At 61.9% G+C, this 56,917-nt stretch carries 60 protein-coding genes and 1 tRNA gene (1 of these 61 cut by a window edge); 14 read left to right on the plus strand and 47 right to left on the minus strand.

The annotated features are described in order from the left end of the window. Positions 1-1,274: 1,274 nt before the first annotated feature. Positions 1,275-2,012, plus strand: coding sequence for a hypothetical protein (locus VGG89_16790; protein ID HEY1978212.1), 738 nt, complete (start codon positions 1,275-1,277; stop codon positions 2,010-2,012). An 8-nt stretch (positions 2,013-2,020) separates the two neighbouring features. On the opposite strand, the gene VGG89_16795 is transcribed toward VGG89_16790, so the two are convergent. Then, positions 2,021-3,385: a TIR domain-containing protein gene (locus VGG89_16795; GenBank protein HEY1978213.1), complete on the minus strand. Its 1,365-nt coding sequence runs from the start codon at positions 3,383-3,385 to the stop codon at positions 2,021-2,023. A gap of 65 nt (positions 3,386-3,450) precedes the next feature. Continuing rightward, a complete protein-coding gene (locus VGG89_16800) occupies positions 3,451-4,215 on the minus strand; it encodes a hypothetical protein (protein HEY1978214.1) in 765 nt (254 codons plus the stop codon). A gap of 236 nt (positions 4,216-4,451) precedes the next feature. On the opposite strand from VGG89_16800, the gene VGG89_16805 reads away from it, so the two are divergent. After that, the gene (locus tag VGG89_16805; protein ID HEY1978215.1) at positions 4,452-5,276 is read left to right on the plus strand and encodes a carboxypeptidase-like regulatory domain-containing protein; all 825 of its coding nucleotides are present in this window, start codon (positions 4,452-4,454) and stop codon (positions 5,274-5,276) included. Between the two features lie 783 nt (positions 5,277-6,059). Here the strand turns inward: VGG89_16805 and VGG89_16810 are convergent. The 3 genes from VGG89_16810 to VGG89_16820 form a co-directional block, all read right to left on the minus strand. After that, entirely contained in the window at positions 6,060-6,314 is a 255-nt protein-coding gene (locus tag VGG89_16810) for a hypothetical protein (protein ID HEY1978216.1), read from the minus strand. Positions 6,315-6,512: 198 nt separating this feature from the next. Beyond that, complete coding sequence (locus tag VGG89_16815; GenBank protein HEY1978217.1) at positions 6,513-7,181, minus strand: recombinase family protein; 669 nt, start codon at positions 7,179-7,181, stop codon at positions 6,513-6,515. A 62-nt stretch (positions 7,182-7,243) separates the two neighbouring features. After that, positions 7,244-7,438 (minus strand): hypothetical protein, encoded by a 195-nt coding sequence (locus VGG89_16820; protein ID HEY1978218.1) that lies wholly within the window; start codon positions 7,436-7,438, stop codon positions 7,244-7,246. Between the two features lie 502 nt (positions 7,439-7,940). Between VGG89_16820 and VGG89_16825 the strand changes: the two genes are divergently transcribed. Further along, on the plus strand, positions 7,941-8,492 hold the full coding sequence (locus VGG89_16825; GenBank protein ID HEY1978219.1) for a toll/interleukin-1 receptor domain-containing protein: 552 nt from the start codon (positions 7,941-7,943) through the stop codon (positions 8,490-8,492). Positions 8,493-8,844: 352 nt separating this feature from the next. Continuing rightward, positions 8,845-9,258: a tyrosine-type recombinase/integrase gene (locus tag VGG89_16830; protein ID HEY1978220.1), complete on the plus strand. Its 414-nt coding sequence runs from the start codon at positions 8,845-8,847 to the stop codon at positions 9,256-9,258. Between the two features lie 467 nt (positions 9,259-9,725). Here the strand turns inward: VGG89_16830 and VGG89_16835 are convergent, their stop codons facing one another. The 12 genes from VGG89_16835 to VGG89_16890 are packed head-to-tail and all read right to left on the minus strand — an operon-like array spanning position 9,726 to position 19,956. Continuing rightward, positions 9,726-9,968, minus strand: a complete 243-nt coding sequence (locus tag VGG89_16835) for a DUF2630 family protein (GenBank protein ID HEY1978221.1) — start codon at positions 9,966-9,968, stop codon at positions 9,726-9,728. Next, positions 9,968-10,945 (minus strand): hypothetical protein, encoded by a 978-nt coding sequence (locus VGG89_16840; protein HEY1978222.1) that lies wholly within the window; start codon positions 10,943-10,945, stop codon positions 9,968-9,970. Before VGG89_16840 ends, VGG89_16835 begins: the two co-directional genes overlap by 1 nt. 15 nt (positions 10,946-10,960) lie before the next feature. After that, positions 10,961-11,317 carry a hypothetical protein gene (locus VGG89_16845; protein ID HEY1978223.1) on the minus strand — a complete coding sequence of 119 codons (357 nt, stop codon included), beginning with the start codon at positions 11,315-11,317 and terminating at the stop codon, positions 10,961-10,963. Positions 11,318-11,320: 3 nt separating this feature from the next. Next, positions 11,321-11,629 (minus strand): hypothetical protein, encoded by a 309-nt coding sequence (locus tag VGG89_16850; protein ID HEY1978224.1) that lies wholly within the window; start codon positions 11,627-11,629, stop codon positions 11,321-11,323. A gap of 11 nt (positions 11,630-11,640) precedes the next feature. Further along, the gene (locus tag VGG89_16855; protein ID HEY1978225.1) at positions 11,641-12,627 is read right to left on the minus strand and encodes an acetyl-CoA carboxylase carboxyltransferase subunit alpha; all 987 of its coding nucleotides are present in this window, start codon (positions 12,625-12,627) and stop codon (positions 11,641-11,643) included. After that, entirely contained in the window at positions 12,624-13,466 is an 843-nt protein-coding gene (gene accD, locus VGG89_16860; protein HEY1978226.1) for an acetyl-CoA carboxylase, carboxyltransferase subunit beta, read from the minus strand. The genes VGG89_16855 and accD overlap by 4 nt, the downstream gene beginning before the upstream one ends. Before the next feature lie 5 nt (positions 13,467-13,471). Then, positions 13,472-14,173 (minus strand): polyprenol monophosphomannose synthase, encoded by a 702-nt coding sequence (locus tag VGG89_16865; protein HEY1978227.1) that lies wholly within the window; start codon positions 14,171-14,173, stop codon positions 13,472-13,474. A 39-nt stretch (positions 14,174-14,212) separates the two neighbouring features. Then, the gene (locus tag VGG89_16870; GenBank protein HEY1978228.1) at positions 14,213-16,507 is read right to left on the minus strand and encodes a diguanylate cyclase; all 2,295 of its coding nucleotides are present in this window, start codon (positions 16,505-16,507) and stop codon (positions 14,213-14,215) included. A 5-nt stretch (positions 16,508-16,512) separates the two neighbouring features. After that, positions 16,513-17,235: a 16S rRNA (uracil(1498)-N(3))-methyltransferase gene (locus tag VGG89_16875; GenBank protein ID HEY1978229.1), complete on the minus strand. Its 723-nt coding sequence runs from the start codon at positions 17,233-17,235 to the stop codon at positions 16,513-16,515. 10 nt (positions 17,236-17,245) lie between these two features. Continuing rightward, positions 17,246-18,367: a molecular chaperone DnaJ gene (gene dnaJ, locus VGG89_16880; protein ID HEY1978230.1), complete on the minus strand. Its 1,122-nt coding sequence runs from the start codon at positions 18,365-18,367 to the stop codon at positions 17,246-17,248. 14 nt (positions 18,368-18,381) lie between these two features. Next, positions 18,382-19,428 carry a heat-inducible transcriptional repressor HrcA gene (gene hrcA / locus VGG89_16885; GenBank protein ID HEY1978231.1) on the minus strand — a complete coding sequence of 349 codons (1,047 nt, stop codon included), beginning with the start codon at positions 19,426-19,428 and terminating at the stop codon, positions 18,382-18,384. A gap of 33 nt (positions 19,429-19,461) precedes the next feature. Then, positions 19,462-19,956 carry a TlpA disulfide reductase family protein gene (locus VGG89_16890; GenBank protein ID HEY1978232.1) on the minus strand — a complete coding sequence of 165 codons (495 nt, stop codon included), beginning with the start codon at positions 19,954-19,956 and terminating at the stop codon, positions 19,462-19,464. Between the two features lie 50 nt (positions 19,957-20,006). On the opposite strand from VGG89_16890, the gene acs reads away from it, so the two are divergent. Further along, on the plus strand, positions 20,007-21,962 hold the full coding sequence (gene acs / locus VGG89_16895; protein ID HEY1978233.1) for an acetate--CoA ligase: 1,956 nt from the start codon (positions 20,007-20,009) through the stop codon (positions 21,960-21,962). On the opposite strand, the gene VGG89_16900 is transcribed toward acs, so the two are convergent. The 7 genes from VGG89_16900 to add are packed head-to-tail and all read right to left on the minus strand — an operon-like array spanning position 21,959 to position 27,993. Then, complete coding sequence (locus VGG89_16900; protein HEY1978234.1) at positions 21,959-22,192, minus strand: hypothetical protein; 234 nt, start codon at positions 22,190-22,192, stop codon at positions 21,959-21,961. The two genes, acs and VGG89_16900, sit on opposite strands and share 4 nt — an antisense overlap. Before the next feature lie 56 nt (positions 22,193-22,248). After that, complete coding sequence (locus tag VGG89_16905) at positions 22,249-22,695, minus strand: hypothetical protein (GenBank protein HEY1978235.1); 447 nt, start codon at positions 22,693-22,695, stop codon at positions 22,249-22,251. Between the two features lie 29 nt (positions 22,696-22,724). Then, complete coding sequence (locus VGG89_16910) at positions 22,725-23,717, minus strand: hypothetical protein (GenBank protein ID HEY1978236.1); 993 nt, start codon at positions 23,715-23,717, stop codon at positions 22,725-22,727. Beyond that, positions 23,714-25,612, minus strand: coding sequence for an ATP-dependent DNA helicase (locus VGG89_16915; GenBank protein HEY1978237.1), 1,899 nt, complete (start codon positions 25,610-25,612; stop codon positions 23,714-23,716). Before VGG89_16915 ends, VGG89_16910 begins: the two co-directional genes overlap by 4 nt. Next, the gene (locus VGG89_16920; GenBank protein HEY1978238.1) at positions 25,609-26,292 is read right to left on the minus strand and encodes a rhomboid family intramembrane serine protease; all 684 of its coding nucleotides are present in this window, start codon (positions 26,290-26,292) and stop codon (positions 25,609-25,611) included. Before VGG89_16920 ends, VGG89_16915 begins: the two co-directional genes overlap by 4 nt. Next, positions 26,289-26,960, minus strand: a complete 672-nt coding sequence (locus VGG89_16925; protein HEY1978239.1) for a metal-dependent transcriptional regulator — start codon at positions 26,958-26,960, stop codon at positions 26,289-26,291. The genes VGG89_16920 and VGG89_16925 overlap by 4 nt, the downstream gene beginning before the upstream one ends. Continuing rightward, positions 26,947-27,993, minus strand: a complete 1,047-nt coding sequence (add, locus tag VGG89_16930; GenBank protein ID HEY1978240.1) for an adenosine deaminase — start codon at positions 27,991-27,993, stop codon at positions 26,947-26,949. The genes VGG89_16925 and add overlap by 14 nt, the downstream gene beginning before the upstream one ends. 79 nt (positions 27,994-28,072) lie before the next feature. Here add and VGG89_16935 point away from each other — a divergent pair. Both VGG89_16935 and VGG89_16940 read left to right on the plus strand, forming a co-directional pair. Further along, positions 28,073-28,146 (plus strand) — tRNA-Met (locus VGG89_16935). Positions 28,147-28,354: 208 nt separating this feature from the next. Further along, positions 28,355-29,230, plus strand: a complete 876-nt coding sequence (locus VGG89_16940; GenBank protein HEY1978241.1) for a hypothetical protein — start codon at positions 28,355-28,357, stop codon at positions 29,228-29,230. A 670-nt stretch (positions 29,231-29,900) separates the two neighbouring features. Here VGG89_16940 and VGG89_16945 read toward each other — a convergent pair. Beyond that, entirely contained in the window at positions 29,901-31,052 is a 1,152-nt protein-coding gene (locus VGG89_16945; protein ID HEY1978242.1) for a P1 family peptidase, read from the minus strand. Between the two features lie 54 nt (positions 31,053-31,106). On the opposite strand from VGG89_16945, the gene VGG89_16950 reads away from it, so the two are divergent. Both VGG89_16950 and VGG89_16955 read left to right on the plus strand, forming a co-directional pair. Then, complete coding sequence (locus tag VGG89_16950) at positions 31,107-31,631, plus strand: hypothetical protein (protein HEY1978243.1); 525 nt, start codon at positions 31,107-31,109, stop codon at positions 31,629-31,631. A 128-nt stretch (positions 31,632-31,759) separates the two neighbouring features. Further along, the gene (locus tag VGG89_16955; protein ID HEY1978244.1) at positions 31,760-33,871 is read left to right on the plus strand and encodes a S53 family serine peptidase; all 2,112 of its coding nucleotides are present in this window, start codon (positions 31,760-31,762) and stop codon (positions 33,869-33,871) included. Positions 33,872-33,943: 72 nt separating this feature from the next. Here VGG89_16955 and VGG89_16960 read toward each other — a convergent pair whose 3' ends face one another. Further along, entirely contained in the window at positions 33,944-35,647 is a 1,704-nt protein-coding gene (locus VGG89_16960; GenBank protein ID HEY1978245.1) for a S53 family peptidase, read from the minus strand. A 138-nt stretch (positions 35,648-35,785) separates the two neighbouring features. Here VGG89_16960 and VGG89_16965 point away from each other — a divergent pair, with 138 nt between their 5' ends. Beyond that, on the plus strand, positions 35,786-35,944 hold the full coding sequence (locus tag VGG89_16965) for a hypothetical protein (GenBank protein HEY1978246.1): 159 nt from the start codon (positions 35,786-35,788) through the stop codon (positions 35,942-35,944). A 2-nt stretch (positions 35,945-35,946) separates the two neighbouring features. Here the strand turns inward: VGG89_16965 and VGG89_16970 are convergent, their stop codons facing one another. From VGG89_16970 to VGG89_17055, 18 genes are all read right to left on the minus strand, one after another. Beyond that, entirely contained in the window at positions 35,947-37,140 is a 1,194-nt protein-coding gene (locus tag VGG89_16970) for a glycine C-acetyltransferase (GenBank protein HEY1978247.1), read from the minus strand. A gap of 31 nt (positions 37,141-37,171) precedes the next feature. After that, complete coding sequence (gene tdh, locus VGG89_16975) at positions 37,172-38,212, minus strand: L-threonine 3-dehydrogenase (GenBank protein HEY1978248.1); 1,041 nt, start codon at positions 38,210-38,212, stop codon at positions 37,172-37,174. Positions 38,213-38,243: 31 nt separating this feature from the next. Further along, positions 38,244-39,029, minus strand: coding sequence for a sulfite exporter TauE/SafE family protein (locus VGG89_16980; protein ID HEY1978249.1), 786 nt, complete (start codon positions 39,027-39,029; stop codon positions 38,244-38,246). Between the two features lie 44 nt (positions 39,030-39,073). Next, a complete protein-coding gene (locus VGG89_16985) occupies positions 39,074-39,850 on the minus strand; it encodes a sulfite exporter TauE/SafE family protein (protein HEY1978250.1) in 777 nt (258 codons plus the stop codon). 30 nt (positions 39,851-39,880) lie between these two features. Then, positions 39,881-41,170 carry an FAD/NAD(P)-binding protein gene (locus VGG89_16990; GenBank protein ID HEY1978251.1) on the minus strand — a complete coding sequence of 430 codons (1,290 nt, stop codon included), beginning with the start codon at positions 41,168-41,170 and terminating at the stop codon, positions 39,881-39,883. Beyond that, complete coding sequence (locus tag VGG89_16995; GenBank protein HEY1978252.1) at positions 41,170-41,715, minus strand: cysteine dioxygenase family protein; 546 nt, start codon at positions 41,713-41,715, stop codon at positions 41,170-41,172. Before VGG89_16995 ends, VGG89_16990 begins: the two co-directional genes overlap by 1 nt. A 17-nt stretch (positions 41,716-41,732) precedes the next feature. After that, positions 41,733-42,803, minus strand: a complete 1,071-nt coding sequence (locus VGG89_17000) for a TOBE-like domain-containing protein (protein ID HEY1978253.1) — start codon at positions 42,801-42,803, stop codon at positions 41,733-41,735. Continuing rightward, positions 42,776-43,627: a sulfate ABC transporter permease subunit CysW gene (gene cysW, locus VGG89_17005; GenBank protein HEY1978254.1), complete on the minus strand. Its 852-nt coding sequence runs from the start codon at positions 43,625-43,627 to the stop codon at positions 42,776-42,778. Before cysW ends, VGG89_17000 begins: the two co-directional genes overlap by 28 nt. Beyond that, positions 43,624-44,454, minus strand: coding sequence for a sulfate ABC transporter permease subunit CysT (gene cysT, locus VGG89_17010; protein ID HEY1978255.1), 831 nt, complete (start codon positions 44,452-44,454; stop codon positions 43,624-43,626). The genes cysW and cysT overlap by 4 nt, the downstream gene beginning before the upstream one ends. After that, complete coding sequence (locus VGG89_17015; protein HEY1978256.1) at positions 44,451-45,467, minus strand: sulfate ABC transporter substrate-binding protein; 1,017 nt, start codon at positions 45,465-45,467, stop codon at positions 44,451-44,453. The genes cysT and VGG89_17015 overlap by 4 nt, the downstream gene beginning before the upstream one ends. 1 nt (position 45,468) lies before the next feature. Next, positions 45,469-47,079 carry a hypothetical protein gene (locus VGG89_17020; GenBank protein ID HEY1978257.1) on the minus strand — a complete coding sequence of 537 codons (1,611 nt, stop codon included), beginning with the start codon at positions 47,077-47,079 and terminating at the stop codon, positions 45,469-45,471. 87 nt (positions 47,080-47,166) lie between these two features. Further along, positions 47,167-48,858 (minus strand): hypothetical protein, encoded by a 1,692-nt coding sequence (locus VGG89_17025; GenBank protein HEY1978258.1) that lies wholly within the window; start codon positions 48,856-48,858, stop codon positions 47,167-47,169. A 120-nt stretch (positions 48,859-48,978) separates the two neighbouring features. Next, entirely contained in the window at positions 48,979-49,386 is a 408-nt protein-coding gene (locus VGG89_17030) for a hypothetical protein (GenBank protein ID HEY1978259.1), read from the minus strand. A 237-nt stretch (positions 49,387-49,623) separates the two neighbouring features. Then, entirely contained in the window at positions 49,624-50,412 is a 789-nt protein-coding gene (gene pstB / locus VGG89_17035; GenBank protein HEY1978260.1) for a phosphate ABC transporter ATP-binding protein PstB, read from the minus strand. 55 nt (positions 50,413-50,467) lie between these two features. Further along, positions 50,468-50,626 carry a hypothetical protein gene (locus tag VGG89_17040; GenBank protein ID HEY1978261.1) on the minus strand — a complete coding sequence of 53 codons (159 nt, stop codon included), beginning with the start codon at positions 50,624-50,626 and terminating at the stop codon, positions 50,468-50,470. Between the two features lie 55 nt (positions 50,627-50,681). Then, positions 50,682-51,872, minus strand: a complete 1,191-nt coding sequence (locus VGG89_17045; protein ID HEY1978262.1) for an ATP-binding protein — start codon at positions 51,870-51,872, stop codon at positions 50,682-50,684. A gap of 13 nt (positions 51,873-51,885) precedes the next feature. After that, entirely contained in the window at positions 51,886-52,608 is a 723-nt protein-coding gene (locus VGG89_17050) for a response regulator transcription factor (protein ID HEY1978263.1), read from the minus strand. Further along, the gene (locus tag VGG89_17055) at positions 52,562-53,485 is read right to left on the minus strand and encodes an NAD(P)-dependent oxidoreductase (GenBank protein ID HEY1978264.1); all 924 of its coding nucleotides are present in this window, start codon (positions 53,483-53,485) and stop codon (positions 52,562-52,564) included. Before VGG89_17055 ends, VGG89_17050 begins: the two co-directional genes overlap by 47 nt. Positions 53,486-53,541: 56 nt before the next feature. On the opposite strand from VGG89_17055, the gene VGG89_17060 reads away from it, so the two are divergent. Continuing rightward, the gene (locus VGG89_17060; GenBank protein ID HEY1978265.1) at positions 53,542-54,462 is read left to right on the plus strand and encodes a hypothetical protein; all 921 of its coding nucleotides are present in this window, start codon (positions 53,542-53,544) and stop codon (positions 54,460-54,462) included. After that, positions 54,399-54,686, plus strand: a complete 288-nt coding sequence (locus VGG89_17065) for a NifU family protein (protein ID HEY1978266.1) — start codon at positions 54,399-54,401, stop codon at positions 54,684-54,686. Before VGG89_17060 ends, VGG89_17065 begins: the two co-directional genes overlap by 64 nt. Before the next feature lie 6 nt (positions 54,687-54,692). On the opposite strand, the gene VGG89_17070 is transcribed toward VGG89_17065, so the two are convergent. After that, the gene (locus VGG89_17070) at positions 54,693-54,932 is read right to left on the minus strand and encodes a hypothetical protein (GenBank protein ID HEY1978267.1); all 240 of its coding nucleotides are present in this window, start codon (positions 54,930-54,932) and stop codon (positions 54,693-54,695) included. Positions 54,933-54,950: 18 nt separating this feature from the next. Between VGG89_17070 and VGG89_17075 the strand changes: the two genes are divergently transcribed. Next, entirely contained in the window at positions 54,951-55,784 is an 834-nt protein-coding gene (locus VGG89_17075; GenBank protein ID HEY1978268.1) for a methyltransferase domain-containing protein, read from the plus strand. Positions 55,785-55,855: 71 nt separating this feature from the next. Here the strand turns inward: VGG89_17075 and VGG89_17080 are convergent, their stop codons facing one another. Beyond that, positions 55,856-56,101, minus strand: a complete 246-nt coding sequence (locus VGG89_17080; GenBank protein ID HEY1978269.1) for a ferredoxin family protein — start codon at positions 56,099-56,101, stop codon at positions 55,856-55,858. Between the two features lie 66 nt (positions 56,102-56,167). Next, complete coding sequence (locus VGG89_17085) at positions 56,168-56,428, minus strand: GlsB/YeaQ/YmgE family stress response membrane protein (protein ID HEY1978270.1); 261 nt, start codon at positions 56,426-56,428, stop codon at positions 56,168-56,170. Between the two features lie 32 nt (positions 56,429-56,460). Between VGG89_17085 and VGG89_17090 the strand changes: the two genes are divergently transcribed. Then, on the plus strand, positions 56,461-56,917 hold the 5' portion of the coding sequence (locus VGG89_17090) for an SIMPL domain-containing protein (GenBank protein HEY1978271.1). Its footprint extends 248 nt past the window's final position; the window shows 457 of its 705 coding nt (coding positions 1-457); its start codon is at positions 56,461-56,463; its stop codon lies beyond the right edge, outside the window.

Here is a 56,917-nt window from a genome sequence, read left to right on the forward strand (position 1 = left end):
AGCAGTATCCGACGTATCTTGAATGGTTTCAGTGGATCGCGGAACAGTACGAAAAACGTGACCGTCTACATCAGAGACCTGCGCACGAACGTCATCGTGCGTGGAGCCCGCCCAGATAGTTCTTTGGGATGGCCGGGACTCGAACTTTGAACCGGGGATTCCAGCCGATCCCAACCGTTACCGAATAGTGTTACGCCGTAAGGCTTTTCCGTCGCACTGGTTCCCGAGCCATTCCATCCGTTCCCGACCATTTCCGACCCGTCCTTGACAAAATGTGACAAGCTGCCGGGGCAATCTGTCGCTGATCTTATGTCACGCGCCGGGAAAGTTGTGCGCTGAGCGAGTATGGTTCGTTTTGCTGCTTTGTGCCTATGCTACCCGCTGGGGGCGGCTTTGGTGAATAAGGTCTATAAAAGATGAGATTTATATTCTCGAGTGCCGTGAAAGCCGCAGCGATAATCCTCCTTACGACCTTTTCCGCAGTAGCGCAAGAAAGCGCGGGTAGCTTGTATCCTGGCGTCATAAGCTCTTTGGTTGCCCCCGCTGGTAACATATCAGTCGGCGCAGCCGCTCACGGGTTCGCCGCCTCTCTCAGTGCCTCGCCTTCGACCGTACGCGCTGGCCAGCCAATCGTGCTTTCGCTGGAAGTCCGCAACGTTTCAAAGCACACACAATGGTTGTATAGACCCGAATGCCCCGAGAATTATACCTTTGTCGTTACGAATCTACGCTCGGGGCAAGCGGCAACCGTGGATGCATCCGATTGTGGCGACTTATTTGGCAGTCCAATTGCCGGCTTGGACCCAGGAGAATCGGAATTTCTCAGGTTTAAGTTCTCTGACCAAGTCATCGCAAGGCCAGCACGTTACCGAATAAGTCTGGCATCTGTCACCTGGTATCCCAACTCAGATGCGGCACCCCAGAAGTTGAAGCTCGGTTCGACTGCAGTGAATGTTACTGTCAGCCCGTAAGAACGTATAACCGTGAAAGGGCCCCGCGCTCCAACGGGCAACAACTTTCGGGCAATACTATTTGGGATGGCCGGGACTCGAACCCAAGCTCGGGGATTCCAGCCGATACCGTCCGTTACCGAATAGTGTTATCTTGTAAGGCTTTTCCGTCGCACTACTTCCCAGGCCGTTCCATCCGTTTCCATCCTTTTCCGATCCGTCTGTGACAAAATGTGACACGAAAGGGTCCGAAATAGGGGTGGCCGTGCGTGATTCCCGGCCAGGGCAGGAGCACGCTACCCGTGCGGCGCCGAATACCTTTCCATGAGCGATCCGGTCTTAGCCGTTGTCTCTGCCGATTGGACGGCCGTAGCCGTCGCAGAGGCGACGATAGCGCTTGCAGTCCTAACTGGCCTACTTGTCGTTGCAACATTCGCCGCCGTGATTGTCGGCGGTCGTGCAGCCTTGTCCGCCTCAAATACCTTTGCGCTCGAATCCGAGCCCGTCATAACGATTCGCTTGATAGAGACGGCAGACGAAGAACGCGTCCTTGGTAACAAGATAGCCGCAGATTATTTGATCGTCGGAAAGCCTGCGCTAGGAGACGGGATTGAGATACGTCCACTTGCGCCGGGCGAGCCGAGAACTGGGCGCGCCGGTATGATCCGCCCAAGCATCCTCTTGGAAGTGCAAAACGTGGGACGGTCTCCAGCGCTTGAACTCGCGATACCGTTTCGAGCGAGCGCTGCCGATATGTCGAAGGAACGCATGGTACGCGCTATGGCCGGTGCGCGTGACACTAAAGCAGAGTTCGTCGCCGAAGGCGAGATAAAACTTCTCGGCATAGCGGCGCAGTCCGTCGCCTACGTTCGCTTCTTCCATGATTTCGGCATAATCGTGACTCTATCAGCAGTTGGAACCGCGACCATTAGACCGATCCGTGGTAGCGGTGCGGAACGCGTGAATGTAACCCTCGTGTCGGAGGGGCCGTTCGTCATAAAAGACCCAACGTGGTACGAACACGCTAAGAAACAGGCACCGCAGCCAGACGGACCGAGCTAACTAACCAGTTACCGCTTGCGCCCCGTCAAGAACTTTTCGAAAATCCCTAACTCAATGATCCGATCCCCGATGGCCGTAGGCGAGTCTTCGAGGCGAATGTCCGTTAGGTATCCCTTTACTAGTTCAATCCATTCCTGACGCAGGGGCGCGGTCCACTTAAACGCATCATTAGGCCACGGACGTGCTTTGACGAGCCGGTCCATTAGAGGGCCCTGCTTTTTATATAGAACGGTGCTCACGACTCCACCCGTAGCAAAACCGCTTATGAGAAACTCGCGAACGACCTTCGGAACCCAATCGCTTGCTTTCGAAAGAAGCCAAACAAGCAAGTGCATATCCTCGAAGTTATAGGACGGCGCCCAAGAATCGCCTCGCGTAACGAAGCTGGAAACACACTCAGCGTTATAGTTACCGAACGTCGCGTGACGAAGGGCAATGTGTTCTTCGCAGAGAGGCCGGTCCCCATCAACCGTCAACGCCGCACCTCCGCCGATGCCGCCCTCCAGGCTGCGCTTTGCTGTAGCAACAGAAACATCTAGCATCTCGTCGAACGTATCTGAAAACTCTCCACTAAACTCGCGAAGCGTTAGGAAGGGCGAATAGTTTGCCAAAATGTGCGGAAAATCCAAGCACGTTTCTCGCAACCCGGGCATGCCTTTAATGAATGCGTGGACTTTTTCGGGGTGCGTCATTTGGCAAATGAGGTGCTCCTCCGCATACTCGGTCCACCTGAGTTGCATTGCTGCCCAGGCGAGTCGCACGCCGCGAAGCTCTCCGACTGTTCTTTCGTGGGGAAGCGGGAAACTCCACGAGCCCCAAGTGCTTTGTATCGGAACACGGACGCCGTGAAACGGCACCCTATTAGACGCTTCGACAACGTCGAGCCACCATTCGTCAGAAATAACAGGCGGTTGGAATCCCCAACTCAGGAGTTCGTCGCGTGCGACTATCAGTGGGCTTCCGTCCGGGTGAATCTTTCGGAGCAACTGATTACAGACAGCCTCTAATCCCTGGTCGGAACGCACGGCTACAATATCAGCAAGCGGCGGGGATATGGCGACGATCTCACTCCTCGTGATATTGTGCCAAACCGGCAACACAAGACGCGCATCCTCGTTCACCTCGCGTGCGACTAACCCGTCTAACTCTCGTTGCGGCCAGTTCTTGGCAAAGAACGCTGGACTAAGAATGACAATACCAAACCGCGAGTTCGCAAGCCCCTTGTCTATTGCGCGCCGCAAGCCGTCGCCAACACCGAGCGAAAACTCGTCATACCACACCTCTACGCGGTTGTCGCGTAGCATTTTCGCTAGCGGGCGAACGAGACTATCCTTATCCTCGCTCGCGTGGCAAATGAAGGCATCGTAGAGCACGCTCTTTAGATTCGAGACGTACGGAGCAATCCCCTAAGATATCCCTGCCGGGGAATGGCGCCGCTTCACACCTCTTCCAGACGGCCCTCGCAGATATCGCAGGTGCAGGGCGGTTCGCGCACCTGTTCAGCTTTTTCGCGAAGGTAGTTCGCTAGTTTTTCGGTGCGCGTGTCTCCAGGCATTTGTTCGATCCGCTCCCTGTTCTCGCGATATTCTTCATTGAGCCGGATGAAGAGTTTCGGCTTTTTGCCAAGAGTGAAGTCGAAGTAATCCCGCAAACTGTCGAAAGTACCGCCTTTGGCCTCTAGCGCCGCGTACTCCCATTCGAGGTGGTTCGCGAAACTCAATGCCGACTCATAGCGCGTTGCCTCAAGATATTCCGCGAGACGCTGCTCTATCCGTGAAGCAAGTTTCCCCGTTGCAGCGATAACGTCGGCGTCGATAAGGGCCTGCGTTAAGGCAAAGGCAACGTCGGAAGGGTTGAAAGTGCAAATGGCTTGCGGAGGCACCGGCTTGCGCGATGACCGCTTCCGGTATTCAGCCTTCAAGTCGGAGTCGGTCCAAATAAAGCCAAAGCGGTCCCATATCAGGTAGAACTCGCTGCGCCGCTTGCAAAGGGGTGCGATCTTGTTAAGCAGAGCGTAGGAAAGTTTCCGTGCCCGCGGACCCGAGAGAGCTTCTCCAAGGTTTAGGGCTCGTTCGATCTCGCGGTAACTGCCCTTGAGCGTTATGTCACGAGCCTGAAGTTTGTAGTGTTGCAGCAGCGCACGGACGAGGCGAACCCACCTCCTGTGATCCTTATCCGATAGCGCCGAACGCGGCCGAGCCACTGCCCATAAACTCCCTGAAAGACGTGGGTTTTTCGGCGGGGATTCACAGGCGCCGTCGTCCGATTCCTTTCCGTAATGACGGGCCTCGCTCTAATCCTGAAACTGCGCTCAAGACGGAACCGGAAATTGCGTCTCCAAGCCACGCCTTGTAACAAAAGCGAAGTCGACCACCAAGTCAAACCACCACAACCCCCCGGCAGAAGCAATAAACCAGCGATCCGTCGAACCGCCTCAACATGACCGCGCCGGTGGGTATGAAATGGCTGGCTCCGCTTTTTATTGCGGCGCTCTTTGCCAGCGCCACGACGGCTTCCAACGCGCAAACCGACCCATACTTGGGGCCGTTTGCACCGAAAGCGGATTGCACCGTTAGCGGGTCGGTGAAGAACAGTGCGGGGTTCCCAATCAAAGGCGCGCTCTTGACTCTCACAACACCGTCGGAGTCACCGCTACAAGGTAAGACCGATGAAAATGGAGCCTTTGCGTTACGCACGACAGGTGGCGGACACGCTCTAACGGCCGAAGCGGCGGGTCATTTGCAGCAGAGGACGCCTTTTGCATTCGAATATCCAAGGCAGGGCGATCCCTGTGCTTACACGTTGAACTTTACGCTCGCGCAAACGCCGCGCCCAACCCCGACACCAAAACCTGATGCTATTACCGCAGCATATGACAACGCCATCAACGCGTATTGCAAGAAGAAGGGCCAGGGAGCGGCGTGTACGTTCTACATGGAGCATGCCGGAGCGTGCCTTACCGAAGCCATCATGGCCGAGCAGATTTACACGAGAGTTCTGATGCTCAAAAAGCAAGGTCTTAGTTCTGAGCAGGCCATTGAGTCGACGACGGAAGGTGCAGCTAATCAGATTCCACCAAGGCGGCCCGAACTCGCTATGCCTCAACTGTCCTTGAGCGACACAGCTACTATCGCCCAAGGAGCCGCGAGCGTCATCGACTGGTTGAATAAACAGAGGCAAGGTGCGGCCGACAATCCCAAGGCCCCCGAGGTGTTTTCAAGTACGCTCGTTCTCCCGACCTGTTTAAAGGGCATCGCTCAATAAGAGCACCGAGGGAGACCACCGCCTGACCACCGCCTGATCACCGCCTGACCACCGAGCTACCACCGCAGGACCACCAGTGGTCTGCATACCACCGCAGGACCACCAGTGGTCTGCATACCACCGCCGGCAAACTTTGTTTGTTATTGAGCGTGAACGGGCGGAGAATAGAATGCAAAGGCGACGCCAATCATACCGCACTCTCGGGCTCCTAGCATGACCGTAAAAGACGGCCACGAAGCAAAGGATTGAAAGGGGAAAGGAATGCTCTACACTTGCCACATGGCCGCAGAGCTCGGCATACAGCCTAGCTTCACCGGCTCCGGGAAAGCCTTCACAATCTTTCCCGATGGCACGGCGGAGAACGCGAAATGACCGGGCCGTTTGACGAAGACCGCCGTCGCCGCTGGATCGAGTGGGAGGCGACGTTTTGGTCGACGGTGCAGACCTCGCTCGGTGATAGTGGCTCCGGAGGCGCGGCGCGCTTATTCGAGAGCGTTTGGGTGATGTTAAACCCGATTGAAGTTGGCGTTGTAAACATCGGAATATGTCGCTCCCCGCAGCATGGCGAAGGTCGGTTCCTCGGGTACAGCTTCAACGCCCTTTGGGAGACCGACCCGCCCGAAGGCGTCGCGGATTGGGCGATTCGATACGCAAAGCGCGTCTTAGAGGATTCGCTATTCTTTAGACCTTCTTGATACCCCGGACCGTGCTCAGCGAAGATTAGCTGCAAAAGGCGAGCGCCCCGCGTAAGTGCGAGGCGCCCTTGGGTGGTGCTTGCCAAAGTTAAGCGGCTTTGCCGAACCCCAGCGCGTCGGCTGCGAGTTCGCCGAGTCGTTCGCGATCCGCGTCGGTTAAAAGGTCATTTTGCGCGAACCATTCCGGCGCAACGCGGGCTAAGAACGCCTCTGCGCGTACGTCGAGGTACTGCGGGTTTTCAATCAAAAACTTTCGCTCGTCGACTCCGAGACCATCGAGCACTTCTTCCACAACGACGGCGCGATTACGAGTGCTTTCAAAAAGCAAACCAGAAGACTTCATACAGTAAGCCCCTCCTTGCTTTCAAGTATAGCAAGGGTACGTCTGTCAAGGGAAGCGGCTTAGACATTACGCACGTAACGCGGCATTTGCGTGCGACTTGTTATAGCTTTTGACAGGTGCAGAAACTTTCACAGAAGCGGCTAGACAAACGAAAACGCCCCGCAGTTTGCGAAGCGTTTGCGCGAGGCGAACGGGCGACTAGGCAGCGTACCTGAGCACGCGTGCGACCTGCATGGGATTCCACGACCGACCGTTGCGAGTGAAGATACCGCGGGCGTCGAGTTCGGCGCCTATTGCCTGCAAACTGAGACCCTTGGCGCGTAGCTCTTGAACGAGCGGCAGCACGTCGACGTACGAGTCACGGGCGAGCTTCGCTGTGCGTGCGGCGCCGCGTTGGCCTGCGTCGACGTTGAGGTTACGGCAGGCAGGGTTCGCGGCACCAAGGCGTACACCACGCGCCTTCGCGGCCTGCAATGCTGCGCGGGTGCGGTCGCTGATAGCGCGAGCTTCTTGCTCGGCGACGGCGGCCATGACGTGCAAGATGAACTTGGAAGCCTCGGGCAGGTCGCAGGCTCGGAACTCGACACCGGCCTCCATGAGGTTGGCGATAAACGCGACGTTGCGTGCGAGGCGATCCAGCTTGGCGATCAACAGCACCGCCTTTTTCGCCTTGGCGTAGGCTAGTGCTTGACGCAGGATAGGCCGGTCGCTCTTGCGGCCGGATTCGACCTCCTGGAACTCGCTGAGTAGTTGGTAACCGTGCTGTGTACAGAACTGTTCGACGGCGGCCCGCTGCGCTTCCAGACCGAGGCCGGAGGTGCCCTGACGCTGCGTCGAGACGCGGATATACGACACTACTTGCTTCATGCTCTAAGCATAGCACGGCCTCAACGCCCGTTCAAGCCTAGATACATATGTTTCCTAGGAAACTAGGGTTCCGGAAAGCACCGGCGATAGGCTCGCGCAACGGCGTCGACCTTGGCTTCGCGAACGAGCGCTTCGAGGATGCAGGTCTCGGTCGCAGCGATCCCGCGGCGCCGTAGTTCGGCCTTCAGCGAGGCGAGCTTGAACTTAACCTCGGTGTCGAAGTCGTAGGCGACCTTGACGGTCTTCTTGGCAGTCATGGCGCCAGTATAGGCCGCTAGGGTCCTGGGAGTCTAGGGTCGACCGATTCCGGGCTGTGTAGCGCTTCCATCATTCCGAGGGTCCTGAGTATCGACCGCGGCACGTTCCATCGAACCTGCGCCACGTATAGGCCACGGGAGGGGTGCTAACAGAGGCAGCGATCTAGGACGGGGGATATATTCCAGACAGGTTCCGGAAAGGTTCGCTTCGGTCGCCGCTACCATCTATCCGCATCGCTCTCCAAAAATCGAATCCCCGAAAGCGGTTGTAGAAGTGCGATGGTTGTACGAATCCGGCGCACTCCGGTATCATTGGCATATGTCTAGATGCACTGCACCCGTATACGGTCATCGCACGTCGAGCGGGAGAGCGAACTGCCCTGAGTGCGGTAGTCGCTACGGCGGCTATGGCGGCGGCTACCGTTCGTATTCGCCCCCGACCTATTACTCGGGGGGAAGTAGCGGGGGCGGTCGGAGTGGTGGCGGCTCAAGCAGCAGCGGTATGGACGCAAGGCCAAGATGGTCGCCAGCCGGTTCGACCGTGGTGTACACGCCTGCAGAGGTGTCAGCGCTCACACCGATCCGGGAGAGCTTGGAGAGGCGACTGCCTCAGCCCGACCGTCGCGACTTCTTTCTCTGCCACGCGTGGGACGACCGAAGGGGGCCAGCCAAGGAACTGAACGATCTGCTCGTGTCACTTGAAGTCTCGGTGTGGTTCAGCGAGAACGATATCGGCCTCGGCGCACCGTTCCTTCGCGAAATAGACAAGGGTCTGGCGAAGTCACGAGGTGGAATCGTGTTGGTGACTCCTGCGCTAATCGAGCGCCTTCGAGCAGAAGTATCGAGCATCGCGGACAAAGAGCTATCTGCATTACTAGAGCGCGAGCAGCTGGTCCCCGTTGTACACAACACCACCTATGACGCTCTGCGCGATGTTAGCCCTCTGCTCGCTTCGCGACACGGCCTGAGCACTGCAGAAAATACAATGGCTGAGGTCGCTGCAAAGCTCGCGGAGTTGGCCGCCATCGCGCCGGACGGGCAGCGTTTATATTAGACGGCGCTAGCGAAGTGATTGTGTAGCGCTAACTGGCCAGCGATTATGCTCCGCGCTGCAACCTTTTTCATGGTTTTCGTGTTATGTGTTGTAGGGCTCGCGCTTTAGAGCGCGGGCTCGTCATTTCATTTTCCGGCCTACGAATGCAAGGGTCGGGAAACTCGTGCCAAGAGACTCTGGCGCGAGGTAGGTTCTCGGTTTTGCAGCGCCGTGGCGGTGCTCCTGAGGATCAATCACGGTAGCTGCCGTCTACGCAGCGCCTGGGGTAGAGACATTCCCCCGTTCCGACTAGGCGGCAGCACCTATCGATGGGATATATTACTCAGGTAACGGGATAACAAAATCGTTATCGATGGGATTCAAAGAACCCAAGAACGGCAAACCTCGAACGGTTACCATGCCTGCGACGCTTGCCGCAATCTTGAAGCAACACCGAGAGCAACAGGACGGAGAGCGCGACCTACTCGGCAAAGCATACAAAGACGACAACCTCGTCTTTGCCAAGCCGAACGGGTCGATAGTAAACCCGCGGGCGTTCGGAGACCGGGTGATTGAACTCGCCCAAAGGGCCAACGTCAAACCGATAACGGCGCACTGCCTACGCGACACGCACGCGAGCCTACTGGCAAGCAAAGGCGTACCGCTCGAAGTGGTTTCCAAGCGCCTCGGTCATGCGGATATCCGCACCACGGCGGAGCGCTATCTACACGTCTACCGAGAGCGGGACGAGGAGGCGGCGAGGAAGTTCGACACCCTCACTGCCTAACCTCACCTTCTTCTCTGTGACAAATATGTGACAAACGGGGAGATAAAAAGCCGCTAGTGCGGCGGAAAGCCTTGCAGAATAAGGGCAATACTATTTGGGATGGCCGGGACTCGAACCCGGACGCCCTTTCGGGCTGCAGATTTTCGCACCACTATAGCTTTCGCTACCGGCAGAACCGTTTGTGGTCCGGACTGTGCCTTGACCGTATGAGATTACAATCTCACTTAGGCCGCGCCCGTCCAGTCTCTACACCTTTCCTCGCTTGAGGACTTGGCTCGGCGTCGTCACGTCGTGCGACAGAGAGTTCGCCGAATTTGAGCGCATCCCGTAGGTGATTTCTCCGCCTACGGCTCAACGTGGGTCAAGTCTGCTGTGTCTGCCTATTCCACCACCATCCCATGCGCCTGCCCTTCGTCCTTCGACTTCGCTCGCCTCCGGCTCGCTACGCTCAGGATGACAAAGAAAAGCTATTGCCGGTAGTGTTCCACGGTGTTTTCGGAGCGCAGGTGCGAGACGTTGGGATCTTGGCCGGCGTCGCGGCGCGCGCGGCGTTGACGTAACAAATCCCAGTACTGATCGAGTTGCACTTCAATCGTTTTCAGGCGCTGGGCGTCCTGGCCCGTCAGTTTGCCCGCATCGCCGTGTTCGAGCAGGCGGTGCTCTTCGGCGACGAGATCTTCGATGTGGCCGCGAATCTGCTGGTCGTTCATCAATGCCCCCTCCGGGTTTCGGAGCCTGCGTGCACCGGCTGCCGTTGTCCTGCCCCGATCGTGCCGTCATCGCGCTGCTGCAACAGGAAGCCGAGCAACAGGTCGGCGGCCGTCGCCACCACGATGTCGCGTTTGACGATATCGAGCACGGTATCGAGTACGATGATGCCGCCGGGTAAGATGTCGGCGCGCTGCGGCTTCATCCCGGGCACTTCCTTGCGTTCCTTGAGCGTCATGCCGCACAGCCGCACGAGCACTTTCTGCAAACTCGCGCGCGTGAGCGTAAACGACGCTACTTTCCCTTTACGGCCGCGTATGATCGAAGCGGTCGTCGTCGCCGTGCCGCCGACGATCGCCAAACGTTCGATCGGCGGATAATCCCGAATCGACTCAAGCGCTTGGCGCGCGATCGCGCGCGCGCGCTCGATCGTGCTCAATGCCACCACGCCGTCGCGACCGGCCAGCTCGGGAACCGACTCCGTTAGACGCACCGCGCCGATCTCGCACGAAACGTGGCGTTCGGGTTGCGGAGCGCTGCCGACTGCGTATTCCGTACTACCGCCGCCCATGTCGACCACGCCCACGCGCTCGCCGTGAAGCGCTCCAAACGCAGTGATCGCGCCGCGATACGACGCGGCGGCTTCTTCATCTCCGGTGAGCACGGTTAGATCGACGCCTAACACTTCGCGCACGCGCGCGGCAAACTCGTCGCCGTTATCCGCGCGCCGTACCGCGCTGGTGGCGAGCGCAAACAGTTTTAAGTAGTGTCCGCGCACCATGCGGTTGAGCTGCGCGATGCCATCGATGGTTCGCTGCATCGGCTCCTCGCCCAAGTGGCCGCGTTGTCCGAGGCCTTCGCCGATGCGCGTGCCGATCGATTGCGCTAAATCGACGTGCGGAAACTCCGGCGCCATGTCCGCTAACAGGACTCGAGTCGAATTCGTGCCGACCGAGATGACGGCGTAGTGTTTGCTCAAAAAACGAAGCGCGCCTTACGAAGTATGTTTGGATTCAAAGAGCGCGGCGCGCCGCTTCTTACGTAAGAAGTGCCGCTCCGCTACGGGAACGCCGTCGGGCGATTCCCACTCTTCGGTGCTCTTCAAATACGACGCGATCTGTGTTTCGAACTCCTCGTCGCGAAGTTGGGGCGCCAGCAAAACCGTGGGCCGCCGGCGTCCGTCCCGGCGCAAGTCGAACGAGAGCCGCTTGCGGCGCACGAGGGAGCGCTGGTAATCGGTGCGGTGCGCCTCGACGTCGACGGCCGGCGCGGTCGCGAGCTCGCCGTTTTCCAGCCGCACGGTTGCGCCGTAGGCGTTGAGATTGATGACGATGCCGCCGACGAGTTCCAACGGTTACGGGCTTGCGTCCGGCGCCGGACTGACGAAGATGATCGTTTCGTTCGGCCGAACGAGGCGCAGACGATCGTGAATCTCGGGGACCGCGCCTTCGGGATCTTGCAGGCGCACCAGTTCCCGGCGCTGGCGGTCGCGCCTGAGCTTGAGTGCATCGATATCGGAGTGCACGGACGAAAGTTCGCGCGCCATGGCGACGTTCTGATCGATGGCTCGAGCGAACTGAACGCCGACGAGTAAGATGATGAGGACGCCTACCGAGACTGCGGCGAAGCGGCCGGCGAAGCGAAGGAGAAATCCAGCAGACAAGCTTCGCGGCTTCATCTGCCCTCGACGATCGGCTCCATTCGTTGCGCCTGCCACGCTCCTACCCGCCGGTACTTTCGATAGCGTTCCTCCAAGAGTGTTTCCGCCGGCAGTGCCGCCAAACTCGTGACGGCCTTTTCAACGGCCGAAAGCGTTCTCGCGACGGTACCGGCTACATCGCGATGCGCTCCACCCAGCGGCTCCGGCACGACTTCGTCGATGATTCCGAAAGCACGCAGATCGGCCGCGGTTAACTTCAACCGCGCCGCGGCCTCTTCCGCTTTTGTCGCATCGGACCAAAGAATCGCCGCGCACGCTTCCGGCGACGCAACCGAATAGGTGCTGTGCTCGAGCATGAGCACCCGGTCGGCAATCGCAAGGGCGAGCGCGCCGCCCGAACCGCCTTCGCCGATCACCGTCGCGACGATCGGCACGCGCGCCATCGTGAACTCGTAGAGGCACATCGCGATCGCTTCGGACTGCGCATGTTCTTCCGACGAAATGCCCGGATCGGCACCTTTGGTATCGACGAACGTGACGATCGGCAGGCCCAAACGCGAGGCTACGTGGGCTAGGCGCTTCACTTTGCGATACCCTTCGGGCGCCGGCATCCCGAAGTTGCGCCGGAGATTTTCCTTCGTATCGCGGCCGCGCTGCTCGCCGATGACCACCATCGAGCGGCCCCCGAGCTGCGCGAATCCGCCGACGATCGAGGGGTCGTCGCGGTAATGCCGGTCGCCGTGCAGCTCGTCGAAACGGTCGAGTCCCGAGATGTAGTCGAGCGAGGTCGGCCGGCTCGGATGGCGCGCCATGTGAATCTTTTGCCACGGCGTCAGCGACCCGAAGACCTGTTGGAGGATCTCTTGATACTTTTGCTCGAGCGCGGCGATCTCCGACGACATGTCGGCCGGCAGCGTGGCGTTGGCCGCGCGCAGCTCTTCGATCCGCCGCTCGAGAACGAGCAGCTCCTTCTCGCGCTCGACGATGAGATTACCGCTCACCCTTGGAGCGTGCCCCCGCGAGCGTATTCGAGCAGGCGAACGAGCGTATCCTTGAGCGCATGCCGCTCGACGACCATATCGACCTGCCCGTGTTCGAGGAGAAACTCCGCGGTCTGAAACTGATCCGGAAGCTTCTGGCGAATCGTTTGCTCGATGACGCGGCGCCCGGAGAAACCGATGTTCGCCCGCGCTTCGGCGACGATGACGTCGGATTGAAACGCAAACGACGCGGAAACGCCGCCCGTCGTCGGATCGGTCAGGACCGTGCAGAAAAAGTTGCCGTCTTCCATGAAGCGCGCGACCGCCGCGGTCGTCTTGGCCATCTGCATCAGTGCGAGCATGCCTTCTTCCATGCGCGCGCCGCCCGACGCGGTGAAGATGATGCACGGCACCTTGCGTTTGCGTGCCTCTTCGAGCAGCAGCGTGATCCGCTCGCCGACGACCGTGCCCATCGTACCGCCGCGGAAATGGAAGTCCATCACGCCCAACGCCACGTCAAAGCCGCCGATTTGACCGAAGCCGCAGACGACCGCTTCGCTCAATCCACTCTTCTCGCGATCGCCGCGCAGCTTCACCGGATACGTCTTCTTGTCGGACCACTGCAGCGGATCTCCGGCACCGATCTCGGCGCCGATTTCGGCGAAGGCGCCGTCGATAATGGTGCTGATCCGATCGTAGGCGCCCATGCGAAAGTGATGGCTGCATCGCGGACACACGAACGCGTTTGCCGCGAGGTCGCGCCGATACAGGACTTCACCGCATTTCGGACACTTCGTCCATAACGCGGCATCGCGCGTTTCCGCATCGCCGCCGCGCCGTGCGCGCAGCCACTCGGGCATTTGCATCATCGCAGTTTGGCCGTGTACAGCTTACGCAGCTGCTTCAAATAGTTGATGATTTCTTTCTGGTTGAGCTTCGACTCGCCGACGGTTCGATCTTTGAAGACGTACGGAATCTCGACCGCTTTTCCGTAATGTCCCTTGGCGATCACTTCTAAACCGATCTTGAAGCCGATGGGATCGAGCTCGACGCCGTCGAGCGCTTCCCGCTTGACCAGAAAGTAGCCGCTCGTGACGTCCTTGACGTTAGTGAGCGGACGCGCCAGCATGCACGCAACGCGCGACGTCACGATCCGCCGCGTCGGCCAGTTCGCAATGCCGCCGCCCGGTACGTAGCGGCTACCGACGGCCAAACCGTACTTCCCCGACTCCAGCGCTTCGACCATCGCCGGGAACACGTTGATGTCGTGGCTGAAATCGGCATCCATGGCTCCGAGCGCTTGCGACTCGGGACGCGCCGTCTTCCAACCGTCGATGACGCCGCTCGACAACCCCATTTTGCCGGGGCGGTGCAAACACCGGACCGGAAGCTCGGCGGCGAGCCGATCGACGATCGCACCGGTTCCGTCGGGCGAATTATCGTCGACGACGATGATCTCACCGTCGAGGCCGTTGGCCTTGAACACGCCGTCGAGCGCGCGCAGCAGCTGTTCGATGCCGCCGGCTTCGTTGTAGGTCGGGATGACGATAGAAAAAGGAAGCGCCATAGTCAATTCGCGGTAGTACGTCGGCCTACGGACGGCGTCCTATGCTTCCTCGCGCCGCAAGTGTTTATCGCGATACATCGCGGCGTCGGCAACCTGCAGCAGTCGCTGCAGGTCCTCGCCGTGTTCGGGAAAGAGGGCGATCCCGATGCTGGCGCCCACGGTGACGTTCGCGCCGGTCGACAGTACGATCGGCTTATCGAGGAACCGGTACATCCGCTCGGTGAGCGCTTCCACGTCGCCAACGTCGGCTATCGCGGTCTGCAGAATGACGAACTCGTCCCCGCCGACACGCGCGACCACGTCGTGTCCTCGTACCGCAATCTCGAGACGGCGGGCGACTTCCTTGAGGACCTCGTCGCCGGCCGCGTGGCCGTGCACGTCGTTGACGGGTTTGAAGCCGTCGAGGTCGGCATAGTGCAGGGCGATGATTTCACCGCCGCGACGCGCGCGCGCCGTCGCGCGCGTGAAGAGCTCTTCGAGGGCTGCTCGATTGGCAAGGCCGGTGAGTTTGTCTTGCGTCGCACGCTCGTGCAGCCGTCTTCCGCGCAGCTCCCGGGAGACGGCGTTGGTTACCATCGAGCTTAGTACGTCGATGAAGTCGATGTCGGATTGCTTGAACTCAGATTCGCGCTTGGCCTTATCGAGAAAGAGGATGGCACCGTACTGCTCGCCGTCGACGGTGAGACGCGCTCCAATATAGCTCCCCCACGGAAGGCCGCGCTCTTTCAGTTCGCTCGCATACGGCCCGACGGTGAGATCGTCGATCGCGACGGCCCGTTCGCTCGAGGCAAGGCGGCCTCCGATCGATTGCGTTACCGGCATTCGATGTCCGACCGGAAGTAAATCGTCGGAACCGTACCGGTGCTGAACGATCAGTTCGCCGTCGCGCATTTCGACGACGTAGCCGTGCGTCATCTGCAGCGCGTTCGATCCAAGGAACAACGCTTCGTCGACTTGAGCTCCGCCGCTCCACGACGATCCGGCCACCTGCAGCAGCGTCGCCAGCCGTTCGTCGAACTCATCGACTTGCCGGCGCAGCGCGCGCTCGCCGCTCATGTCGCGCGACGTGTAGAAGATACCCTCGACGCGACCGGCGACGCGAATCGGCGTAGCGTCAACGTGAACCGGCACCTCGTGGGCATCTTTCGTATATGCTGTCGCGTCGTAGCTGCGGGCCGGTCCGGAAAGAAGCTCCTCGAAGCGCGCTTGCGAACCTTCGCGCTGTCCGGGAGGAACGACGACGGTGAAGTTCTTACCGACGATGTCGGCGGCCGCGTGTCCGGTAAGATGCTCGAACGTTACGTTTGCATCGGTGATAACGCCCTCGGCGTCGACGGCCAGAATCGAGTTCGGGCTCGACGCAAAGAGCGACCGGAACCGTTCGTTGCTGCGCACGAGCTCGGCTTCGAATCGACGCTCGACGGTGACGTCCCGCACGGATCCGACCACTCCCTCGACGGTGCCGTTGACGACGATCGGCGCCAGGCTGCCAACGACGGGAACCTCACGACCCTGCGCGTCGAGAAACGTCGTCGCAAACTCGATCGATCGGCCCGACGCGGCGGTCGCATAGTCGACCGCCGCCGAACCGCGGCAATCCGGAGCGATGTGAATGTCGAACTTCTGACCGACCGCCTCGACGCCGAATCCCAGGCGCACCATCGCGGCGCGGTTCGCGCGCACGATCGTGCCGTCGGCGCGATAGATGCACATCAGATCCGAACTGTTGTCGAACATCGCCGCAAACCGCTGCCGCCGCTGCTCGAGCGCTCGCAACGCAGACTCGATCGACGCTTCGCGCCGCCGAATGACGAACGCATACAACGCGGCGACGACGACGAGAATCACGCCGCCGGCCACGAGCACGATGTTGCGCGACGTCGTGCGCTGAGCGCTTCCGCGCACCGTGGTGACCGTCGTCGCGCGGCCGAACGTGTCGTCCATCTGCAGCCCAAGCGTGCGGAGTTGCTCTTGCAGCGCGGCGTTACGCGGGCCGGCGGCTACCCGGCGCGAAACGGCTTCGAATCGCTGGTACAAGTCGCGGTCCGCGCCGCTGAGGTCGCCCAGGTCGTCGTTCTCGACGTCGAGTTTCGTGATGGCGGTCTCGAGATCGGCGACGGCGGAGGGTGTCGAAGCGGCGCGCGCGGCCTGATACAGAATCGCCATCGCTTGCGCGCGGCGCAAACTGCTCCGGTTGACGATGTCCGTTTGCACCGGCGCCGTTGCGAATCGGTATTCGATCACAGCGGCCTGAATGACGACCATAAGCGCAATCGTCGCGACCGCCAGAACGCCTCCCGTGCGCAGGCGCCGTACTGCCTCCGCTTGATCCATTTGGACTATAGGTATTCGAGGATTGCAAGCAAGACCATGGCAGCCGTCTCGGTCCGCAGGATCCGCGGGCCCAGCCATAAGAGGTGGGCGCCGCGGTCCGCGGCCATGTCGGCCTCGGCGTGCGAAAAGCCGCCCTCGGGCCCGATGACGACCAGCACGCGGGACGCGCCCGCGAGCAGCGGCGGGAGGGTTTCGCGCAGCGGCTGCGCCGGCGCCACCTCCCACGGAAACAGCACCGCGTCGTACTCCGCAAACCGGGCTAGGAGCTCGTCGTAGGAGCCGACCCCGGCGATCTCGGGGACGAAGCTGCGGCCGCACTGCTGCGCCGCCGTGCGCGCCAGCCGGCGCCAGCGATCGATCTTTGCCGTTCCAGAGGCGTGCGCCACGCTGCGCTCGCTGGTAAACGGCAAGATCGCGCGCGCGCCGAGCTCGGTGGCCTTCTCGACGACGAAATCCATCTTCTGCCCCTTGGGAATCGCTTGCGCGACGTCGATCGAGCGCGAGGCCGGAGTCTCGTTTGCGTGCGCGGCGAGCAGCGACGCGAAAACCGCGTTGCCGTCGACGTGCACGCGCGCGTCGAACCGCGTTCCCGCTGAGTCGACGAGCTCGATCGCGTCGCCGTCGCTCAGGCGCAAAACGGCGACGATCTTGCGGGCGTCGGCACCCTCGATGGCCACGCGCTCGCCGATCGCGCGAACCCCTTCAACGAAGAATCGGCGGGCCGGCATCGTGTCGAGACTACTCCGGGCGAAACGCGTCTTTTACACGCTCGAAGAAGCTGCGTTCGTCGATCGCGTCGCCGCCGGCGCTCGCGTACTCTTCCAGCAGCTCGCGCTGGCGTTTATTGAGTTTGGTCGGAACGAGCACGTGCACCGTTACGTGATGATCGCCGCGCTGCGTTCCGCGAACGCTGGGCATGCCGCGACCTCGCAGACGCATCGTCGTTCCGCTTTGCGTGCCGGGTGCAAGCGTCACGGCGACCTCGCCTTCGAGCGACGGCACCGACAACGCCGCCCCGAGTGCCGCCTGCGTGAAACTGACCGGAACGTCGACGAACGTATCGAGACCCTCGCGGCGGAACATGGCGTGCGGCTTCACCGTCAGGTAGACGTAGAGATCGCCGGGCGGACCGTTGCGGATGCCCGCTTCGCCGTTCCCGGCGATGCGAATGCGCGAGCCGTCGTCGACGCCGGCCGGTACCTTTACGGTGAGGCGGCGCTCGATCTCGCGCCGGCCGCGGCCAGCGCACGTTTGACACGGCTGTTCGATGACGTGTCCTTCGCCCGCGCACTTCGTGCAGGGCGCTTGCGTGACGATCTGACCCAACGGCGTCTGGCGCGCCGTGCGCATGACGCCGCTGCCGCCGCAGCGGTCGCATGGCGTCGCGAGCGTTCCCGGTTGCGCGCCGCTGCCGCGGCACGAATCGCACTGGGCGAGGTGATTGAACGAAATCTCTTTGGTGATTCCGGAAAACGCCTCTTCGATCGTGATCTCGAGATCGTATCGCAGGTCCGATCCGCGCTGCGGTCCGGCGGTGCGAGCCGGACCCGCGGTGCGCACGTTCCCGAAAAACATGTCGAAGATGTCGCCGAACGAACCCGGACCGAATCCCCCAAAGTCTGCGGGGCCGGCACCCGCGCCATTGACGGTGCCAAACCGATCGTACTGCGCGCGCTTATTGGGATCCGACAACACTTCGTATGCTTCGTTGATTTCTTTGAAGCGATGTTCGGCCTCCGACTTGTCGTGCGACACGTCGGGATGGTGCTTGCGTGCGAGCGCGCGATACGCTCGTTTGATCTCGTCCGCTGACGCGTCTCGTGCGACGCCGAGGACGTCGTAGTAATCTTTGGTGGGCATGCTGGGTTAGCTTGTCAGGTCGATTCGACGTCGGAAAGGCGTTGGCTGAGCGTTTCGGCCGTCCCCGAAGCCAGCGCCAGCAGGCGAGCGTAGGGCATGCGGCGCGGCCCTAGGATGGAAAGCATTCCCATCGCATTGGCACCGAAACGGTACGGAACGGTCACGACCGACAAGTCGGAAAGCTCGTCGCTGCCGAGCTCGTGTCCGATCTTCACGCTGGCCGCATCCGAGCTCATCGCATCGGCGACGATATCGTAGAGCGTTTTCTGCTCTTCGATGATGCGCAAGATCGAGCGCAGCTTGCGCAGATCCTGGAACTCCGGCTGATCGAGTAAATTCTGCGCGCCCGCGGCGGCAACCGTTGGAAGCTCGTTCGAGCGCGCGGATTGCATCGATGCGCCGACGGCGTTGCGCAGGTCGTCGGAAAGATTCATTTCGCGCGCAACCGTCGCGATCTCGGCGTCGGAGACGTCGCGCAGCAGACGATTGCTGAAGCGCGCGTTGAGTGCGTTGGAAAACCGGGTCAGTTCGTCGGGAACGATCTCGGAGCCGACTTCGAAGAGGCTTTGCGCCGCCACGCCGAGCGACGTCACCACGATGGCAACGCCGGTGCGCGGTGACAGCCAGATGAGCTGAACGTGTTTGAACGTCTGCGACTCTTGCTGCGGCCGCGTCACGAATGCCAGATTGTTCGACAGCCGCCCGAGCAAACGCGTCGTGTGATCGATGATCTCGTCGAGCTCGTGGCTCGCGTCGCGCAGATCCTCGCGGATGCGCCGGCGCTCTTCGGTGCCGAGCTCCTCGGGCTGCATCAGCCGGTCGACGTAGGTACGGTAGCCGGCATCCGAGGGAATCCGGCCTGCGGACGTGTGCGGCTGAACCAAGTAGCCGCCCGCCTCCAGCTCGGCCATCTCGTTGCGCACCGTCGCCGAACTGACGCCGAGGTTATACTTCTGCGTCAGGGTCTGGGAGCCAACCGGTTCGGCCGTCGCGACGTACTCGTAGACGACCGTCGCGAGGATGTAGGCCTTGCGCTTGTCGAGGCTTCCCGGCTCTTTCACGAGGATTAATGTAGCACTCTTGGCGTCTGAGTGCTAGAAGGAGGCCCCGTCCGAGGCCGCGGCCCGATCGATCGCCTGCTTGAGCTCGTCCCAGCTCAGACCACCGACCGAGACGTAGGTGACTCGGCCTTCGGGATCGAGCACGAGCGTATCGGGGATCTTCCCGATCGAGTAAAGCCGGTCGACCGCCCCACTGGTGTCCTCGACCAGCGGCAGGGTGATGTTCCACGTCCGAAAGTAGCTTGCGGCGACGTCGGGGAGCTCGTTGGAGATCGTGACGACGGCCAGCTTATCGCCGTACGTCTGCTTGGCACGCACGAAATACTTCATCTCTTCGGTGCAGACGTCGCACCACGTCGCCCAAAAGTCGATCACGACCACGCGTCCGCGCAGGTCCGAAAGGTAGCGCGTTCCCTGTTTGGTCGGAATCGCGAAGTTCGGCGTCGGCGCATCGAACGAGATGCCGGCGAGGCCGGTTCCCGACGAGGCCGTGAGTGCGGCCAAGACGATCGCGGCGAAGAGCTGCACGAATAAATTTTCGGCAGGCGACGACGCGTCGCCTAGAGGAACTGCAGCCCATGACGAGCCACGCGATCGAAGCCCTATTCGAAGAGAGCCGGCGCTTCCCACCGCCTCCCGACTTCGCCGAGCAAGCCAATGCGAAGCCCGGTATCTACGACGAAGCCGAGGGCGATTACGCCGCGTTCTGGGCGCGCTGGGCGCGCGAGCTCGAGTGGATGAAACCGTTCACTAAGACGCTGGATTGGGACGAGCCGTTCGCACAATGGTTCTCCGACGGCGAGCTCAACGCGTCGGTAAACTGTCTCGACCGCCACGTGCGCAACGGGCTCGGTGAGAAGATCGCCTTCTATTTCGAGGGCGAGCCGGGCGATCGTTGGACGATCACCTATCGCCAGCTGCTCGACGACGTCTGCCGGTTCGCTAACGCGCTGCGCAAGCTCGGCATTCGTAAAGGCGATCGCGTCGCGATCTACATGCCGATGATTCCCGAGCTGCCGGTAGCGCTCTTGGCGTGTGCGCGCATCGGCGCCGCGCATTCGGTGATCTTCGGCGGTTTCTCGCCCGAGTCGATTATCGACCGCGTCAACGACGCGCAGTGCGTCGCGCTGATCACGGCCGATTACGGATGGCGCCGCGGCAACAAAATCGCGCTCAAGCGCAACTGCGACGTCGCGATGGAACAGACGCCGAGCATCAAGCACTGCATCGTTGCGCGCCGCGTCGGCGACGAGGTGTTCATGCACGAGGGCCGCGACGTGTGGTGGAGCGAGATCGTCGCCAACGAGTCGACGCAATGCGAACCCGAGCCGATGAACGCCGAGGATTTGCTCTTTTTGCTCTATACCAGCGGAACGACGGCCAAACCCAAGGGCATCAAACACACCACGGGCGGTTATCTCACGCACGTGATGATGACGCACAAGCTCGTCTTCGACATCAAGCCGGAGACCGACGTCTACTGGTGCACCGCCGATATCGGCTGGGTGACCGGCCATTCCTACATCGTGTACGGTCCGCTCGCCAACGGGTGCAGCGGCGTGATCTACGAGGGCACGCCGGATTATCCCGACAAGGATCGCTTCTGGGACATCGTCGAGCGCTATAAGATCACGATTCTCTATACCGCGCCGACCGCGATTCGGACGTTCATGAAATGGGGCGTTGAGTATCCCGCCAAACACGATCTATCGTCGCTGCGTTTGCTGGGAAGCGTCGGCGAGCCGATCAATCCCGAAGCGTGGATCTGGTACCGCGAATGGATCGGCGGTAACCGCACGCCGGTCGTCGACACGTGGTGGCAGACCGAGACCGGCGGCATCGTCATCTCGCCGCTGCCCGGCTTGACGACCTTGCTTCCCGGGAGCGCCACCAAAGCGCTGCCGGGCTTCTTCCCCGATATCGTCAACGAGAAAGGCGAGTCCGTGCCGCTGGGCGGCGGCGGATACATCGTCATCACGCGACCGTGGCCGGGCATGCTGCGCGGCATTTGGGGCGACGACGAGCGTTACAAACAAACCTATTGGTCGAAGTTCGCGCACATGTATCTCGCCGGCGACGGCTGCAAGCGCGACCACGACGGCAACTACTGGTTTATGGGCCGCATCGACGACGTGATGAACGTCAGCGGCCACCGCATCTCGACGACCGAAGTCGAAAGCGCGCTCGTCGACCATCCGAAAGTCGCCGAGGCGGCGGTCTGCGGAAAACTCGACGACATGACGGGACAAGCGATTTACGCGTTCGTCTCGGTCAAGCCCGACGTGACCGGCTCGCCGGAGTTCGCCGACGAGCTCCGCGATCACGTCGCCAACAAGCTCGGCAAGTTCACGCGGCCGAAATATATTACGTTCACGCAAGAGCTGCCCAAGACGCGCAGCGGCAAGATCATGCGGCGGCTCCTGCGCGATATCGCCGAAGGCCGGACCCTCGGCGATACCACGACGTTAGCCGATTCGGCGGTGGTTCACGAGCTGCAGGAGCGCGCGAAAATCCAGGTCACGCAAGAAGACTAGGGCTTCGACGACGGGCTGGGCTTCGGCGACGCGTGCATCATCATGTTCGCGTGCATGGCCGACGGACTGTGCGACGGTTTTGGCGACGCCTTCATCATGCTGTGACCCGACATCATCATGTGCGACGAGGGTTTGGGCGACGGTGACGGCGTGCCCATGGAGTCGGCGAGGGCGACGGTTCCCGTCGTAAGGACGAGCGCTGCCGCGAGCGCAAGCGTACGTGCGTTCAAGAATAACCTCCAAAAAGAACGTGTTTATGCTAGTACGCCGGCGAGTCGAGATCGGATTACGGAACTTGAGGCAAGCCTGAGGCGATGGTCGCCTGCACCTCGTAACTAAATCCGAGACCGAACATCAGCGTGCACGCCGCCACGACGGGAAGAGCCGAAAAGATGCGCATCGTCGCGCCGGCGGACGCGCGACTCGCGACGCCGAGGATGAGCGCGACGAGAATCAGCCCCAAAACGTAGCCGCCGTCGAGAAAGCCGGCAACCCACAGCGTCGCGGCATTCCAGGCGAAGGTCGTCCATGCGACCTCGGGCGGCAACAGCGCCTGGTGAATCAACGTGCATTGCGGTCCTGCGGCCGCAAACGGATCGTACCAGGCGCAGTGATACGAAAATGCGCCGAAGCCGGCGCCCTCGCACAGAGCGAACGTCAACGCGATCGCCGTCCCCCACACGCGCAGCGACGAGAAGACCCGCGATCCGAGCTCGTATCCGACGGAAACCACCCATCGAGGTTTCCCCGATTTGCGCTTGGCTAGTCGCGGGAGAAGTCGGCGGGCGTGGGGTGGATCTTTCCGGAGAGAATGTCGGTCACGGGCATTTCCGGATAGCCGACGGATTCGTGCACGCTGTCGTCCCAGGCTAGGACGATGAAGTCGCGGAGCTCGCGGGCGCCGTCGGCGACCCGTGCGGTGGCAAACGCCACGGCTTCGGGCGTCGCGCGTTTGAACCCGCCGGTGCGACGCGCAATCGCATAGAGCTGCGGCTCTTCATCGTTGCCGGCGCGTAAGTAGAGGCCGATCTCTTGCAACAGCTCGCGCTCGTCGATCGTTTTCACCGGCGGACGGGGACCGCCCACCGGAACGAGCTTGGCCACGGCGGCCGCGGTAACGTGGGCGCGGACGAACGCGCCTTCGAACGGTGCATGGATGCCTCGGTCGTTGTAGTGCACGCTCACGTGCAACGGCTGGCTTCCGTCGCCCACGAAGTGCGACCACATGCCGAGCTGATAGATGAGAACCTGCTCGCGCAAGACGCGTTCGCTCGTAAACGCGGCGCGATCGCGCGCCGATGCGCTGCGCGCCAAAAAATCGAAGGCGCGCCAATAGGCGAAATCCTTACGCAGCACTTGCCATCCGTCGGCAATCGCGTACGGTAAATATCCCGCCTTGAAGGGATCGCTGCCGCCCTCGCGCAGCGCCGCGGCGTAGGCCTCCATATCGCTCGGCAGCGCGCTGAGCGCAACGGTCCCCGCGATTCGCCGGTCGTCGCCCACGTTGACGTAATGCGCCGGGTCTTCATCGCGATCGAACGAGTAGCCGGCGCCTTTGAGGCGATCCATCTCCGTCCCAAGCTGCGCGATCGTCGCGACCGCGCCCGGTGCCGTGAGAAACGCTGGAATGTCGTCGGGCAGCGATTGCATCGCCACCTCGCCGATGATGCGGTGTCCGCTCGTTCCCCACGCGCGCGCCGCCGGCGGAGCGGAGCTCAGTGCGAACGCGAGCGCGAAGGCCAGTGCACGTTTCACGACAGGAATCCGCCGAGCTCTTCGAGCGATTCGATGCGCGTTGCGGGCGGCAGCGCCTGCAAGATCGTCTCGCCGTATCGCGTTGAGGCCGCGCGGCCGTCGAGCAGCGCAACGACGCCACGATCGCTGCCGCTGCGAATGAGCCGGCCGAACCCCTGTTTCAATCGCACGGTCGCCGCCGGAATCATGTAATGCTCGAAACCGTCGAGGCCGCGCGCTTCGAGCGCGCGGATGCGCGCCATCACGAGCGGATCGGTCGGCGTCGGGAACGGCAGACGATCGATGATCACGCACGACAACGCTTCGCCGGAAACGTCGATGCCTTCCCAAAACGTACCGGTCGCAAAGAGCACGGCGTTGGGCGTTCGGCGGAACCAGTCGAGCAGGTGCGCGCGTGGCAGCTCGCCTTGCAGCCGCACGGGAAAAGCGATCCGCTCGCGCACGAGCGCGTAAACTTCGCGCAGGCGTGCGTAGGAGGTGAAGAGCACGAACGCGCGCCCGCGCGTGCGATCCAGGCACTCTTCCACCAGCGGCGCCGCGCGGCGCGCAAAGTCGGCGGCTTTGGGATTGAGCCGCGCCGGTGCGATAAAGAGCCGCGCTTGGCTCGCGTAGTCGAACGGCGACGGCGCCACCAGCTCCTGTGCGGCATCGAGCCCGAGGCAACGGCGCACGTACGTGAAGTCTCCGCCGATCGAGAGCGTTGCGCTCGTGAGGACGACGCTCTGCGTATGCGCGAAAAGCGTCGCGCGCAAAAACTCGGCCACATCGTGCGGCGCGCAGTTGACGGCGTACGGCCCGCTGCCGTCGCTGCGTTCCACCCACGCAATCGCGTCCTCCGAAGGCGACTGTGCTCGATCGATCGCCGCCGAATGCGCGATGACGTTGCGCATCGCCAACTCGCGCCGGCGCTCGGCTTCGGCGTCGTTTTCCGGCTTGCGCTTGAGCGCGCGGTGCCAGTTCGCGAACAGCCAGTTCTCGAGGTGATACAGATGGTCGCGCAGCGCTTCGAGCGCCGGCCCCGCCTCTTCGTTGGCCGCCAGCGGATAGCGATCGCCCGGGACGCGCGCCAGCGACGATTCGAGCGCGCGCACGCCTTCGTCGAACCGCACGTCGAACGAGGACGGAAGATCGTAGACGCGATGCAGTTTGCGCAGCATGCGCCCGATCGTCGCGCGCGAGACGGTTGCCGTCAGTGCGTCGGTTGCCCAACGTTCGCACTGGTGGGCTTCGTCGAGCACCGCGACGTCGTACGGCGGCAGCAGCCCGCCGCCGACGGCCAGATCCAAAAAGAACAGCGCGTGGTTCACGACGATCAAGTCGGCATATTTGGCTTCGTCGCGCTTTTTGAAAAAGAAGCAGTCGCGAAAATGCTCGCAAAACTCGCCGACGCAATCGTCGGCATCGGCATCGAGCTGCTCCCATTCGTCGGTCTTGGGAACGTACGGCAGCTCGGCGCGATCGCCCGTTTGCGTGCGCGTTCCCCATTCCCACAACTCTTGCATACCGCGCGACGGGGCAACCAAACGATCGGCGCGGATCCGCTCGAGCTTCTGCTTGCAGAGGTAATGGCTGCGGCCTTTGAGCAACGTCACCCGAATCGGTTCGCCAAGCGCCTGTTGCACGAGCGGGATGTCTTTGTGCACGAGCTGCTCTTGCAGCGCAATCGTGCCGGTCGAGAGCACGACCTTCTTGCCGCTGCGCACGGCCGGAATCACGTAGGCCAGCGACTTCCCAACCCCGGTTCCGGCTTCGACGACCGTGTGCACGCCCTCGAGAATGCCGCGCTCCACGAGCTGCGCCATCTGCACTTGTCCCGGCCGCGGTTCGAATCCGGGAAGCGCGCGCGCAATCGGTCCGCCCGCGGCGAAGACGTCGTCGATCGTCGAGTTGGTCACGGCGTCGGGCGGTCGTGCGGCGTCTGATACTCGGTTTCCAGCTCGGCTCCCGTCGCAGCATCGGTAACCACCGGCTGCACGCGCCGGGGCGGATAATAGATCAGCGTGGTGAGAATGAAGCCGCCGAGTAAACCGCAGACGTGGGCCTGCCACGAAATCGCGGGCACCGTGAACGTAATGATGAGGTTGAGGATCAAGATACCGATGTTAGCTTGGACGAGTTCCATGCCGGGCTTCCCGAGCTTCAGTCCAATCGCAAACAACGCGCCGAACAATCCGAAGATCGCTCCGCTCGCGCCCAGCGTGGGAACGCAGGGTGCGCTCAAGTACACGATGCCCAAACCGGAAAAGACGATCGATGCGAGGTAGACCAGCAGCATTCGCCACGATCCCATCGCGTACTCGATAAACCGTCCGAGCGAGTACAGCGAAATCATGTTCACGCCGATGTGAATGAGCCCGGCGTGCAGGAACGCACCGGTGAAGATGCGCCACCACTCTCCGCCTTGAATGAACACCCCGCTGCATTGCGCGCCGCGGACGGCCGCGGGAATGAGCGATCCATCGACCAGGACGCGCTCCATGTTTCCGCCGCCCAGGCTGAACGCACCGGGTCCAGCGACGGAGACTTCCCACAGATAGCCTATGACGTTGAGGATGATGAGCAGGCGGGTGATCATGCGCGATCGGCGACCATGACCATTCGTGCGAGTTCGAGCGAGACCGCGTAGCGCTTGCCGTCCACTTCGACGGTGATCGGACCGCCCAGCGGCGCTTTCTCGACGACGTGCAAATCCGTTCCCGGCCGCAAGCCCACTTCACCGAGGTAGCGCAACATCTCGGGGATCTCTTCGGTGACGCCGCTGACGGTTGCGCGACTGCCTTCGTCGACTTGCGCCAGCGGAACGCCGATGCGTACCGGGTCGCTCAAATCGCGCGGCGGAATGGGCTGGCCGTGCGGGCACGTTTGCGGATCGCCCAGCAGCGCGATCAAGCGATCTTCGACGCGTTGCGAAATCGCGTGCTCGAGCATGCACGCTTCCGAATGTACTTCGTCCCACGGCATGCCGAGCACGTCGGTGAGCAGACGTTCGGCCAAACGATGACGGCGCAGCACGTTGACGGCGACTTGCAATCCTTTGCGCGTGAGCTTGACCTCGCCACGCGCGACGTACTCCACGTAGCCGTCTTTGTCGAGCTTCTTGAGCATTCCGGATACCGACGCCGGAGCGACGCCCAAGGATGACGCGAGTCCCGACGTCGTGACGCCCGGCCCCTCGCGCTCGAGACGATAGACCGCTTCGAGATACTCCTCGATCGATTCCGCGAAGTGGCTATGACCCGACATTTCGCTTCTCGATTCGGCGCGTTACCGCGGCATGCATTGTCGCTTTCTCGTGCGGCTCGGCAAAGCTGGCGTCGATGGCGTTGCGAACGAAACGCTCGAGCGTGCCGGGGCCCGCGATCGACTCCACCAGCGCGTACTCCGACGCGATCGAGGTTCGGAACATTGCCGGATCGTCGGCATCGATGGTCACGACGCAGCCGGCCCGATCGAACTCGACGAACGCGTCGCGATCGGGCAGCGCCGCCCCCGTCAACACGTTTGACGTCGGGCAGATCTCCAGCGCAATGCGCTCGTCGGCCAGCCGCTGCACCAGACGCTCGTCGTGCAGCGCGGCGACGCCGTGCCCGATACGTTCCGCGCGCAGCATGTCGATTGCGTCGCGCACGCTCTCGGCGCCGGCCGCTTCACCCGCGTGCGCGACGCAATGTAAGCCATGGGCACGCGCGTAAGCGAACGGTGCTTCGTAGAGTTCGGGCGGAAAGCGCTTCTCGTCGCCCCCAAGTCCCACGCCGATGACGTCGAGATCGGTGAGCTGTGCGGCCATCGTCGCAATCTGCATCGCACGCTCCACGCCGAAGTTCCGCGTGAGGTCGACAATGAGTTTGAAGGTGGCCTGCGGACGCGCGGCCCGCAGCTCGCCGGCGATCGCTTCCACGCACGCGCGTACGTCGAGCGTCTTGTGAAAGAACGTCCACACCGACGGCGAGATAAACAGCTCGCCGTAAATCACGCCTTGGGCGAGTGCCGTCTCGACGAACTCGCGCGCAAGGCGCGCGTAATCTTCGGGTGCCGCGAGCGAACGGCTCGCGGCGGCAAAGGCGAGTAAGAACTCGCCGAAGTCTTTAAAGAGGTAGGGGTCGTGCGGATCGACGCGCTCGGAGGGCTCGTCGACAAACGGACCGTCGGCGCTGCCGGGCCGGTAGCGGAGCGGCACCCCGTAGCGCGCCGCCAACTCGACAAAGGTCGCCGCCCGCAGCGTGCCCTCAAGGTGACAGTGCAGGTGGACCTTCGGAATGGTGTCCGCCAGGGGCATAGGCCCGCTCTTCGCGCCCCCTAAGAGCTGGGGCCTTGCAGGGGCGTAACCCAGATCGTAGTATTAGGGTTCTTCCTATCGCGGGGTGGAGCAGTCCGGTAGCTCGTCGGGCTCATAACCCGAAGGTCGATGGTTCAAATCCATCCCCCGCAACCTGTACAGGGCCGTTTACTGAAAAGTAAACGGTCCTTGTTTTTTAGTTGCCGGTCCGCGGCTAGCGTCATCCGCGTCGCCAGATGAAAGCGCTCAACGTGACTTGCGGTGGAAAGACCGGATAGTGTACGAGGGGACGGATACGCCGAATGAAGAGCGTGCGCGCGCGGGAGGTAACCGTTTCGCCTCGACGATATAGGACAACGGCATGAAGCTCTTACCAGCTTTCGCCGTTCTGGCGTTTGCTGTATCGACCGGGACGGCCGCCGCGCAGTACGCAGACGACCGCTATACGGTTTTGCACGTGTCACCGTCCGGTACCGATTCGAGAATCGCGAGCGGTGAGCCCGAGCACATCGTGATCTACGACCGCTCGGCCAAGCCCGGCAACGTGCTGCTATTCATGCCGGGCACCGGCGGAGAGCCGCAGCTGACTCGTTTTCTTGCCGACGCCGTCGACCACGGGTACCGCGTCGTCAACCTGTCTTACGTCGACACGCCGGCGGTCGCGCAAATCTGCTACGGCCAAGCGCTGCGCGGCGATCCGGACTGCGCGCAACAGTTTCGGGAGCGCCGAGCGTACGGCGACGGGAGCGCGCCAATTCAGGATCAGCCGCAGGACGCGATCGTGAATCGTTTCACCAAGCTGCTGCAGTATCTCGTAACGAACGATCCGCAAGGCAACTGGGGGCAGTATCTGCAAAACGGCGAGGTAGTTTGGAGCCGCGTCGCTGTTGCCGGGCAATCGCAAGGCGGCGGCATGGCCGAGTTCATCGCCCAGCGTCAAGCGGTCGCGCGCGTGATCGTTTTTTCGGGCGGCTGGGACCGCTCGTCACCGCGAGAGATCGCGCATTGGTACTCCGGGAAGAGCCTCACGCCCGCCGACCGTTGGTTTGGCACCTTCAACGTCGCCGAGCCGATGGCCCATGTCATCGAAGCGTCGTACGCAGCGCTGGGAATCCCGGCAGCACAGCAGTTCGCACTCGATAAACCGACGCTCGGCGGTGTGCCAGCACACGCGGACGGCATCAGCAATCCGGCATATCGCGACGTTTGGGATCGGATGCTGGGCAGCGGAAACTAACCGGCCTACCTTCCCGTTCCAAGATGCTGAGCAGTTCGCTGGGCCGATCAGATCCAACGAAAACGCTGCTAACGCACCGTTCCCCAAAAAATGGGTACGTGCGCAGTTCTACCGGCTCCGCAAAGTCAACCCGGACGGCAACGGTTCCGGGAGAAAGCAGCATCGCAGTTTCGCGACTTGCAGCGCGTAGCGCACGGCGCCGCGCCCCGGGCTGAGGCGTTACGCTTGAAACGTTTCGCACGTCGGTTTCGATGGCGCCGAATAATCCGAGGTTAAAGCGAACCTTGCCATCCTCGATCACGTGCGGCATTTTCGACATAGAACCAAAGGCCCCGCAGAGCCATACGGCGCCGGCGATTTCTGCTATATCGATCGTAACGTTCCAAACCGCATACTGGTGTGGAACCAACAAATGACGCACAACGAAGTCTGGGGGTATCCCGACGATCAGCAATAGCACCAAAATTGGCAGAACGCTTTCGCTCGTATAGGTGAGGCCGCCGGGCGCCGGAGGGGCAACGATCGCCCGCAAACCATCCTTGGCGCAACGCATGATCGCGACGTCGGCCGAAAATGATGCGATACGCAAGGGTGAGCATCCTCCGCACGTATTGTCTCATGAAGAGCCGTCGGCTCTTACCACGGAGGTCGCAACTCGTAGTCGCCTCGGTTACCCGGATGGGACCGCGCGATACTTTTTCAGGATTGCGATAACTCGATCGATCGGGATCGCCTCGATGACGTGGCCGCGTGACCGCGTCGTCGTTGCCGCAAACAGCGAGTTGTAGACTGCTTCTTCCGTTGCTTCGAGCGCGGCTTCGAAGAGCGGCGACACTGCATCTGTGGTAACCGTTTCATAGTGCGCCGTTCCCATGGCACCGTAGGCAACGCGAGCCGACGCGGCCGCCGAGAACGCGATCGCGAAGTCGCCGCTGCCGTTTTCATAGTCGGAGCCCGTGCGGCCGAGTCCGTAGACAGCGCGCGCGGCGAGTCGCCGGCATTCGTTGGGCGAAAGCGGCGCGTCGGTCGCGACGACCATCATGCACGACCCTTTGCCGGCGTCCGGAGCGTAGGCGTATTTCCCCAGCTCCTTGCCGACCGGCGCGCCGCCCATCGTCAACACGCCGCCGAAGTTCGTCTGTACGAGCACGCCGACGGTATGGCCGCCAAACCGTTGCGGGATCGCGCGTGAAGACGTTCCGATTCCGCCCTTCCAGCCAAAACAGATCGTGCCGGTACCGGCGCCGACGGCGCCCTCCATAACTTTTCCCTCGCGTGCGTTTTCAATCGCCGAAATCACATGCTCACGCGTCACGTGCATGCCCCGAATATCGTTCAGCCACGAATCGTTGGTCTCGCCGACGACGGCGTTCACCGACATGACGTTCTCGTTCCCAGGCTGCGCGAGCGTCCACGAAATTGCCCCGAGCATCCCGGTTCCGACGTTGAGCGTGTTCGTTAACACAATGGGCGTTTCGATCGTGCCCAGTTCTTGGACTTGGGTCGAACCCGCAAGTTTGCCGAACGCGTTGCCGATAAAAACGCCGCCCGGAACCTTCTCCTGAAATACGTTTCCGCCGTGGGGAAGAATCGCCGTCACGCCGGTGCACACGTTCGGCGCGTCAACTAACGTCACGTGACCCACGCGAACGCCGGCGACGTCGGTGATCGCGTTGAGCGCTCCGGTTGGGAAAACGCCGGGCGCTAATCCGATATCGCGGGCGCGTGGGCGCCCCTGCTGCGAACTCGCAGCCTGAGCGATGTTCGAAGTAGCTGCCGTTGCCAGCGAGGCAAGGATGATCTCGCGTCTGCTCAAGTTCATGAGCCGAGCTTCTTCGCCCAGGTAAGCTCTTCCGTCGGAGCGATTAATGAGGACATGGACAAAAGGTTGGTCGCAGCGGCGCTCATCATCGGGGGACTCGCACTTCTGGGCGTGACCACCGCACGCGATGCGCGGCACGATTTCGACTTCGAAGTTGGAACGTGGAGCATGTCGCCGAGCGGCGATACGCACGTCGTAGAACGCCTGTGGGAGGGCGCGACCATCGCCCGCCTCATCGTTCCCAAGCCAATGCCGCACGTCCGCGGAAGTTTGTTGACCGTCTATCATCCCGATTCGCAGCAATGGTCTATCTACTGGGTCGACTCAACGGACGGCAGCGTTTCGCCTCCGCTGGTAGGGCGCTTCTCCCATGGCATCGGTACGTTTGTCGGACCCGACAAAGAGAACGGCCGTCCGGTGCTGGTTCGGCTCGTGTTTTCGAACGTTACCGCCAACGCTTTCAAGACCGTGCAGTCCGTTTCGCGCGACGGCGGGAAGACGTGGAAGCTGGGCGTCCCAACGCTTTACGCGCGCCGGTCGAAGATCTCTTCGTCACATGCATCACGTGCCGTTTGGTGAGACCTCTTCCCCGCTGCAAGCCGCCGGCTCGTCCAAGAGGCCGTCCTCAGGACGTAAACGGCGGTCTTAACCAAAACCTGTGGTAGCGTCGCGGGACGGCCGCCCGCTTCATATCGTATACAAGGGGTATGAGCTCGCGGCGTTTCCCATCACGCCTGTTCCTGGCCATTGCGGCGGCAGCCGTATTGGGCGCGTGCGCGGCGCACAGCGGACTGCCGGCGTTTACCCCCGCCGGGGGAGCATCGGACGCCGTCGTCGTGCTGCGCCTCAATCACGAAGCCGAGCTCGAGCGGCTCGTCGGCGACATCAGCAATCCGCACTCGCCGCGATTTCGGCACTTCCTGACGCTATCGCAGTTCGAGGCGCGCTACGCCCCGACGCGGCAGCAGCACGATCGCGTCCTGCGATCGTTGCGCGCCGCCGGCTTTACGATCGTTAGCACGTATCCCGACCGTGCGATCGTCGACGTCCGCGCGCCGCACGATCCGCGGCTGCCCGCCTCACTAGCTCCGCTCGTGAAGCATCTCCTGATTGCGTCGCCGCCGCGCGCACGCGTCCTCGTTTACGCGCGCCGTAGTGCGGCCTACCCCCCCGACGCGCTTCCGACGGTTGAGGCGATCAAAAACGGCAGCTTCGAGCAGCGGCTGCATTTCTGGAAGGCCTGCGATGAGGTTGCGCTGTCGAAGCACGCGTTCGCCGGAAAGTACAGCGCGCTGGTGGGATCGACGTCGCCCGACGCCGGCAACGTTCACGGCATCGAGATCCTCTGCCAGAAAGTGGTCATTCCCCACGACGCCGTTTTGCGCGCGCACACGTACAGCGTCACCAACGTACGCGACATTCGTAAAGGCGGCTACCAAGAAATCGGCTTCACGGCCAAACCCGGAAAATCGGGAATCGTGCTCTTCAAGGGATTGACGAACAAGAAGCATTGGGAGCCGCACACGTGGTCGCTCGCCTCGCTCGAAGGACGCATCCTCTATCTGTATTTCGCCGTTGCGGGCAAGGGACAACCGACGCAGTACGATTCGATGTACGTCGACGCCGTGAAGCTGACCGGCACCGTACCGACCGCAACGCCGAGCGCGCCGCCGACTCCCGTCGGACCGGGCCCGGGCACGCCGCTGACGGGACCGACGTTCGGACCAAACGGTCAGTGGGCGCCGCGCGCCGTCGCCGACGCCTTCGATTTTCCGGTTCAACACGGCTACGACGGACGCACGACCACCGTCGCCTTCATCGCGCAATCCGCGCTGACGGCAAGCGATCTCACGGCGTTCTTTAACGCCAACGGCATCACGCGCGGCGGCACGTTTCAGGAAGTTCACGTCGACGGCGGTCCGGCAAGCGGCGACCGGACCTTAGCGATGCTCAATGCCGAAACGATCGGTGCGCTCGCGCCGAGCGCCACGGTCATCGCGTACGAAATACCGTCATTCGACAGCACCTACGTGATCGACGCGTATCAAGCGGCGATCGACGCGAATAAAGCCAACGTCGTGCTCAACGCCGATCCGTTCGCTCCGTGCGAAACCGACGATACCGCCTTCAACGACGCGATCGAATCGGAGGCGATCAGCGCGGCCGCGATCGGCATGACCTTCGTTTCGGCCAGCGGCGACGAAGGCGCGGCGTGCTACAGCCAAAGGACGACGACGAACCAAACCGGCATAACGGCGATCGCCGGTCTTCCGTACGCCCTTTCCGTGGGCGGCAACGCCTCGAAAACCCCGGGTCCGATGAGTGCGCCTGCGGTGTGGAGCGGCGACAACGGCTTCGAAGTCGGCGCGAGCGGCGGCGGCGTCTCCTCCACATGGCCGATTCCCAGTTACCAGCAGGGGGTCGCGGGTGCGGCTTCCACGGTTCGTCGCAACGTTCCCGATATCGCCTTCCCGGCTATCGGCGACGACCTGCATATTAGCGGCACCGACGTAACGTCCGGCGGAACGGCATGGGCGAGTTCGATCGCGGCCGCGCTGCTTGCCGAAAGCGTTGAGATCTGCGGACCGCTCGGATTCGTCAATCCCGCCGCGTACGCGCTGCTCGCCAAAGGCGGGGAAGGCACGTCGCTCATCGACGTCACCACCGGCAACAACGCCTTCGCCGCGTTTACGCCCTACGCCGCGACGGCCGGATACGATAATGCAACCGGCATCGGCATGCCCAACGGCATCAAGTTCGCCGCAGCGGTCTGCGGAAGATCGACGCCGCTAGCGAGGTTCCGATTTCGTCGGATCTAGGAGACGAGGTCCGAAGTTTACTGGGGTAAACGAGGTCCGAGTCGACAACGAGCCGGCGGAATCGGGGCCTCGCTAGTACGCTTTCACTAGGGGATAGGCGATAAAGCTGCCCCATCCGGTAGCGAGATCGAAGCCGGGACCCGCATTGTATCCACTGAACGACCCGTAGAGATCGCTGATACCGTTGTTTCCGCGGGTGACGTCGTGGAAGAGCCGATGATAGGCGCCCGACGAAGCGAGCTGGTAGAGACGCGCGTGCGGATCGGCGATCGCTCCGCCGCCTTTGCGCTGTTCGATAATGGCAAAGAGACCGGCCCACTGCGGTGCCGCTTCACTGGTGCCGCCCCAGCCGGGCTGCAGTGCGCCCCCCTGCACCATCCAGAGGCCGTCGTTCTGGGGATCGGAGAGCAGCGCGATATCGGGAACGTCGCGAACGCCGTCGTTGGGCGTCACAGCGCGCTGATACGACGGCTTCGCGTAAAGAATACTGCGTCCGCCGCCCGAGGCGCCGTCGGAGTTCGAGTCCTGCCACACCGTTTCGGCGCGCCACGCCTGCACGTTGCCGTGCGCGATGCGAGCGCGCACGTTAGTACCGCCGACGCTGATGACGTATCGCGAGGATCCGGGATAGTCGACCGAAACCGTATGGATTCTTGAGCTTTCGCAATCGTCGGTTCCCTCGTCGCCGGACGCCGAAAACCAATGCTGGCCTTCGGCAATCGCCTGCGCGAAGAGTTTTTCGTCGATCGACAGACTCGCCGTTCCCTTAATCAGTTGTTCGCAGACGCCCCAACTCGTCGTGACGACGTGCACCGAGCCGCCAAGATTGTTGACGATATAGCTGTACACCAAATCGAAGTCGTGATTCGAGGGACCGTGCGCGACGACTTGATGGAACGTCGCCTCCCGCGCGATCGCCGTCGCCCAATCGGCGTCGAGCGACGACTCGCCGTTACCGTACCCGCCTCCGCAACTCGACGTCAGCGCCTTACTTCGCGGCTCTGCGGTCGAGACGAGTTCCGCGAGCGGCAGCGAGAACGTGTTCTGGAAGAGCGCTAAGTCGCTGTTCTCGGCGGCGCCGCACGTCGCGTTGGCGATAGTGATGCCTTTCCCGTCGAGGCCCTGGTCGTAGAGCGGCTGGATGTCGTAGGCCGTCGCAACGTCGTCGGGACCCCAGCTGAACGTGTGATCGACGATAGCGTTTGGATTCCGGCGCAGCATCGGGTGGTGAAAGCCGTAGTCGTCCAAGCCGGAAACCGCCGCGATCTTCAACTCGCGAGGAAACACCGGCTCGTAACGGTTCGTAAAGTACGTCCGCCCCCGCTCGACGCGCTGGTCGAGCGGCGTTTGAAAGAACGCCTCGACCACGGGCGCCGCGGCGTGCGCGACGATATCGGTGCGGTTCTCCGGCAGCTCGTCGATGACGAATCCGCGCCGGCGCAGCGTTTCGATTGCGCGATTATACGCGATCGGATCCGCCCCGAAGTAACCGCCGAACTGCGCGGGCGTCAGATAACGGCCAAAGTACGGCGACCCCGGCGTCATGATCGCCATCGCGTACGCGTCGAGCTCGGCATCGTGCCGGCCCGCGATGCGGATATAGAGATCCACCTGCGTCTGGCGAGGCACTTGCCCGGCAAACGCGCCTTGGAGCGACGGCAATGCAAGCGTGCGGGCAGCAGCTGGCGGCAGCCGGCGATACGAAGCGTTCGCCGGAGCGGCGGTCAGGGCCGCGGCCGCAACGGCGGCCAAAGCCAAAGACACCGGAAGTTTCATATGTAAACCCTTCATCGGAGCAGCGAACCGCCCCCTTTAGGAACGTAGCGGGTACCCGAAATGACCCATCGACCCGGAACAAATGCTCATACGCAAACGTAACGATTACGGGCATATCTTAGACGGGAGAGGAGCGCGATGGCCGGAATTATGGTGTTCGATACGTTAGCCGAGGCGGTGCGCCGAGGATTTCACATTTACGACCGGATGCCCGACGGTTACATCGTCCAGCGGCGCACGGAAAGCGGCCTCGCGCTCGCACTCGTCGTCGAGCGCAAGCCCTCGGTTACCGCGTAGCCTCATTTCAATAAGCCCAATTCGCGCCCAACGGCTTCAAAAGCGGCCAGTGCGCGGTCCAATTCATCTTTATTAAGCGCGGCGCTGATCTGCACGCGAATGCGCGCCGTCCCTTCGGGAACGACCGGATAGCCGAAGCCCGTCACGAACACGCCGCGGCGCAGGAGTGCGTCGCTCATCGAGATCGCAAACGCCGTTTCGCCGACGATGATCGGCACGATCGCGCTCTCGCCCTCCAGCGGCTTGTAGCCGATCTTCTTCAATCCCGCACGGAAGTACGCCGTGTTGTCGCGCTGCGTTGCGACCAGCTCGGGGTGCGCGTCGAGATACTCGATCGCTTCGAGCGAGCTGCACGCGACCGTCGCCGGGAGGGCGTTGGAGAACAGCTGCGGACGCGAGCGTTGAATGAGCGTGTCGATCAGCGCTTCGGAGCCGGCCACGAAGCCGCCCGCGGCACCGCCCAGCGCTTTTCCGAGCGTACCGGTGATGACGTCGATCTTTCCGGTTAGACCGTAATGCTCGATCGTTCCGCGCCCGGTCTTGCCCATCACGCCCGTACCGTGCGAGTCGTCGACGACCGTGATCGCGCCGTAACGTCCGGCCAGCTCGGCGATCTCGGGCAGCTTCGCTAAATCGCCCTCCATCGAGAACACGCCGTCGGTCACAATGACGATCGGAAAACACCCTTGAACGGCTTGCAGCTTCGCTTCGAGCTCGCGCATGTCGCTGTGCTTGTAGCGTTCGCGACGCGCTTTGCTCGCCAGACGAACGCCGTCGATGATCGACGCGTGATTGAGCTCGTCCGACACGATCGCCGATCCTTGGTCGCAGATCGTCGGAAAGAGACCCGTGTTGGCGTTCCAGCACGACACGTACGTCAGCGAGGCCTGCGTCCCGAGGAACTGCGCGATGCGCTCTTCGAGCTTGCGGTGCACGTCGAAGGTTCCGCAGATAAATCGCACCGACGCCGTGCCGGCGCCGTAGACGTCGAGCCCGCGTTTGCCGGCTTCGACGACCTCGGCCTGGTCGGCCAGTCCGAGATAGTTGTTGCTCGAGAGCACGATGACGTCGCCGGCCTCTTCCATGTGCACTTCGGGCGCCATCGGCGTCGTCAAGTGCCGCAGCCGCTTGTACGTGCCGGCCTTCTTGAGCGCCTCGAGGTCGGACTGGAGCTTCTCTTCAAACGTAGTGTTCATTCCACTTTGTCATCCTGCAGCGTAGCGAGCGCTAGCGAGCGGAGTCGAAGGATAAAACGATTTTGGCGGCCTCGCCCGATTTCATCAGCTCGAACGCCTTGTCGAACTGCTGGTACGGCAGCACGTGCGTGATGATCGGACGCAGATCGACGCGGCCGCTCTTGACCAGTGCCTGCGTTTGATACCACGTTTCGAACATGCGCCGGCCGTTGATGCCCAGTACGGTCAAGCCTTTGAAAATGATCCGCTCGGCGAGGTTGATGTTGATGTTGTCGCTGGGAATTCCCAGAAGCGCAGCGGTGCCGCCGTTGCGCACCATTTGCAATCCTTGATCGATCGCAACCCCGCTGCCGGACATTTCGAGCAGCACATCGACGCCGTCACCGTTAGTGAGCTCCTTGATCTCGTCGACCAAGCCGGCTTGGGTGGATAAGAAGGTCGCATCGGCGCCCAAGCGTTTGGCCAGCTCGAGCTTGGCGGGATTGAGGTCGATCGCATAGACCGACGACGCGCCGGCGGCGCGCGCGACCGGAATGGCCATCAGCCCGATCGATCCCACACCGGTGATCACGACGCTCTTGATGCTCACTCCCGCGGCCATGACCGTGTGCACGGCGTTACCGAGCGGATCGAAGATCGCCGCGTACTCGTCGGGAATCGCCGGATCGAGCTTCCACACGTTGTATTCGGGCATCGCGATGAACTCGGCGAACGACCCGTCGCGGTCGACGCCGATTATCTCGACGCGCTCGCAGATGTGCGCATTTCCGGTTCGGCACAGCACGCAGGTGAGATCGGCGATGTGACCTTCGGCCGAAACGCGATCGCCCGGGCGAACCGAACGCACCGCATCGCCGACCGCTTCGACGGTTCCCATGAACTCGTGTCCGATCACCAGCGGCGGCTTGACGCGGTTTTGCGCCCACTTATCCCAGCCGTAGATGTGCGCGTCGGTTCCGCACACGCCGGCCTTTCCGACGCGAATCAGCACGTCGGTCGGTCCGATTGCGGGAACCGGAACGTCGGTCAGTACGAAGCCCGGTCCGGGACGCGGTTTGACGAGCGCTTTCATCCTTAGGGGCATTGCCAGGCCCCGTATTAGCTTAGATGAGGCGCGTTCCTACGAATAGGAGGGTCACGGCGACCGCCGGGCGCAGCCAGCGCTGGCTCATCCGGCCGCAGAGTTTGCTGCCGACAAAGACGCCCGGCAACGAGCCGACCAGCAGCGTGACGGCGAGTGGAGCGTTGACGTCACCCATCGTCCAGCGGCCTATCGCAGCGGCCGGAATTAAGAACGCTGCAAAGGCGATGTCCGAGCCGATGAGCTCCGGAAGACCGACCAGCGGCAGCGTGAGCGAGAGCAACGGAAGAGTCACCGCACCGCTGCCGATCGACGTGAGCGTAACGACCAGACCCACGACGGCGCCGAGAACGATGATGCGTGATCGCTGGCCGCGCGTCCACGAAAACGGCGCCGCGGATTCCGGCAGCTCGCGCCGTTTAAAGAACGGCCGCGCGATGATCATCGCGGCGGCTAAGAAGAGCGCGAGTCCGATCGCATGCTTCGTCCAGCCTTCGATCAACTTGATATCGAACGCGTGACGCAACCAATAGAGCACTGCAAGTCCGACTATCGAAGCCGGAATGCCGCCCCACAATAACGCTTTGACGATTTCCGCATTGACCGTTCCTTGTTTGCGGTGCAGCCAAGCGCCATACAGCCGCGTCGGAACGCTGTAGAGCAGGTCCGTACCGACGGCAACCAACGGGTTGACGCCCACGACCTGAACGAGCAGCGGCGTCATGATGCTGCCTCCGCCAACCCCGGTGAGGCCCACGAGAATGCCGACGGCAAAGCCGACGAGGACGAGTTCGATGGTTGAGAACACGAGAGGGTGCCGTTTTTTCGGTTCGGTCCGCACCGCGCCCTGTTTTAAATCAAGCGCGTCCCTACGAACACGAGCGTCACCGCGACGGCGGGGCGCAGCCATTTCGTCTGCATCTTGCCGCACAGCTTGCTGCCGACGTAAATGCCCGGCAGCGAGCCGATCAGGAGGTTGACGACGAGCGTCAGGTTGACGTCGCCCATCGTCCAGCGGCCCGCGGCCGCGGTCGGTATCAAGAACGCAGCGTAAGCGATATCAGAGCCGACCAACTCCGAAAGTCCAACCGTGGGAAGCAATAACGCAAGCAGCGGCAACGTCACCGAGCCGCTGCCGATGGAAGTGATCGTGACGATCAGTCCGACGACGGCCCCGATCGCAATGACGTACGCACGCTGCGCCCCGTGCCACGCGAACTCGTCCCGGGAAACCACCGGCACGGTCTTGAGGAACGGCCTGATGAGCATCACCGCCGCCGCGACGAACAGCGCCACTCCGATGGCGTGACGAGTCCACGCCGTCATGAGCTTGATATCGTAATGACCGCGCAGCCAGTAGAGCAAGGCGACGCCGGCGGCGGCGGCAGGAACGCCGCCGAGAAGCAATGCGCCGGTAATCTTCCAGTTGACCGTTCCCTGACGGTTGTGAAGGTAGGCACCGTAGAGTTTGGTGGGGACGCTGTAAAGCAGGTCGCTGCCGACTGCGACGAGTGGATTGACTTTGAGTGCAAGAACGAGCAGCGGAGTCATTATTGACGCGCCGCCGACGCCGGTCAATCCGACGATCGTTCCGACAACCAGGCCGATAGCGATAAGTTCCAGGCTCATGAGTTGGCTAGGTACCTTTGCGCGCGGGGCTCAAACGACCTGGGTTAACTCCTCTTCGAAGCTCTTGACGATTCCGCGCGCGACGGCTTGCGCCATAAGGCGCAGCTCCGGGACGGCCGTCGCTTCAAAGCGCACGGCGCGCAGCGGCGGCCCAACAAACCAAAGTCCTGGAAGCGCGCGGCCCTGGTCGTCCACCGCATGAAGATCCGCGTGAACTCGCAGATCCAATCCCAACGGCGGCGGCGCGATGGTTCTGCTCGGCGCGGGACCGGTACAGTTGACGATCCAGTCGGGACGTAGCGTCACCTCTGCGCCATCGCGCAACGCAACGGTAACCTCCCCTGCGGCATATTCGGTAATGCGCCCCGAATACGGGAAAAGGCGTCCCTTATCGGCGTATCGTTGACGCACCGCGTCAACGGCTCCTGGAGCTCGGTGACGGTGCCTTTCCCAACGTCGCCGTAAATGCCGATCGAAACGAAGCCTCTCTTCGGTGGACAATCGGCGCCACAACGATTCCGATTCGGGACGAAGCGCATCGACGACGGCGCGCCAATCGTATCCTCGCGCGGCGGCTTCGCGCAAATGTGATCGTAGACTTCGCAACAGCGTACGCGCATTACTGGCGTCGAGTGCCGGAACGACCCCATACGCCTCCGTAATCTCCGCATGCGTTTGGGGAAACTGTGCGTGACGCGAGACGACGTACACGGCGCCGCTATGGCCGCTAGACTCCAAAGCGCCGAGCACGTCCAACGCAGTCAACCCGGACCCAACGATCAGCACGTCGCCCGCGACGCTGCGGTAATCGAAGCGCCATGGATCGGCGATGTAGCGGGGATGTGCCGGCACACCTCGCGGAAGGGCGGCGTCACCCGGAAGTGCGTTTCCAGTTGCAATGACCGCCGTGCGAGACTCGTACTTCTTTCCGTCTTCAGTTTCGAGAACGAAACCGCCGGCGGAGCGATGCATCGAAACGACTTTAGCCGCAACGACGTCGAAGCCGTCGCGGTCGAAAGCCAAGCGCGCCACGTCGGCCACGTAGTCGCCGTACGACTGCCGTGAAACAAAGTCGCTAGGGGCGGCGCGGCCGCCAAGCCATCGAACGAAGTGGTCCCGGTCGTCGGCAAAGATACTCATCGCGGCGGCCCGAGTATTGAGCAGATGCTCGCGGTGGCGCGTACCATAGGCGGCCCCGCGGCCCAGCGGCCCCGGCTCGAAGAGCACGAGCGAGAACGGTCCGGTAATGCGCGCGAGCTGCGCCGCCACGGCACATCCTGAGAAGCCGCCGCCCACAATGGCGGTATCGCAGCGAATCATCAAATCGCCACTCTCTGGGGACGAATTTCATCGTATCCCCCATGCGCGGGTTCGCAACGCTGTCCGAACTCGTCATAAACCAGAAAGCTGCGAAGCGGACCGGCGTAAACGTGCAAGGAAATCGCTCCGCCGCGGCCGGCCGCGACGCGATGAATGTCAAAGGGACCCGATCGTACGTCCAGATCGCCCGGACCAAGCGTCGCGCAATCTCGTGGGACGACCAAGGCGCGGCCCGGCGTTTCTTCGTTGTCCAGCCGTTCGTAGTTCTCGATCTGAAGCTGCCCACTGAGAACCGTGAGCCAGCAATGCTGACCGCCGTGATCGTGGATTGCAGAAGCAACATTCTGCGCCCAGTTGAGGAGCAAGATTTCGAAGCGGTCGTCGTAGTACGCGCAGGTGCGGGTGTAGCAGTTTGGGCGGTAGATGAGGGGTCGCTCGAACTGCGAAAACGCGGCCGCCGCCTCCGACAGAAGAACGCCCATGGCGCGTTCTCCGCGAGACTGCGGCGGCACGGTACGGAGCTCCTCGATGAGTGTAGCGAGCATGGTACCTCCTTCAAGTGTCAACATCGATCGTCGAGCTCGTTCGGCTCGGTGAATACGGCGATCTGACGCGGGATAATGAAGACTTCTTCGCCTTTGAGAAGTGCGAGATCGCGAAAGCGCTCGTGCGAGATCTCTACGTGGACCGGCGCGCCCCACTCGGTGACGCCCTCTACTTTGACGATGGGGCCGGCAGCGTTGAAGTGTTTGACCGTCGCGCGAAAGTGCCGGACGCTGGGAACTTCCCGAGACATTTCCAACGAATGCGGTCGAACGAAAACGAGGTGGTCCGTAGCGCCCTCTTGTATGTACGGTGCCCCGTCATCGACTCGCCCGTGAAACAAATTCACGTTTCCCAAGAAGTTGTACACGAACGAGGTCGCGGGGCGGTTGTAGACTTCGTCCGGCGTACCGATTTGCTCGATGCGGCCTTCGTTCATCACGGCAACGCGGTCGGCGACTTCGAGCGCCTCTTCCTGATCGTGCGTAACGAACACGCTCGTCACGTGGATTTCGTCGTGCAGGCGGCGAAGCCACCGCCGCAGCTCCAAGCGCACTTTGGCGTCCAGGGCGCCGAACGGCTCGTCGAGGAGGAGGACCTGCGGCTCTACGGCTAAGGCGCGCGCGAGCGCGACCCGTTGGCGTTGCCCGCCGGAAAGTTGCGAAGGAAAACGCGTCGCCTGATTCTCGAGTTGTATCAGCGCCAGCAGTTCGTCGACCTTCGCACGGATGGCGTGGCCGGCGGGACGCGAACTCCGCGGGCGCACGCGCAAGCCGAACGCGATATTCTCGAAGACCGTCATATGCCTAAAAAGCGCGTAATGTTGAAATACGAATCCGACGCGTCGATCGCGCGCGCTCCGATCGCTCATGTCTTGCCCTTCGAACGCAATCGTACCGGAATCTGCGAACTCGAGTCCGGCAATGATCCGCAAAAGCGTGGTTTTTCCCGATCCCGACGGCCCAAGAAGCGCCACCAACTCTCCGGAACCAATGCGCATGTCGACGCTCTGCAGCGCCACAAAGTCTCCAAACGACTTGACGACGTTTCGCACCGTAATGCTCACGACGGTTCCTGGCCCCTTTTCCATTCCACGATGCTCTTGACGAGCAACGTTACGAGCGCGAGCATGGCCAGGAGCGATGCGACGGCAAAAGCCGGAACGAACTGATAGTCGTCGTACAGAATCGCAATGTGCAGCGGCATGGTGTTCGTGAGCCCGCGGACGTGACCCGACACGACCGAGACGGCCCCGAACTCTCCCATCGCACGCGCGTTGCAGAGAATGACGCCGTAAATCAACGCCCAACGCACGTTGGGAAGAGTTACGCGGAAGAACGTTTGCCAGCCGTTCGCCCCCAGCGTGATCGCCGCTTCTTCTTCCTCAGTTCCCTGCGCTTGCATCGTCGGCAAGACTTCGCGCGCGACAAATGGGAAGGTCACGAATATCGTTGCCAGCACTATCCCGGGCACCGCGAAGATAATCTGAATGTGATGCGCCGCTAGCCAAGGTCCCAGAAACCCTTGCGCACCGAACAGCAGCACGTAAATGAGGCCGGCGACGACCGGTGAGACGGAAAACGGCAAATCGATGAGGGTTACGAGCAGACTCTTGCCCGCAAATTGAAACTTGCCGATCGCCCACGCGGCGGCTAGACCGAAAATGACGTTGAGCGGTACCGCAATCGCCGCCGCCAGGAGCGTCAGGCGAATTGCCGATATCGTGTCCGGGTCGGCGAAAGTGCGAAAGTACGCGGCAAATCCCTCGGCCAACGCGGTCGCGAACACCACTACGAGCGGCAAGAAGAGAAAGAGGAGGAGAAACGCCAGCGCGATTCCGATCAAAAGAGAACGGACGGCGCTGGACTCAGTCGTCGCCCGGGATATGGGAAGCCGCCCTGCAGTCGCGATCACGCTGCCTCGGCGCCGGCTCTCAGCGCGCTCCAACGCTGCAACAGATTGATGGCCAGCAAAAGCAGAAATGAGGCGACGAGCATCGCGACTGCGATCGCCGTAGCGCCGGCGTAATCGTACTGCTCGAGTTTCGTTACGATGAGCAGCGGAGTAATTTCGGTTCTCATCGGCATGTTTCCAGCGATGAAAATCACGGAGCCGTATTCGCCGATCCCGCGCGCAAAAGCAAGCGCGAAGCCGGTAAGCGCCGCGGGTAACATCGCGGGCAGCAAAACGCGGGAGAACACTTTCCAGCGGTCCGCTCCAAGGCTAGCCGCCGCCTCTTCGAGTTCGGGATCGAGATCCTCGAGCACCGGTTGAACGGTCCGCACCACGAACGGCAATCCGATGAACGTTAGCGCGATCACGATTCCGAGCGGCGTAAAGGCCGCATGGATTCCCATGGCCGCCAGCGGCTTTCCGAGCCAGCCGTTAGGAGCGTAGAGCGTCGTGAGCGCGATGCCTGCGATCGCGGTGGGCAGCGCAAACGGCAAATCCACCATAGAATCAAAAAGACGCTTGAGAGGAAACGAGTAGCGAACGAGCACCCAGGCGACGAGAACCCCGAAGGCGAGATTAATTACCGCTGCGACCATCGACGCGCCAAACGTGATCTCATACGATGCCAACGCGCGCCGAGCCGTAACGACGTGCCAAAACTGATGCCATCCCAGCGTCGACGATTTGACGAACGTTGCCGAAAGAGGGATGAGGACGATCAGCGAAAGGTAGAGTACGGTAAAGCCGAGCGCCAGACCGAAGCCCGGCACCACGCTACGCTGTTTCACTGGCCCGGTTGGTAAATTTGGTCGAAGATCGCGCCGTCGGCGAAGAAGGCCTTCTGAGCTTTCTGCCAGCCGCCGAAGACCTTGTCGATCGTTACGAGCTTGATGTGAGGGAAGACGTTTGCATACTTCTTTGCAACCGCCGCAAGCCGGGGGCGATAATAGTGCTTGGCGATGATCTCCTGCCCTTGGGGCGAGTACAGGTATTGCAGGTAGGCTTGCGCGACCGAGCGCGTCCCTTTGGAATCGACGATTTTGTCGACGAGCGCGACCGGCGGCTCTGCCAAGATGCTCTGCGACGGCGCCACGATTTCGAACTTGCCTTTGCCGAGTTGGTTTACGGCCAAAAACGCATCGCTCTCCCAGGCGATTTCCACGTCGCCGAGACCCCGTTCCACAAAGGTCGTTGTGGAACCACGGGCGCCAGAATCTAAAACGGGAACGTTCTTATACAGTTTCGCGACGAAATCGCGCGCCGACGTTTGGCTGCCGCCCGGTCGACTCAGCGCGTACGCCCAAGCCGCCAAGAAGTTCCAGCGAGCCCCTCCTGAGGTTTTCGGATTCGGCGTAATCACCGAAACGCCGGGACGTACGAGATCGTCCCAATCTTTGACGTGCTTGGGGTTACCCTGCCGAACGAGAAAGACGATCGTTGACGTATACGGCGTGCTGTTGTCGGGCAGGCGCGACTGCCAGTTGGCCGGCAGCAGCCCCGCCTTTTGCGAGATTGCATCGATGTCGTACGCCAGCGCTAAGGTCACGATGTCGGCTTGCAATCCGTCGATGACGGCACGGGCTTGTTTGCCGGAGCCGCCGTTGGATTGCTGGACCGTGACGGTCTGGCCGGTCTTCTTCTTCCAGTAGGCCGCGAACGCGGCGTTGTACTCCTCGTAGAGTTCGCGCGTCGGATCGTACGACACGTTGAGAATGGTTGCGCCGGCCGCGCGCACCGGCTGCAAGGAGCCGAGGCTCGCTGCCAGCAGCGCCGCAGCCGTGAGAAAAGCGAATCTCTTCATCTTAAAAATCGTACTCCAGCATGGCGCGGTTGTATTTGAAGAGCGGCTGGCCGCCAAGGAACGTCGCTCCCGAAGTCAAGCCGGTGGGACAATACGAACCCGCCGCACCGCAATACGTATTGCTGTACGAACGCTGCGCGTATCGATAACGGAACTGCAGGCCGTGATAGGGTCCCGTCTTCGATACGGGCATGAAGCGATAGGTGCCGTCGAGGTTCCACTCGTTGGTGGTTTGACCGACGAGGGTGTTTCCGTAATTGTACCAGGCGTCGCCGGCGATGAAGATGCCGCGGCCGTTCTGCGACGTATACGTTGCAGCGATCCTATACGACTGTACGCCTGCACGCCGGTCGGGTTCGCCTTGCGAGATCGACGTCGTGAAGACTGGGTTAGTCGCGTAGTTGTCGGTGTAGGGACTCGCCCAGCCGCCGTACGCGACGGTCGTTAGGCCGTTGGGATTGGTGAAGCACTGACCGGAGTTGAGGGGCAAGAAGTAGCCGAGGGTGTTGCCCGGCTGAGGCGGAGACTGCTGCGTCGGCGTTTTGATTTGGAACGTCGAGTTGCTGCACGAGAAGCCTTTGGGAAGAACGACGTTATCGTACTTCCATGGAACGCCGTCGTAGCTCGCGGCGATCACGACCGTCTTGGTGACGTTGAAGCCGAGCTGCGCGCCGAACATCGAACTGGCGATCTTTCCAACGTACGAAGCGCCGGTGTTGCTCTCCCAGCCGCCCTGCAGGGCGACGTATGGTTTCCAGCGATTCTCTTGCAGCGTGTACTTGGCATCTCCCCAATAGATGTTGACGATATCGTTGACGCTCCATAGGTAACCGTTGGCGGAGTAATCGCCGCCCTTCGGGGCGTAGCCTATCCGGCCGTAGTAGAACCCGTCCGTGTTGATTCCGCCGCCGCCGGGATTAGCGATGTTGCTTGCGAGGCCCGTGCCGCCGGCCGGATAACCCGTGATGAGGGTTTGGCTGACGAACGTCGAGCTGTTCCGCGGCTCGAACTGCAGCATACGAGCAAACTCGTAGGTCCACGGCCCGGGCGTGTATGCGAAATCGCCGCCTTGAAATGCCGCCGGTTTGAGACGCGTGTCGACCGGCGAGGCCCACGGCGAGTTGAAGAGTTGGTCGCCGACTTTTGCGTAGACGTTGTGGGCGCTGTAGCCGAGATAGCCCTCGTAGAACGTGTTGAGAATGAAGCCCGGAACCGTGTCGTCGGGATTCGTGTTCGGCGGTTTTTCAGTGACGCACGTACGCCCCTTGGCGTGAAGGAGCGCCGTCGAGCACGTGTCGTCGAACGGATTGGCGTACAAGTACGTGCCGCCGATGAAAAAGCCGCCGCCGGCAAAATGGTAGTCGGCGTGCAGATCGATCGCGTTATTGAACGTCGCCTGATTGACCGCGTTCGAGTTGTATTTGGCTCCCGGCGAATAGTTGAACTGAACGCCCGGGTTGTTCGAGGCGTTCTGCCGGGTGAAGTAATACGCGCGGTAAAAGCCGCTGATCGTCAAGGGATTGGGTGTGGGAGTGGCAGACGCGGCCGCCTGAGCGATCGCGGCAGGCCCCGGCGTGGCGAGCGCCAATAAAATGCTAGCAAAAGTCAACATTCCAAAAATGTTAACTAAAGTTATTAAATAAAGCAAGAGCCCCTCTACGAAGAGGGGCTCCTTCTTTTGGTTGCGGCTTCTAGAAGGCTAGAAGTCGTATTCCAACTGGGCGCGGTTGTACTTGAAGAGCGGCAGGCCACCGAGGTAACCGCTGCCGATCGTGGCTCCCACGGGACAGCTGGTGCCCTGGTCGCCGCAGATCGTGTTGGTCTGCGAGCGCTGAGCGTACCGGTAGCGCAGCATCAGGCCGTGGTAGAGGCCCTTACCTACCGGGTTGAGCTTGTAACTGCCGTCGAGGTTCCACTCGTTGGTGTTTTGGCCAACCAGCGCGTTGCCGTAGTTGTACCACGCGTCGCTGGCGATGAAGACGGCCCGCTTGTTCGTCGTGGTGAACGTCGCGGCGACTTTCCACGAGGTACCCGGGGCGCGGCGGTCCGCCATGCCTTGCGAGATCTGCGTCGTGAAGATCGGATCCGTCGCGTAGCTATCGGTGTACGGGCTCGCCCATCCGCCGTAGTACACGCTGGTCGTGCCGTTTGTGTTGGTGAAGCACTGGCCGGCGTTGCTCGGCAAGAAGTACGGCAGCGTGTGAACGACGATGCCGGTGTGCGTGTTGGACTTGAACTGGAAGTTCGAGTTGCTGCACTCCCAGTTGATCGACGAGAGATAGGCCGTCGAAACCGTGTCGGTCTGCCACGGAACGTAGTCGAATCCGCCGGTGATGAGCAGGTTCTTCGTCGGGTTCACACCGGCTTGGATGCCCATGAGCTGGCTGTTGATCTTACCGATCACCGACTGTCCGGCGTTGTTTTCCCAGCCGCCTTGAAGCGCGATGTACGGCTTGAGCTCGTTTTGGTTCAACGTGTAGCGGCCGTCCCCCCAGAACATGCTGACGATGTCGTGCACGCCCCAGAAGTAGCCGTTGACGCTGTAGTTCGATTCCTTTGGCGCGAGCCCGGCGTGGAAGAACGTGAAGCCCGAGGTGCCGATGCCGTTACACGCGGCGCCTTTGCAGTTGCCGAGGAAGATATTCGAAGCTAAACCCGGCGAACCGGCCGGAAAGCTGGTGAGCAACGTTTGGTTCGTGAAGTTGTTGCTCGTGCGATTTTGGAAACCGAAGAAGTTGCCGGTTTCAATCGTCAAACCGTTGTCGAAGTGATGCGCGATGTTCAAGCCTTGGTAGTAGGCGGCTTTCACGCGCGAGTCCGAGGTCGGCGTCCACGGCTGATTGAACGAAATATCGCCGCCGATGGCATCCCAACCCTTATCCTTGTAGCCGACGTACGTCTCCGGGAACGTATCGAGGCCGAAGCCCGGCAACGTGTCGTCGGGATTGGTGTTCGGCGGGGACTGCGATACGCAGGGCTTGCCTTTTGCATGCGAAGCCGCGGTATTGCACGGGCCGGCAAACGGCTGCGCGACGAGGTACGAGCCGCCGACGTACCAACCGGTAAAGGGCAGCTGATAGTCGGCGTGCAGAAGAACGGCGTTGTTCAGGCTGGCCTGGTTGACGCCGTTGCTGACGTACTTGGCACCGGGCGAGAAGTTGAACTGCGTGCCCGGATTGTTCGTCGCGTTTTGCCGCGTGAAGTAGTACGAGCGGAAGTATCCGCGTACCGATAGCGGATTCGGCGTCGGCGTGGGGGTGGGCTCGGTGTCGGTCTGAGCGACCACGGTCTTCGCGGCTGGTGTTGCCTTTGTTTCCGCCAGCGCGAACGACGTGCTCGTCAGAACGATCGCCACAGCTACCCATGCGCCGCGAACGAAAGTCGATAACACGATAAAAAAGTCTCCTTTAAACGAAACTGGTTCGAGTTTCCTCGAACCAGTTTAGCCTTTGGCGATTAAGCTCGGTTTAACGAGGGCTTAAACGACCTAACGGGTCCCTCCCGGCTTACGCTAGTGGTTTGACCGCGGCTTGCCGACCACGACGCCGCTGGTCGTGAAGGTCAACGTCACCTTGAGCGTCGCCTTATTAGCGCCCGTGAACGTGACCAGGCAGGCGCCGGCGGCCCCCTTGGAGGTGGCCTTCACGGTGTACTTGCCCTTCTTGGCCGCTTTGCCGGAGGCCGGCGACAGCGCGTACGTCGCGCTGGCGGTCTTGGGGCAGTTGTTCGTGAACCCCGAGACGGCCTTAAACGCGTACTTGAAATTCGTAAAGCCCTTCTGCGTCACCGTAAAGGTCGCACTGTAGCCGGCGGTCGCCGGCGCAGTGCTATAGAGGTCGATCTCGGGCTTGCCCCCGACCTTATTGCCCTTATAGGCGATCGGGGCGGCGGCGTTGGGAGCCAGGGAAACGCCCGGCATCGCGGGGCCTCCCGGGTTCACCGACGGCGTCATTTGGCTCGAGCCGGAACATCCTGAAAGAACGAGTACCGAGGCCACTGATAAAGCAACGGCGCCACCAATGAACTTCTTCAACACTTATAAGCCCTCCGAGTGGGTGACAGTCTTTCCCTTGCTTGCAGCATAACTCCTGGGCGTCCAAGAACCGTCCACCCCAGTACAAGCAAGCGGGAAAGCGTGCAAGCGAGACTTCGAACGCTAGCCGAAGCGGCCGGTGATGTAGTCTTCGGTTCGTTTGTCGCGGGGTTTAGTAAAGATCGACGCCGTCGTGTCGCTTTCGACCAAATCTCCCAGTAAGAAGAACGCGGTGTAATCGCTCATGCGCGCCGCCTGCTGCATCGAGTGCGTCACGATGACGACCGTAAACTCTTTCTTGAGCGTTTCGATGAGGTCTTCGATTTTGCTGGTGGCGATCGGATCGAGCGCCGAAGCCGGCTCGTCCATCAGAATCACTTCCGGATCGACGGCAAGACAGCGCGCGATGCACAAACGCTGCTGTTGTCCGCCGGAGAGATCGAGCGCCGAACGTTCGAGACGATCCTTGACTTCGTCCCACAACGCGGCGCGGCGCAGACTGCGTTCGCAGATCTCCATCAAGCGTTTCTGATCGCGCTCGCCGTGAATGCGCGGACCGTACACGACGTTTTCGAAAATCGGTTTGGGAAACGGGTTGGGCCGTTGAAACACCATGCCGATCCGGTGACGAACGGTAACCGGGTCGACGTCGGGTGCGTAGATGTCTTGACCGTCGAGCTTCACGCTGCCGGTAACGCGAGCTCCCGGCGTGAGATCGTGCATGCGATTGAGCGCGCGAATGAACGTCGACTTACCGCATCCGGACGGGCCGATCAACGCCGTCACGCGGTTTTCGCGCATGCGCAACGACGCGTTTTTGATCGCGTGAAAGCTTCCGTAATGAATGTCGAGCGAGTCGACGTTGAGCTTAGCCTCCATCGAAACGTTCGGAAGCTCCTGAGCGGAGGTCATGCGCACGAGTATTCTTCCACGCCCCTAAGGGGGCCCGCGACGTATTAACGATATATTAAGACTCGGCGCACGCGACGTCAGGGCGCGCCGCGTCGACGAACCATTCCCGTGCATCCCGCAAGGTCATACCGCGGCAATACTCTTCCAAGAAGGCCAAAATCTGCGCTCGCATCAGCGCTTCGGCCTCGGCATGATCCCGGAAGGGCGCCATCATGTCGCCAGCCTAACACCATCACGTTAGGTTGCGCTTATGGATTGCCAAACGGCTCTTAAGCTTCGCGCTTGATCCGCATGATCGGCAAGCGAATCGTAAACGCGGTTCCGCGTCCGAGCATCGATTCGGCCGAAATCGCACCGCCGTGCGCGTCGACGATGCCTTTGACGATCGCCAGACCGAGCCCGGCTCCGCCGCTTTCACGCGTGCGGGATCGATCGACCACGTAAAACCGCTCGAAGATGTGCGGGAGATCGCGGTACGGAATGCCTTCGCCGGTATCGCGGACGCGAACGAAGGCATCGCTTCCGTGCGCGTCGAGCTCGATTTTTACGCGGCCGCCCGCGTTGGTGTGGCGCAGCGCGTTGTCGACGAGATTCACGAACACTTGCGACAGCCGGGCGGGATCGGCTTCGACGCGAACCGGCCGCAAGGTCACGAGCTCGAGCGAGATGCCTTTGTTTGCAGCTTGCGGTTCGAACGACGAAAGGATCGGGCTTACGACCTCTTCGAGATCGATTTCGCGCAGCTCGAGCTTGAGCTGGCCCGACTCCGCGCGCGCTTGTTCGAGCAGTTGACCCACGAGCGCCGTGAGCCGGTCGACTTGCCCGAGCGCTTGCGGTAAAAACAGGTCGCGCGCCTCTTCGTCGGGCGCCTCCAGTACCGTCTCGAGCATGAGCTTGATCGACGACAACGGCGTACGCAGCTCGTGCGAAACGTTGGAGAGAAACTCTTTACGAGCCCGATCGAGCCGCACGAGCGCGGTTTGATCGTCGGCGAAGACGACGACGCGCTGCGGCGTGGGCGTTTGCTCCTCGCCGACGACCGGATACACCGATACGCGAAAGACGCGCTGTCCTTGCGTACCGGTGAGCATCAGCGGCGCGACCGAACCTTCGCCCGCGAGCGCGTCGGCGATGCGGCTTTCCAGCTCGACGTTTTGAATCGCTTCGATGACGTGCGCGCCGACCGCGCGGTTGACGTCGAAGCCGAAGATCGTTGCCGCTGCCGGATTGGCGAAATCGACGTGACGGCGCCGGTCGACGATAATGACGCCGATCGGCAGCGCGCGCACCAAGCGGACGAAAGGCGTATCCGAGGGCATCGGCGCGTGCACCGGCGGTGCCGGCAGCTCTGCCGCGGGGCGTGAAGCCGCGGGCGGCATCAACGCGCGTCCGAGTAGAACGCCCGCAACGATACCGAGCGCTGCGGTCACTGCCGGCAACGCCCAGGCATACTCGGTCATCTCGGCAAGCGGCCTACGCTTTGAACATATACCCGCGGCTGCGCACGGTCAGAATGTGCCGCGGTGTCCGCGAGTCTTCTTCTATTTTTTCGCGCAGCCAGCGAATGTGCACGCTGACCGTTTGCTGCTCGCCCTCAAAGTCGTAGCCCCAAACCTTATCGAGCAACGTTTGGCGCGTCACGACGCGCCCGTTATTCTCCATCAGCACTCGCAAGAGCGCGAACTCCTTGGGCGCCAAGGACACTTCCTTACCGCGAACGGTCAGTTGCTGACGCGAAGGATCGAGCGTGATCTCCCCGAGCGCTATCGCTTCGTCGTGTCCGGATTGAATCGGCGCGGGCCGGCGCAAACGCGCTTTCACGCGCGCCAGGAACTCGTGCAGCGCGAACGGCTTGGTGACGTAATCGTCGGCCCCGAGCTCGAGCGCGAGAACCTTGTCGATCTCCTGATCTTTCGCGGTAAGCATGATGATCGGCACGGAGCTGAACTTGCGAATTTCTTTGCACGCTTCGATGCCGTCGAGCACCGGAAGCATGATGTCGAGCACCACCAAGTCGGGCTGCTCGCGCTGCGCCATAGCGATCGCGCTGCGGCCGTCACTTGCCGTCACGACGGCGTATCCGCTGCGCTCGAGATTGAATCGCAGGGTCTGCAGAATGGCCGACTCGTCGTCGACGACCAGGATTTTCTTATTGAAATCCGGGCTTTTGACGAACGCGCCCCGCGTCGACTTCATCTCCAACTGTCCGTTCATACGATTTTGCTATAGCGCTGTAATCCAGCGCTCCGTCTCCCTCTGAGGAGCGAAGAGTGTAAAGTTGGTACGCCAGCGCGGTTGCGGGCATTGGGTAGCTCGTAGCCTTTGCCGTATCGAGCGCCGCCGCGATGTCTTTGCGCAGCAGATCGAGCGCAAAGCCGCCGTCGAAGGTGCCGGCCAGCCAGGTCTTCGGCAGCCACCGCTCCAGCACATAGTTGGAAGCGGTTGCCGACGCAAGAACTTTGCACACGGCGTCCAAATCGGCGCCCGCCCGCTGCGCGAAGACCAGACCTTCGACATTCGCGATCATCGTATTGGCGATAATGATCTGGTTAACGAGCTTGACTGTTTCTCCCATTCCAACGGGTCCGAGGTGGTGCGGCGTCCCCATCGCCTTGAGGATCGGTTCGACGTGCGCGAAGTCGCCGGGTGATGCGCCGACCATGATGGCGAGCGTTCCGTCGGCGGCGCGCACCGGTCCGCCGCTCACCGGCGCGTCGACGAACCGCAGGCCGCGCTCGGCGAGCCGGCTCGAAAACGTACGCGACGCAACCGGGGAAATGGTCGACATGTCGATCGCCGTGGCGCCCGGCTGCGCGCCGGCCGCAAACCCCCGCTCGCCGAAAAGTACCTCTTCGACCTGCGGCGCGTCGGGTACGCAGATGACGACCGTATCGCTCGCCGATGCAACCGCGGCCGGATCGGCCGCTTCGATGACGCCGTCGCCGCGGAGGCGGTCGAGGGCTTCGCGACGGCGATGAGCCGACGCGGTGACCGCAAAGCCGGCCCGTCGCAAGGTTCGCGCCATGGGTTCGCCCATGGCGCCTAATCCGACAAACCCGACACGTCGATCCACCTGCCGCCCAATTGGCGAGAGGCGGTGTGGAACCTCCGCCGAAGGCGTTTCGAGCTATGAGTACCGCTACGACCGTCCCCGTTATGCGCCCGTCGTTCGACGACATGAATCTGTCCACCGGGAAGCGCACCCGCCTGCACCGCTTGATGTACGAGCACGGCCCCGCCAACGGCACGCTGATGATGCTGCCGATCGATCAGGGCCTCGAACACGGCCCGATCGACTTCTTCGATAATCCCGATTCGATCGACCCCGATTGGATCTACCGGCTGGCGGTCGAGGGCAACTTCTCGGGCATCGCGCTGCATATCGGATTAGCGGAGAAGTACCAGAGGCGGTACGCCGGCAAAGTGCCGCTGCTGCTCAAGATCAACGGAAAAACCAATATTCCGTCCGACGACGACGCGTTTAGTCCGCTGACGTCGTCGGTCGAGGACGCCGTGCGCCTGGGCGCCGATGCCGTCGGCTATACGCTCTACGTCGGAAGCCCGGCGCAAGAGCTCGACATCGCGCAATGCAACGAAGTGCGCCAGCAGTGCGACCGTTTCGGCATGCCGCTGGTGATTTGGGCCTATCCGCGCGGCGCGGCGGTCAAAGCCAAGGGTGGAATCGACTCGCTGTACGCCGTGGATTACTCCGCGCGCGTCGCCTGCGAGATCGGCGCCGACATCGTCAAACTCAACGAGCCCGTGTGGAAGGCCGACGACGCCGCGAAGCTGCCCAAACCGTACAACACGCTGGAGTTCAGCGACGTCGACGGCTTACGCAAAGTCGTCAAGTCCGCGGGCCGCACGCTCGTGCTCGTGTCGGGCGGAAGCAAGATGGGCGACGATGCGACGATTCACAAGGCGCGCATCGCAATGGAAGCCGGATGCGTCGGACTCATCTTCGGACGCAACATGTGGCAGCGCAAATGGGACGACGCGGTCTCGATGGCGTCGCGCATGCACGATTTGATGAAGGGATACGGCCAATAACGCACATCGAGGAGCGCGTAAACGCAGCGCTCGATAAGGTCCGTCCCGGCATTGCGGCCGACGGCGGTGAAGTCTGGCTCATTAAAGTCGAAGGGGGAGTCGCCTACGTGCAGATGCTCGGCGCGTGCGGTGGCTGCCCGGCCTCCACGATGACGCTCAAAGGCGCGATCGAAACGATCGTACGAGCCGACGTTCCTGAGATTACCGAAGTACTCGAGATCTAAAGTGAGTCAGTGACTCCCTGCGCACTTCGCGCAGTACCAGCTAACGGCGCCTTCGTGCGTGTGGGGAACCATATGATCGCGGGTGCCGCGGCGTCCGCACGAGGCGCAGGCGTACGTCTGTCCGATCGGGACGCCGGTCTCGGTCGCTTCGTGGCGTTTGGCAAGGTAGAAAATGAGGTAGATCGCGACACCTATGGCGATTGGCGCATACGCGAAGAACTGATCGAACGCGCTCCCTGAAATCATGCTGGTTCTTTCGAGGGTATGAACGACGCAACCCTGCGCGAGGCGCTCGTCTCGCAGCTTCGGCGAAACGGCGCGGTGCGTACCGAGCCGGTCGCCGCCGCCATCCGCTCGGTGCCGCGACACCGCTTCGTGCCGGGCATGTCGATGAGCCAAGCCTATGCCGACCACGCGGTTGCCATCAAAACGCTCGACGACGAAGTGGTCTCCTCAATCTCGCAGCCCGGCATGATCGCGCAGATGCTCGAGCTGCTCGTGCCGCGCCGCGGCGACGCCGTCTTGGAAGTCGGCACGGGCAGCGGCTACAACGCCGCGCTGTTGGCCGAGCTCGTCGGCCGAAGCGGCAGCATCACGACGCTCGAGCTTGATGCCGACCTAGCCGAACGCGCCGGCGCGATACTCGACGAGCTGGGCTACGGCAACGTTACCGTCGTTGCCGCCGACGCATCGTCGTATCCGCTCCAGCCCCAGCATTACGACGGCGTCGCGATCACGGCACGCAGCGACGACATTGCGGCGGCGTGGTGGCGGACGCTGCGCGACGGAGGGCGCATGGTGATACCCCTGCGTTTGGAGAGCGCTGGGGAGTATGCGGTAGGATTCGAACGGCGCGGCGACGCGCTGCACAGCATCGGCGCGCATCCATGCGCCTTCATCGCCATTCGCGGAGAGGCCGGCACCGCTGCCGAGGGCGACGTTTTCTATCGCGATCCCGAACGCGACGCTAAGGTTTGCGTGCGCCGCGTCAGCGAAGTGCTGGCCGTTCGGCGCGAAGATGCGACGCCGGAATTGCTCGACCGAGCCGACGTCGTCATCGCACGGCCGGTTTCGATCTTCGCTGTGACGTTTGCCTAGGAGACCCGGTTACTAAAAAGTTCTGATTTTCGTCAATCCGAGGCGCCGAGGCAACGAAGGAGTGGCGGAAATCAGGACTTTTTGAAGTAGTCTGCGTTGATTGCCGTGTACTTGTTGTACTGCTCGGGCAAGTCCGAGTCGGCGTAAATCGCCTCGACGGGACAGGCGGAGACACAGGCTCCGCAGTCGATGCAGACTTCCGGATCGATGTAGAGCATATCGTCTTCATCTTTGCCGTGAATGCAGTCGACGGGACACACGTCCACGCACGACTTATCCTTGGTTCCAATACACGGTTCGGTGATGACATAAGCCATGGGCAACCTCTACAACGAGCTACGGAGTGACGCCTGCACGTCTCCGCGCCGCCCCCCGAGTGCGTTTTAGACGGCGGGCCGGCCGCGGATCGCGCGTATGAGCCAGAGTAGCACGACCGCACCGATGAGCGCGCAGACCATACTCGCTATATTGAATCCCGTCACGCCCACGTGCCCGAACAGACTATAGAGGAAGCCGCCGACGAACGCACCGATGATGCCCACGATAATGTCCCCGATGATGCCCCCCGGGCCCTCGCCCGGCACGATCCACCGGGCTACCAAGCCCACGATGAGTCCGAAGACGATCCACGCAAGAATACCCATGTCATCCTCCTATCCAAAGGGAGATACCCACAATGAAACGTTTGGCAGCCGCAATGGCCCTGCTCGTCCTCCTGGGCGCCCTGCCCGCACCTGCGGCGGCGCCCGCGGAAATCACGGTCAGCGGAAACGGAACCGTTACGCTTCCGCCCGACCTGGCGACCGTGGACGCGACCGTTGAAACCAATGCCGAGAGCATCAACGACGCCATCTCCGAAAACAACGCGCGGTACGAGCGCGTGGTTGCGGCACTAGGCCGCGCGGGAATCGCGCGTACCGACGTTACGCTCTCGAACTACAACGTCAACTACAATCCCAAACCCAAGTTCGTGCGGCCCAACGACGAACAGCGTTACGGCTACACGGTCAATCGCTCGTTTAGCGTGAAAGTGCACCGCATCGCAATGGCCGGACAAGCCATCGACGCTTGCACGTCAAACGGCGCGACCGCCGTTAACGACGTCGGCTTCACCATCGCCAATCCGGTGCCGG

The organism is Candidatus Baltobacteraceae bacterium (assembly GCA_036488875.1).
GTDB lineage: Bacteria > Vulcanimicrobiota > Vulcanimicrobiia > Vulcanimicrobiales > Vulcanimicrobiaceae > JAFAHZ01.

Coding starts and splice junctions, on each gene's coding strand:
- VGG89_16790 (HEY1978212.1), top strand. CDS start 1,275: ATGAGCGATCCGGTCTTAGCCGTTGTCTCTGCCGATTGGACGGCCGTA.
- VGG89_16805 (HEY1978215.1), top strand. CDS start 4,452: ATGACCGCGCCGGTGGGTATGAAATGGCTGGCTCCGCTTTTTATTGCG.
- VGG89_16810 (HEY1978216.1), bottom strand. CDS start 6,314: ATGAAGTCTTCTGGTTTGCTTTTTGAAAGCACTCGTAATCGCGCCGTC.
- VGG89_16815 (HEY1978217.1), bottom strand. CDS start 7,181: ATGAAGCAAGTAGTGTCGTATATCCGCGTCTCGACGCAGCGTCAGGGC.
- VGG89_16820 (HEY1978218.1), bottom strand. CDS start 7,438: ATGACTGCCAAGAAGACCGTCAAGGTCGCCTACGACTTCGACACCGAG.
- VGG89_16825 (HEY1978219.1), top strand. CDS start 7,941: ATGGACGCAAGGCCAAGATGGTCGCCAGCCGGTTCGACCGTGGTGTAC.
- VGG89_16830 (HEY1978220.1), top strand. CDS start 8,845: ATGGGATTCAAAGAACCCAAGAACGGCAAACCTCGAACGGTTACCATG.
- VGG89_16835 (HEY1978221.1), bottom strand. CDS start 9,968: ATGAACGACCAGCAGATTCGCGGCCACATCGAAGATCTCGTCGCCGAA.
- accD (HEY1978226.1), bottom strand. CDS start 13,466: ATGCCCGAGTGGCTGCGCGCACGGCGCGGCGGCGATGCGGAAACGCGC.
- VGG89_16865 (HEY1978227.1), bottom strand. CDS start 14,173: ATGGCGCTTCCTTTTTCTATCGTCATCCCGACCTACAACGAAGCCGGC.
- VGG89_16870 (HEY1978228.1), bottom strand. CDS start 16,507: ATGGATCAAGCGGAGGCAGTACGGCGCCTGCGCACGGGAGGCGTTCTG.
- VGG89_16875 (HEY1978229.1), bottom strand. CDS start 17,235: ATGCCGGCCCGCCGATTCTTCGTTGAAGGGGTTCGCGCGATCGGCGAG.
- dnaJ (HEY1978230.1), bottom strand. CDS start 18,367: ATGCCCACCAAAGATTACTACGACGTCCTCGGCGTCGCACGAGACGCG.
- acs (HEY1978233.1), top strand. CDS start 20,007: ATGACGAGCCACGCGATCGAAGCCCTATTCGAAGAGAGCCGGCGCTTC.
- VGG89_16920 (HEY1978238.1), bottom strand. CDS start 26,292: ATGATCACCCGCCTGCTCATCATCCTCAACGTCATAGGCTATCTGTGG.
- VGG89_16925 (HEY1978239.1), bottom strand. CDS start 26,960: ATGTCGGGTCATAGCCACTTCGCGGAATCGATCGAGGAGTATCTCGAA.
- add (HEY1978240.1), bottom strand. CDS start 27,993: ATGCCCCTGGCGGACACCATTCCGAAGGTCCACCTGCACTGTCACCTT.
- VGG89_16940 (HEY1978241.1), top strand. CDS start 28,355: ATGAAGCTCTTACCAGCTTTCGCCGTTCTGGCGTTTGCTGTATCGACC.
- VGG89_16945 (HEY1978242.1), bottom strand. CDS start 31,052: ATGAACTTGAGCAGACGCGAGATCATCCTTGCCTCGCTGGCAACGGCA.
- VGG89_16950 (HEY1978243.1), top strand. CDS start 31,107: ATGGACAAAAGGTTGGTCGCAGCGGCGCTCATCATCGGGGGACTCGCA.
- VGG89_16955 (HEY1978244.1), top strand. CDS start 31,760: ATGAGCTCGCGGCGTTTCCCATCACGCCTGTTCCTGGCCATTGCGGCG.
- VGG89_16960 (HEY1978245.1), bottom strand. CDS start 35,647: ATGAAACTTCCGGTGTCTTTGGCTTTGGCCGCCGTTGCGGCCGCGGCC.
- VGG89_16965 (HEY1978246.1), top strand. CDS start 35,786: ATGGCCGGAATTATGGTGTTCGATACGTTAGCCGAGGCGGTGCGCCGA.
- VGG89_16970 (HEY1978247.1), bottom strand. CDS start 37,140: ATGAACACTACGTTTGAAGAGAAGCTCCAGTCCGACCTCGAGGCGCTC.
- tdh (HEY1978248.1), bottom strand. CDS start 38,212: ATGAAAGCGCTCGTCAAACCGCGTCCCGGACCGGGCTTCGTACTGACC.
- VGG89_16985 (HEY1978250.1), bottom strand. CDS start 39,850: ATGAGCCTGGAACTTATCGCTATCGGCCTGGTTGTCGGAACGATCGTC.
- VGG89_16990 (HEY1978251.1), bottom strand. CDS start 41,170: ATGATTCGCTGCGATACCGCCATTGTGGGCGGCGGCTTCTCAGGATGT.
- VGG89_16995 (HEY1978252.1), bottom strand. CDS start 41,715: ATGCTCGCTACACTCATCGAGGAGCTCCGTACCGTGCCGCCGCAGTCT.
- VGG89_17000 (HEY1978253.1), bottom strand. CDS start 42,803: ATGGAAAAGGGGCCAGGAACCGTCGTGAGCATTACGGTGCGAAACGTC.
- VGG89_17015 (HEY1978256.1), bottom strand. CDS start 45,467: ATGAAGAGATTCGCTTTTCTCACGGCTGCGGCGCTGCTGGCAGCGAGC.
- VGG89_17020 (HEY1978257.1), bottom strand. CDS start 47,079: ATGTTGACTTTTGCTAGCATTTTATTGGCGCTCGCCACGCCGGGGCCT.
- VGG89_17030 (HEY1978259.1), bottom strand. CDS start 49,386: ATGCCGGGCGTTTCCCTGGCTCCCAACGCCGCCGCCCCGATCGCCTAT.
- pstB (HEY1978260.1), bottom strand. CDS start 50,412: ATGACCTCCGCTCAGGAGCTTCCGAACGTTTCGATGGAGGCTAAGCTC.
- VGG89_17040 (HEY1978261.1), bottom strand. CDS start 50,626: ATGATGGCGCCCTTCCGGGATCATGCCGAGGCCGAAGCGCTGATGCGA.
- VGG89_17045 (HEY1978262.1), bottom strand. CDS start 51,872: ATGACCGAGTATGCCTGGGCGTTGCCGGCAGTGACCGCAGCGCTCGGT.
- VGG89_17050 (HEY1978263.1), bottom strand. CDS start 52,608: ATGAAGTCGACGCGGGGCGCGTTCGTCAAAAGCCCGGATTTCAATAAG.
- VGG89_17060 (HEY1978265.1), top strand. CDS start 53,542: ATGAGTACCGCTACGACCGTCCCCGTTATGCGCCCGTCGTTCGACGAC.
- VGG89_17065 (HEY1978266.1), top strand. CDS start 54,399: ATGGGACGACGCGGTCTCGATGGCGTCGCGCATGCACGATTTGATGAA.
- VGG89_17070 (HEY1978267.1), bottom strand. CDS start 54,932: ATGATTTCAGGGAGCGCGTTCGATCAGTTCTTCGCGTATGCGCCAATC.
- VGG89_17075 (HEY1978268.1), top strand. CDS start 54,951: ATGAACGACGCAACCCTGCGCGAGGCGCTCGTCTCGCAGCTTCGGCGA.
- VGG89_17080 (HEY1978269.1), bottom strand. CDS start 56,101: ATGGCTTATGTCATCACCGAACCGTGTATTGGAACCAAGGATAAGTCG.
- VGG89_17085 (HEY1978270.1), bottom strand. CDS start 56,428: ATGGGTATTCTTGCGTGGATCGTCTTCGGACTCATCGTGGGCTTGGTA.